Origin of the sequence: Amycolatopsis sp. lyj-109, assembly GCF_046548995.1 — a bacterium.
Taxonomy (GTDB): domain Bacteria; phylum Actinomycetota; class Actinomycetes; order Mycobacteriales; family Pseudonocardiaceae; genus Amycolatopsis.
This window is the reverse complement of record NZ_JAJPWR010000029.1, coordinates 56,296-112,886: the sequence shown is the minus strand read 5'-3', so window position 1 is coordinate 112,886 and position 56,591 is coordinate 56,296. Positions and strand designations below refer to the sequence as shown.

Annotated in this window: 51 protein-coding genes (2 of these 51 only partly in view); 36 read left to right on the top strand and 15 right to left on the bottom strand. The window is 71.1% G+C overall.

Annotated elements, in window-relative coordinates:
• The 5 genes from ACLJQF_RS41495 to ACLJQF_RS41475 form a co-directional block, all read left to right on the top strand.
• A protein-coding gene (locus tag ACLJQF_RS41495; RefSeq protein WP_410615788.1) for a bifunctional FO biosynthesis protein CofGH crosses the window boundary here: on the top strand, positions 1-2,508 show its 3' portion. The gene continues 90 nt to the left of window position 1, outside the view; 2,508 of the gene's 2,598 nt are visible here — the last part of the coding sequence; its start codon lies beyond the left edge, outside the window; it ends in the stop codon at positions 2,506-2,508.
• A 76-nt stretch (positions 2,509-2,584) separates the two neighbouring features.
• Positions 2,585-3,112 (top strand): DUF4232 domain-containing protein, encoded by a 528-nt coding sequence (locus ACLJQF_RS41490; protein ID WP_410615787.1) that lies wholly within the window; start codon positions 2,585-2,587, stop codon positions 3,110-3,112.
• 91 nt (positions 3,113-3,203) lie between these two features.
• Positions 3,204-4,058 carry an arpA protein gene (locus ACLJQF_RS41485; protein ID WP_410615786.1) on the top strand — a complete coding sequence of 285 codons (855 nt, stop codon included), beginning with the start codon at positions 3,204-3,206 and terminating at the stop codon, positions 4,056-4,058.
• A 16-nt stretch (positions 4,059-4,074) separates the two neighbouring features.
• Positions 4,075-4,884 (top strand): class I SAM-dependent methyltransferase, encoded by an 810-nt coding sequence (locus ACLJQF_RS41480; protein ID WP_410615785.1) that lies wholly within the window; start codon positions 4,075-4,077, stop codon positions 4,882-4,884.
• A complete protein-coding gene (locus ACLJQF_RS41475) occupies positions 4,881-6,644 on the top strand; it encodes a choline/carnitine O-acyltransferase (RefSeq protein WP_410615793.1) in 1,764 nt (587 codons plus the stop codon). Before ACLJQF_RS41480 ends, ACLJQF_RS41475 begins: the two co-directional genes overlap by 4 nt.
• Here the strand turns inward: ACLJQF_RS41475 and ACLJQF_RS41470 are convergent.
• The gene (locus ACLJQF_RS41470) at positions 6,633-7,556 is read right to left on the bottom strand and encodes an alpha/beta hydrolase (protein WP_410615784.1); all 924 of its coding nucleotides are present in this window, start codon (positions 7,554-7,556) and stop codon (positions 6,633-6,635) included. The genes ACLJQF_RS41475 and ACLJQF_RS41470 overlap by 12 nt on opposite strands.
• Positions 7,553-8,335, bottom strand: coding sequence for a class I SAM-dependent methyltransferase (locus ACLJQF_RS41465; RefSeq protein WP_410615783.1), 783 nt, complete (start codon positions 8,333-8,335; stop codon positions 7,553-7,555). Before ACLJQF_RS41465 ends, ACLJQF_RS41470 begins: the two co-directional genes overlap by 4 nt.
• A 198-nt stretch (positions 8,336-8,533) precedes the next feature.
• On the opposite strand from ACLJQF_RS41465, the gene ACLJQF_RS41460 reads away from it, so the two are divergent.
• The 8 genes from ACLJQF_RS41460 to ACLJQF_RS41425 all read left to right on the top strand — a co-directional run bounded on the left by ACLJQF_RS41460 (position 8,534) and on the right by ACLJQF_RS41425 (position 19,763).
• Complete coding sequence (locus tag ACLJQF_RS41460) at positions 8,534-10,768, top strand: discoidin domain-containing protein (RefSeq protein ID WP_410615782.1); 2,235 nt, start codon at positions 8,534-8,536, stop codon at positions 10,766-10,768.
• A 6-nt stretch (positions 10,769-10,774) separates the two neighbouring features.
• Positions 10,775-12,955, top strand: a complete 2,181-nt coding sequence (locus ACLJQF_RS41455; RefSeq protein WP_410615781.1) for a discoidin domain-containing protein — start codon at positions 10,775-10,777, stop codon at positions 12,953-12,955.
• 1 nt (position 12,956) lies between these two features.
• Positions 12,957-13,652 carry a winged helix-turn-helix domain-containing protein gene (locus tag ACLJQF_RS41450; protein ID WP_410615780.1) on the top strand — a complete coding sequence of 232 codons (696 nt, stop codon included), beginning with the start codon at positions 12,957-12,959 and terminating at the stop codon, positions 13,650-13,652.
• Between the two features lie 41 nt (positions 13,653-13,693).
• Positions 13,694-14,701 carry a LacI family DNA-binding transcriptional regulator gene (locus tag ACLJQF_RS41445; protein ID WP_410615779.1) on the top strand — a complete coding sequence of 336 codons (1,008 nt, stop codon included), beginning with the start codon at positions 13,694-13,696 and terminating at the stop codon, positions 14,699-14,701.
• Positions 14,702-14,973: 272 nt separating this feature from the next.
• The gene (locus ACLJQF_RS41440; protein WP_410615778.1) at positions 14,974-16,347 is read left to right on the top strand and encodes an ABC transporter substrate-binding protein; all 1,374 of its coding nucleotides are present in this window, start codon (positions 14,974-14,976) and stop codon (positions 16,345-16,347) included.
• Positions 16,325-17,293 carry a carbohydrate ABC transporter permease gene (locus tag ACLJQF_RS41435; RefSeq protein WP_410615777.1) on the top strand — a complete coding sequence of 323 codons (969 nt, stop codon included), beginning with the start codon at positions 16,325-16,327 and terminating at the stop codon, positions 17,291-17,293. Before ACLJQF_RS41440 ends, ACLJQF_RS41435 begins: the two co-directional genes overlap by 23 nt.
• Entirely contained in the window at positions 17,290-18,159 is an 870-nt protein-coding gene (locus tag ACLJQF_RS41430) for a carbohydrate ABC transporter permease (protein WP_410615776.1), read from the top strand. The genes ACLJQF_RS41435 and ACLJQF_RS41430 overlap by 4 nt, the downstream gene beginning before the upstream one ends.
• A 32-nt stretch (positions 18,160-18,191) precedes the next feature.
• Positions 18,192-19,763, top strand: a complete 1,572-nt coding sequence (locus tag ACLJQF_RS41425; protein WP_410615775.1) for a glycoside hydrolase family 13 protein — start codon at positions 18,192-18,194, stop codon at positions 19,761-19,763.
• Positions 19,764-19,809: 46 nt separating this feature from the next.
• On the opposite strand, the gene ACLJQF_RS41420 is transcribed toward ACLJQF_RS41425, so the two are convergent.
• Entirely contained in the window at positions 19,810-20,265 is a 456-nt protein-coding gene (locus ACLJQF_RS41420) for a VOC family protein (protein ID WP_410615774.1), read from the bottom strand.
• A 137-nt stretch (positions 20,266-20,402) separates the two neighbouring features.
• Between ACLJQF_RS41420 and ACLJQF_RS41415 the strand changes: the two genes are divergently transcribed.
• On the top strand, positions 20,403-21,233 hold the full coding sequence (locus ACLJQF_RS41415) for a helix-turn-helix transcriptional regulator (RefSeq protein ID WP_410615773.1): 831 nt from the start codon (positions 20,403-20,405) through the stop codon (positions 21,231-21,233).
• Between the two features lie 24 nt (positions 21,234-21,257).
• Here ACLJQF_RS41415 and ACLJQF_RS41410 read toward each other — a convergent pair whose 3' ends face one another.
• A complete protein-coding gene (locus tag ACLJQF_RS41410) occupies positions 21,258-22,106 on the bottom strand; it encodes a DUF5829 family protein (protein WP_410615772.1) in 849 nt (282 codons plus the stop codon).
• Positions 22,099-23,322, bottom strand: coding sequence for an aminopeptidase (locus ACLJQF_RS41405; protein WP_410615771.1), 1,224 nt, complete (start codon positions 23,320-23,322; stop codon positions 22,099-22,101). Before ACLJQF_RS41405 ends, ACLJQF_RS41410 begins: the two co-directional genes overlap by 8 nt.
• A gap of 737 nt (positions 23,323-24,059) precedes the next feature.
• Between ACLJQF_RS41405 and ACLJQF_RS41400 the strand changes: the two genes are divergently transcribed.
• From ACLJQF_RS41400 to ACLJQF_RS41365, 8 genes are read left to right on the top strand one after another with little or no spacing between them, the layout of a single operon-like run.
• A complete protein-coding gene (locus ACLJQF_RS41400; RefSeq protein ID WP_410615770.1) occupies positions 24,060-25,085 on the top strand; it encodes a YcaO-like family protein in 1,026 nt (341 codons plus the stop codon).
• A gap of 18 nt (positions 25,086-25,103) precedes the next feature.
• The gene (locus tag ACLJQF_RS41395) at positions 25,104-26,342 is read left to right on the top strand and encodes a hypothetical protein (RefSeq protein WP_410615769.1); all 1,239 of its coding nucleotides are present in this window, start codon (positions 25,104-25,106) and stop codon (positions 26,340-26,342) included.
• A gap of 4 nt (positions 26,343-26,346) precedes the next feature.
• Positions 26,347-28,005 carry a hypothetical protein gene (locus ACLJQF_RS41390; RefSeq protein WP_410615768.1) on the top strand — a complete coding sequence of 553 codons (1,659 nt, stop codon included), beginning with the start codon at positions 26,347-26,349 and terminating at the stop codon, positions 28,003-28,005.
• Complete coding sequence (locus ACLJQF_RS41385) at positions 28,002-28,601, top strand: O-methyltransferase (protein ID WP_410615767.1); 600 nt, start codon at positions 28,002-28,004, stop codon at positions 28,599-28,601. Before ACLJQF_RS41390 ends, ACLJQF_RS41385 begins: the two co-directional genes overlap by 4 nt.
• Positions 28,588-29,964 (top strand): FAD-binding oxidoreductase, encoded by a 1,377-nt coding sequence (locus tag ACLJQF_RS41380; protein ID WP_410615766.1) that lies wholly within the window; start codon positions 28,588-28,590, stop codon positions 29,962-29,964. Before ACLJQF_RS41385 ends, ACLJQF_RS41380 begins: the two co-directional genes overlap by 14 nt.
• Positions 29,961-30,857, top strand: a complete 897-nt coding sequence (locus ACLJQF_RS41375; protein ID WP_410615765.1) for a hypothetical protein — start codon at positions 29,961-29,963, stop codon at positions 30,855-30,857. Before ACLJQF_RS41380 ends, ACLJQF_RS41375 begins: the two co-directional genes overlap by 4 nt.
• Positions 30,858-30,907: 50 nt before the next feature.
• Positions 30,908-32,185, top strand: coding sequence for an MFS transporter (locus ACLJQF_RS41370; RefSeq protein WP_410615764.1), 1,278 nt, complete (start codon positions 30,908-30,910; stop codon positions 32,183-32,185).
• A complete protein-coding gene (locus ACLJQF_RS41365) occupies positions 32,182-32,808 on the top strand; it encodes a VOC family protein (RefSeq protein ID WP_410615763.1) in 627 nt (208 codons plus the stop codon). Before ACLJQF_RS41370 ends, ACLJQF_RS41365 begins: the two co-directional genes overlap by 4 nt.
• A 20-nt stretch (positions 32,809-32,828) precedes the next feature.
• Here the strand turns inward: ACLJQF_RS41365 and ACLJQF_RS41360 are convergent, their stop codons facing one another.
• From ACLJQF_RS41360 to ACLJQF_RS41345, 4 genes are all read right to left on the bottom strand, one after another.
• Complete coding sequence (locus tag ACLJQF_RS41360; protein ID WP_410615762.1) at positions 32,829-33,179, bottom strand: VOC family protein; 351 nt, start codon at positions 33,177-33,179, stop codon at positions 32,829-32,831.
• A 149-nt stretch (positions 33,180-33,328) separates the two neighbouring features.
• A complete protein-coding gene (locus ACLJQF_RS41355) occupies positions 33,329-34,063 on the bottom strand; it encodes an SDR family oxidoreductase (protein WP_410615761.1) in 735 nt (244 codons plus the stop codon).
• A gap of 281 nt (positions 34,064-34,344) precedes the next feature.
• Positions 34,345-36,249 (bottom strand): S8 family peptidase, encoded by a 1,905-nt coding sequence (locus tag ACLJQF_RS41350; protein ID WP_410615760.1) that lies wholly within the window; start codon positions 36,247-36,249, stop codon positions 34,345-34,347.
• A gap of 146 nt (positions 36,250-36,395) precedes the next feature.
• Positions 36,396-37,292: an NADP-dependent oxidoreductase gene (locus tag ACLJQF_RS41345; protein ID WP_410615759.1), complete on the bottom strand. Its 897-nt coding sequence runs from the start codon at positions 37,290-37,292 to the stop codon at positions 36,396-36,398.
• A gap of 84 nt (positions 37,293-37,376) precedes the next feature.
• Here ACLJQF_RS41345 and ACLJQF_RS41340 point away from each other — a divergent pair, with 84 nt between their 5' ends.
• Entirely contained in the window at positions 37,377-37,688 is a 312-nt protein-coding gene (locus ACLJQF_RS41340; protein WP_410615758.1) for a hypothetical protein, read from the top strand.
• Here ACLJQF_RS41340 and lpdA read toward each other — a convergent pair.
• The 3 genes from lpdA to ACLJQF_RS41325 all read right to left on the bottom strand — a co-directional run bounded on the left by lpdA (position 37,670) and on the right by ACLJQF_RS41325 (position 40,354).
• On the bottom strand, positions 37,670-39,061 hold the full coding sequence (gene lpdA, locus ACLJQF_RS41335) for a dihydrolipoyl dehydrogenase (RefSeq protein WP_410615757.1): 1,392 nt from the start codon (positions 39,059-39,061) through the stop codon (positions 37,670-37,672). The genes ACLJQF_RS41340 and lpdA overlap by 19 nt on opposite strands.
• A gap of 48 nt (positions 39,062-39,109) precedes the next feature.
• Positions 39,110-39,871 carry a lysophospholipid acyltransferase family protein gene (locus ACLJQF_RS41330; RefSeq protein WP_410615756.1) on the bottom strand — a complete coding sequence of 254 codons (762 nt, stop codon included), beginning with the start codon at positions 39,869-39,871 and terminating at the stop codon, positions 39,110-39,112.
• A gap of 78 nt (positions 39,872-39,949) precedes the next feature.
• Entirely contained in the window at positions 39,950-40,354 is a 405-nt protein-coding gene (locus tag ACLJQF_RS41325) for a nitroreductase family deazaflavin-dependent oxidoreductase (protein ID WP_410615755.1), read from the bottom strand.
• Between the two features lie 216 nt (positions 40,355-40,570).
• On the opposite strand from ACLJQF_RS41325, the gene ACLJQF_RS41320 reads away from it, so the two are divergent.
• From ACLJQF_RS41320 to ACLJQF_RS41295, 6 genes are all read left to right on the top strand, one after another.
• Positions 40,571-41,611, top strand: a complete 1,041-nt coding sequence (locus ACLJQF_RS41320) for a LacI family DNA-binding transcriptional regulator (RefSeq protein ID WP_410615754.1) — start codon at positions 40,571-40,573, stop codon at positions 41,609-41,611.
• 82 nt (positions 41,612-41,693) lie between these two features.
• A complete protein-coding gene (locus ACLJQF_RS41315; protein ID WP_410615753.1) occupies positions 41,694-42,848 on the top strand; it encodes a DUF993 family protein in 1,155 nt (384 codons plus the stop codon).
• Positions 42,848-43,660, top strand: a complete 813-nt coding sequence (locus ACLJQF_RS41310; RefSeq protein WP_410615752.1) for a sugar phosphate isomerase/epimerase family protein — start codon at positions 42,848-42,850, stop codon at positions 43,658-43,660. The genes ACLJQF_RS41315 and ACLJQF_RS41310 overlap by 1 nt, the downstream gene beginning before the upstream one ends.
• Positions 43,661-43,711: 51 nt before the next feature.
• Positions 43,712-44,374, top strand: coding sequence for an IclR family transcriptional regulator (locus ACLJQF_RS41305; RefSeq protein WP_410615751.1), 663 nt, complete (start codon positions 43,712-43,714; stop codon positions 44,372-44,374).
• Positions 44,375-44,420: 46 nt separating this feature from the next.
• Positions 44,421-45,134 carry a response regulator transcription factor gene (locus ACLJQF_RS41300; protein WP_410615750.1) on the top strand — a complete coding sequence of 238 codons (714 nt, stop codon included), beginning with the start codon at positions 44,421-44,423 and terminating at the stop codon, positions 45,132-45,134.
• A gap of 2 nt (positions 45,135-45,136) precedes the next feature.
• Positions 45,137-46,420, top strand: coding sequence for a sensor histidine kinase (locus tag ACLJQF_RS41295; RefSeq protein WP_410615749.1), 1,284 nt, complete (start codon positions 45,137-45,139; stop codon positions 46,418-46,420).
• Positions 46,421-46,521: 101 nt separating this feature from the next.
• Here the strand turns inward: ACLJQF_RS41295 and ACLJQF_RS41290 are convergent, their stop codons facing one another.
• Positions 46,522-47,349 (bottom strand): SCO6745 family protein, encoded by an 828-nt coding sequence (locus ACLJQF_RS41290; RefSeq protein WP_410615748.1) that lies wholly within the window; start codon positions 47,347-47,349, stop codon positions 46,522-46,524.
• 212 nt (positions 47,350-47,561) lie between these two features.
• Here ACLJQF_RS41290 and ACLJQF_RS41285 point away from each other — a divergent pair, with 212 nt between their 5' ends.
• From ACLJQF_RS41285 to ACLJQF_RS41270, 4 genes are all read left to right on the top strand, one after another.
• On the top strand, positions 47,562-48,953 hold the full coding sequence (locus tag ACLJQF_RS41285; protein ID WP_410615747.1) for an amino acid permease: 1,392 nt from the start codon (positions 47,562-47,564) through the stop codon (positions 48,951-48,953).
• The gene (locus ACLJQF_RS41280) at positions 48,950-49,693 is read left to right on the top strand and encodes a carbon-nitrogen hydrolase family protein (RefSeq protein ID WP_410615746.1); all 744 of its coding nucleotides are present in this window, start codon (positions 48,950-48,952) and stop codon (positions 49,691-49,693) included. Before ACLJQF_RS41285 ends, ACLJQF_RS41280 begins: the two co-directional genes overlap by 4 nt.
• On the top strand, positions 49,690-51,381 hold the full coding sequence (locus ACLJQF_RS41275; RefSeq protein ID WP_410615745.1) for a flavin monoamine oxidase family protein: 1,692 nt from the start codon (positions 49,690-49,692) through the stop codon (positions 51,379-51,381). Before ACLJQF_RS41280 ends, ACLJQF_RS41275 begins: the two co-directional genes overlap by 4 nt.
• An 80-nt stretch (positions 51,382-51,461) precedes the next feature.
• Positions 51,462-52,127 carry a TetR/AcrR family transcriptional regulator gene (locus ACLJQF_RS41270; protein WP_410615744.1) on the top strand — a complete coding sequence of 222 codons (666 nt, stop codon included), beginning with the start codon at positions 51,462-51,464 and terminating at the stop codon, positions 52,125-52,127.
• Positions 52,128-52,234: 107 nt separating this feature from the next.
• On the opposite strand, the gene ACLJQF_RS41265 is transcribed toward ACLJQF_RS41270, so the two are convergent.
• A complete protein-coding gene (locus tag ACLJQF_RS41265) occupies positions 52,235-52,966 on the bottom strand; it encodes a TetR/AcrR family transcriptional regulator (RefSeq protein WP_410615743.1) in 732 nt (243 codons plus the stop codon).
• Between the two features lie 67 nt (positions 52,967-53,033).
• Between ACLJQF_RS41265 and ACLJQF_RS41260 the strand changes: the two genes are divergently transcribed.
• Positions 53,034-53,906 (top strand): alpha/beta fold hydrolase, encoded by an 873-nt coding sequence (locus ACLJQF_RS41260; protein ID WP_410615742.1) that lies wholly within the window; start codon positions 53,034-53,036, stop codon positions 53,904-53,906.
• Between the two features lie 80 nt (positions 53,907-53,986).
• On the top strand, positions 53,987-54,427 hold the full coding sequence (locus tag ACLJQF_RS41255; protein WP_410615741.1) for a hypothetical protein: 441 nt from the start codon (positions 53,987-53,989) through the stop codon (positions 54,425-54,427).
• Positions 54,428-54,506: 79 nt separating this feature from the next.
• On the opposite strand, the gene ACLJQF_RS41250 is transcribed toward ACLJQF_RS41255, so the two are convergent.
• Positions 54,507-55,736, bottom strand: coding sequence for a PucR family transcriptional regulator (locus tag ACLJQF_RS41250; RefSeq protein WP_410615740.1), 1,230 nt, complete (start codon positions 55,734-55,736; stop codon positions 54,507-54,509).
• A gap of 111 nt (positions 55,737-55,847) precedes the next feature.
• On the opposite strand from ACLJQF_RS41250, the gene ACLJQF_RS41245 reads away from it, so the two are divergent.
• A protein-coding gene (locus ACLJQF_RS41245; RefSeq protein WP_410615792.1) for an SGNH/GDSL hydrolase family protein crosses the window boundary here: on the top strand, positions 55,848-56,591 show its 5' portion. It continues 102 nt past the right edge of the window; only the first 744 of its 846 coding nucleotides appear in the window; the start codon lies at positions 55,848-55,850; its stop codon lies beyond the right edge, outside the window.

Below are 56,591 nucleotides of genomic sequence, written 5' to 3'. Positions count from 1 at the left end.
GCCGAAGCGAGCGTTCTGCTGCACGCGCGCGGTGACGACCTCACCACGCTGTCCGAGTACGCCTCGCGCATCCGCGACGCGGGCCTGGCCGAGGCCGGCCGCGCCGGCGTCATCACCTACAGCCGCAAGGTGTTCATCCCGCTGACCCGCCTGTGCCGCGACCGCTGCGGCTACTGCACGTTCGTCACCGTGCCGGGCCGGCTCGAATCGCCGTTCCTGTCTCCCGACGAGGTCCTCGACATCGCGCGCAAGGGTGCCGAGATGGGCTGTAAGGAGGCCCTCTTCACGCTCGGCGACCGGCCGGAGGACCGCTGGAAGGCCGCCCGCGACTGGCTGGACGCGCACGGCTACGACGACACGCTGTCCTACGTCCGCGCGATGGCGATCCGGGTCCTCGAGGAGACCGGCCTGCTGCCGCACCTCAACCCCGGCGTGCTGACCTGGCAGGACTTCCAGCGGCTCAAGCCGGTCGCGCCGTCGATGGGCATGATGCTGGAGACGACCGCGACCCGGCTGTGGAGCGAGAAGGGCGGCCCGCACTACGGCTCGCCGGACAAGGATCCGGCCGTCCGGCTGCGAGTCCTCGAAGACGCCGGGCGCAGCAGCGTCCCGTTCACCACCGGTGTTCTCATCGGCATCGGCGAGACATTCGAGGAGCGCGCGGACGCACTGTTCGAGATCCGCAAGGTCGCCAAGACCTACGGCGGCATCCAGGAAGTCATCGTGCAGAACTTCCGGGCGAAGCCGGACACGAAGATGCGCGCGACCCCGGACGCCGACCTCGAAGAACTCGCCGCGAACATCGCCGTCGCGCGGCTGGTGCTCGGCCCGAAGATGCGCATCCAGGCGCCGCCGAACCTGATCGGCAACCAGTACGACCTGATGATCCGCGCCGGCATCGACGACTGGGGCGGCGTCTCGCCGCTGACCCCGGACCACGTCAACCCGGAACGCGCGTGGCCGCAGATCGACGAGCTCGCCCGCCGCACCGAGAAGGCCGGTTTCGACCTCAAGGAACGGCTGACCATCTACCCGGAGTACGTCAAGGCCGGCGAGCCGTGGCTGGACCCGCGGATCACGCGGCACGTCGCCGCGCTCGTCGACTACGACACGGGGATGGCGCGCGAGGGCGCGATGCCGGTCGGCATCCCGTGGCAGGAGCCGGACGGCGGCTGGCAGGAGTCCGGGCGCACCGACCTGCACACCGAGATCGACACGAGCGGCCGCACCGAGGACCGCCGCAGCGACTTCGACTCCGTCTACGGGGACTGGAAGGAGATCGGCGACCGGATCAAGACCGGGCCGCAGAAGTTCGACTCGACCGTCCTGGAAGCCTTGCGCAGCGCCGAAAAGGACCCGGCCGGGCTGTCCGACGACGCCGCGCTCGCGCTCCTGTCGGCCGAAGGCAAGGAGCTGGATGCGTTCACGAAGCTCGCCGACGACCTGCGGCGCGAGACGGTCGGCGACGACGTCACGTTCGTCGTCACGCGGAACATCAACTTCACGAACGTCTGCTACACGGGTTGCCGCTTCTGCGCCTTCGCGCAGCGTCGCACCGACGCCGACGCGTACACGCTCTCGCTGGAGCAGGTCGGCGACCGCGTCGACGAGGCGTGGGCCGCGGGCGCGACCGAGATCTGCATGCAGGGCGGCATCCACCCGGACCTGCCGGGCACCGCGTACTTCGACCTCGCGGCCGAGGTCAAGCGCCGTCAGCCGGAGATCCACCTGCACTCCTACAGCCCGATGGAGGTCGTGAACGGCGCTTCGCGGACCAACCTCTCGCTGCGGGACTGGCTGATCAAGGCGAAGGAGTCCGGCGTGGACTCGCTGCCGGGCACGGCGGCGGAGATCCTCGACGACGACGTCCGCTGGGTGCTCACCAAGGGCAAGCTGCCGACGTCGGAGTGGATCAAGGTCGTCACGACCGCGCACGAGGTCGGACTGCCGACGACGTCCACGATGATGTACGGCCACGTCGACACCCCGGCGCACTGGGTCGCGCACCTGAAGCTGCTGGCCCGCCTGCAGCGCGAAGGCCTGGAGAAGCACGGGCGACGCGGGTTCAGCGAATTCGTGCTGCTGCCGTTCATCCACCAGAGCTCGCCGATCTACCTCGCCGGCCTCGCCCGCCCGGGCGCGACCCAGAACGAGAACCGCGCGGTGCACGCGCTGTCCCGGCTGCTGCTGCACGGCATGATCGACAACATCCAGAGCTCCTGGGTCAAACTGGGCACCGAGGGCAGCCGCGCGGTGCTGCAGGGCGGCGTCAACGACATCGGCGGCACGCTGATGGAGGAGACGATCAGCCGGATGGCCGGCGCGTCGCACGGGTCGTACAAGACGATCAGCGACATGCGTGCGCTGGTCGAGCCGCTGGGCCGGCCGCTGGTCCAGCGCACGACGGGGTACGAACGGCCGTCGGCCGAGCGGCTCGCCGCCGCGGAGGCGTCGGACGGCGTCGCGACGCAGGTGCGCAAGCCGCTCCTGCCGCTGCTGACTCCGTGAAACGTCTTGAATGACTCATTCAGGACGCCTGGCGTCCTGAATGAGTCATTCAAGACCTCCGCTACCCTTCCGCGGCATGGGGGTTTCTCGCTTCGCGCCGCTGATTGTCCTTGCGCTTCTCGCGGGCTGCAGCACTCCACCGCCACCGCCGCCGGTGCCCACGCCGGCACCGAGCCCGACGTACGGACCGCCGCCGTCGAGCGGGCTGTCCCTTTCGGTCGGTCAGGTCGAAGCCGGGCTCGGACACCGCGCGAGCGTCCTGACCCTGACCAACCGGGACACCGTGCCGCACAAGGTCACCGGCTACCCGGACCTGAAGGTCCTGGCGGGCGACGGTGCGCCGCTCGACGTCCAGGTCCTGCACGAGACGTCCTACTTCGCCCCCGATCCGGGCCCGCAGGACCTCACGCTCCAGCCGGGCGAGAAGGCGCTGTCGGTGCTCGCCTGGTCGGCGACCGTCACCAGCGGCGACAAGCACACCGGCGCCGCGATCGCGGTGGTCCCGATTCCCGGGGAACCCGTGCAGAAGCAGCCGTTGGAGACTGATCTGGGCACCACCGACACCGTCAAGCTCAGCGCCTGGGCCAGCAGAATCGGCAATTGACGACCGTGTGTCACCGCTCACAAACCGACGGTTGACCAGCAGGCTTCTGTGCTACCTCTGTTCCTTCACCCCGCCGGAAGGGACCTCGACGATGAGCACCTCCGTAGCGCCACTGGAAATGGTCGGCACCGACCGCTACCCGCTCACCGAACCGGACAGTCCTGCCTGGCGGGAGGTCGTCGGCCGCACTCGCGCGGAGCTGGCCGAAGCCGGCTGCAGCGTCCTCACCGACTTCATCCGTCCCGAGCTGCGCGAGGCGCTGCGCGAAGAGTGCGCCGCGCTCGAACCGCACGCCTACACCAAGATCGAACAGGTCAACGCCTACAACACCGCGATCGACGAGCCGCTGCCCGAAGACCACCCCGGCCGGACGATCATGGAACGCGGCAACGCCTTCGTCGCGCGCGACCGCGTCCCGGCGTCGTCGATCATCAGCCGGCTCTACACGAGCCCGTTGTTCCAGCGGTTCGTCGCCGACTGCTTCGGGCTGCCGGAGCTGCACGAACTCGCGGACCCGCTGTCCGGGCTGACGCTCAACGTGATCGCGCCCGGCCGCGCGCACCCGTGGCACTTCGACACGAACACCCACACCGTCAGCATGCTGACGCAGGCCGCCGCCGACGGCGGAACCTTCGAGTACTGCCCGAACATCCGGTCCGCGGCGGACGAGAACTTCGCCGCGGTGCGCTCGGTGCTGGCCGGCGACACCCGGCCGGTCCGGCGCCTGGACCTGCGGCCCGGTGATCTCCAGCTGTTCAAAGGGCGCTTCGCCCTGCACCGGGTCAGTACGGTGGAGGGTGCGATCGCGCGGCACTCGGCGATCTTCGCCTACAGCGAGCGCCCGGGGGTCATCGGCAGCGCGGAGCGGACGCGGCAGCTGTTCGGCCGCGTCCTGCCCGCCCACCTCGCGGAGCGCACCGCCCGCGGCGACGAGCTGCTCGACTGAACCAGGAGCCTGGCCTGTGCCTTTCGACTCGACCGGCAAGATCTCGTTCGACCACATCTACACCGCGCCCGACCCGCGGCCGTTCTTCGGCACGCTGCGCCGCGTGGACTACGGCATTCCCCAGCTGGCGAAGCCGTACTTCGCGAGCCTGATCGCCGAGCACCCCGCCGAGCGCCCGACCGTGCTCGACATCGGCTGCTCCTACGGTGTCAACGCGGCCCTGCAGCGGTGCGACGCGACGATGGACGACCTCTACGCCCACTACACCGACCCGGCTGTGCGCGGACTGGACCACGCGGCGCTGGTCGAGGCCGACCGGAAGCGGACCCGCACCGGCGGCCCGCGGTACTACGGCCTGGACAGCTCGGCCCCGGCGCTCGAGTACGCGCTTTCCGCCGGTTTCCTCGACGAGGCGATCCACGCCGACCTCGAACGCGACGACCCCGACGTCGTCCAACAGAAGCTCCTGGACGACGTCGACCTCGTCGTCTCGACCGGCTGCGTCGGGTACGTCACCGAAAAGACCCTCGGCCGGGTCGCGCGCGGCGCGCGGCCGTGGATGGCGCACTTCGTGCTGCGGATGTTCTCCTACGAGCCGATCGCCGACAGCCTGGCCGAGCTGGGGTACGAAACCGTGGGCGTCAGCGGGGTCTTCCGGCAGCGGCGGTTCGCCTCCGCCGAGGAGCAGGCGCAGATCCTGGACACGCTGAGCGCCGCCGGGGTCGACCCCGGCGGGCTGGAGTCCGACGGGTGGCTCTACGCGCAGCTGTATGTTTCCCGGCCAGCAGGATTGGCCGAGCTCCACCTCCCCGACTCAGAAGGATAACCGTGAGCAGTCCGGAATGGTCCACAAGCACCTTCGGCAACGAGGACCGGCTCCCCCGGGTCCCGCTTCCCACGCTGGAGGTCAGCGGCCGCCGTTTCCTCGAGTGGTGCGCCCCTCTGCTGACGCCGGACGAGCTGGCCGAGACCGAAGCGGCGGTGGCGGAGTTCCTGGCGGGTCCAGGGCCGGAGCTGCAGGCCCGGCTCGAGGAGTACGACCGCGCGCCCGGGGTGCGCAGCTGGCTCGACACGTTCTGGCCGTACCGCTACCTCGGCCGCCGCGACCGGATCGCGCTCAACGCCAACTTCTTCTTCCTGTTCCAGGATTCGCCGCTGGGTCAGGTGGACCGCGCGGCCGAGCTGACCGCGGCCGCCGTGGACTACAAGCTGCGGCTCGACGACGAGCTCGTGCCGCCGGTGCTGCTGCGCGGCACGCCGCAGTCGATGGTGCAGCACAAGTTCCTGTTCTCGGCGACGCGGATCCCCGGTGAAGTCCTGGACAGCGCACGCACGCCGTACCGCGAAGGCTGGGAAGGCCCTTCGCGCGAACGGCACATCGTCGTGTTCCACCGCAACACGCCGTTCCGGATGGACGTCATCGCCGAGGACGGGCGCCCGTACTCGCCCGCGCAGATCGCCGAGGGCCTGCACGCGATCCTCAAGACCGGCCGCTTCACCGGCGAACCGGACACCTTCGCCGGGCACTTCACCACGAAGGCCCGCGCCGAGTGGGCGGCTTCGCGGGCCGCGCTGCTCGAAGCCGGCAACGCCGGCGCGCTCGAAACGATCGAGACCGCGTTGTTCTGCCTGTGCCTGGACGACTTCACGCCGTCGGACACTCTCGAAGCGGGTGACCGGCTGCTGTACGGCGACAACCGCTGGTACGACAAGGCCGTGTCGCTGATCGTGTTCGAGGACGGCACCGCGGGGATCAACGTCGAGCACTGCGAACTCGACGGCACCACCATCCTCGGCTTCACCGACGCCCTCCTGAGCGGCTCGCGTGAGCCGCGGGAGCCGGCCGACGGCGTGCCGGGCTTCGAGGCGGTCGAGTTCTCGCTGACCGGCGAACTCCGTGAAGACGCGCGCGCCGCCGGAGCCGCGTACCGGGCGTACGCGGAGGCCACCGCGACGCAGACGGTGTCGTTCGACGTCGGGGCGAACCGGGCGAAGGAGCTCGGGATGTCCCCGGACGCCTTCGCGCAGCTGTCCTACCAGCTGGCCCACCGCCGCGCGAAAGGCCTGACCGGCGCGACCTACGAATCGATCGCCACCCGGCAGTTCCGGAACGGCCGGACCGAGGCCATGCGGGTCGTCACCCCCGAGGTCGTGCGCTTCGCCGACGTCCTGACCGACGAGAACGCTTCCCTCGACGAGAAGCGCGAAGCGTTCCGTGCCGCGGCCGCGAAGCACGTCGCCCGCGCGAAGGAGTGCCAGGCCGGGGACGCTCCGGAACAGCACCTGTGGGAGCTGCAGTTGATCGGGAAACGCCGTGGGGACACCGAAACCCCGGCGCTCTTCAGCTCGCCGGGCTGGCTGAAGATGCGCGACGACTACCTGAGCACCAGCTCGGCGCCGTCGGTCAACATCCAGTACTTCGGCTTCGGTTCGACCAGCGCGCAGTGCATCGGCATCGCCTACGTGCTGCTGCCGGACCGCTGGAACATCTACCTGAGCACGCCGAAGCACGTCTCGGCGGAGATGTACCGCTTCGCCGACGAACTCGCGCGTGCGGTGCGCGAGCTGCAGGACCTACTGGCCTAGCAGGCGGCGCAGCCAGCTCAGCCGGGCGGCGCGGGCCGCCCGGCTGACCTTCGCCTCCGGCGCCAGCGAGTCGAAGCCGTGGAAACCGCCCGGCCACACGTGCAGCTCGGCGTCCCCGCCGGCCTGCCAGATCCGGCCCGCGTAGGCGATGACCTCGTCGCGGAACGTCTCCACCGAGCCGACGTCCAGGAACGTCGGTGGCAGTCCGGAAAGGTCTTCGGCGCGGGCCGGGGCCGCGTAGGCCGGGACGTCGCCGGTGCCCCGGCGGTCACCGAGGTACGCCGTCCAGCCGATGGTGTTCGCCGTCCGGTCCCACAGACCGCGGCCGTCGAGGTCGACGGCGGACGCCGAGTCGTTGCGGTCGTCGAGCATCGGGCACACGAGCAGCTGGCCGGCCAAGGCCGGGCCGCCGCGGTCCCGGGCCAGCAGCGTCGTCGCCGCGGCCAGCCCGCCGCCCGCGCTGACCCCGCCGAGCACCACCGGGCCGGCGCAGTTCTCGACCGTCCACAAGAGACCGGCGTGGCAGTCCTCGAGCGCCGCCGGGTACGGGTGCTCGGGCGCGAGCCGGTAGCCGGGCGAGACGACGGTCAGGTTCAGGTCCCCCGCCCAGGCCAGCACGTTCCGCGCGTCCTGGCCGAGGTGGCTGCCGGCGATCAGGCCGCCGCCGTGGACGTAGTACAGGACGCCCGCGCTCCCGGTCGGGCGCAGGACGAGCAGCGGGACCTCTCCCGCGTGCTCCTCGGAGACCTGGTGGTCCGGGTACGCGGCCGCCAGTTCTTCGACGGTCCAGTTGTCCGCGGCGTTCAGCTCCCGGCGTCCCGGGATTTCGTCCAGGCGCGACAGTGACGGGCGAAGCGCGCGCAACGCCTCGATGACCGGCGCCAGCTCGGGGTCGAACGGCGGCGGGGTCACGCCGTGGGGTCCGAAACGACGAGCACCAGCGAGCCCTCGAACGACGGCTGCTCGCGGAGCGTGCCGTAGCGGCGTTCCCACGTGCCGTCGTCGAGGTCGTGCTGCAGTTCCGCGGCGAAGCGGTGGTGCACGCGGTCGTCGACGAAGCTCCAGGCCGAGCACGACAGCCGCGCGCCCGGGTCCAGCAGTCGTTCGGGGCGGGCGTAGTAGGCCTCGTTGAAGCCGTCGGTGCAGTCGATCGGGATCGGCACGCCGACGACCGTGGTGTGCCCGCCGAGGCCGTCGGCGATGTCGTCGACCGACGGGTAGCGCCCGGCTTCGGTTTCGATCACCTCGGGCGCGTAGTCGAGCAGCCAGAAGCGGCGCAGCAGATCCGGATCGCAGGTCAGGATCGCGATCGGACCGCGCGTGACGCGGCGCATTTCCTTCAGCCCGGCCCACAGGTCGTTCCACTGGTGGACGCTGAACGTGCTCATCGCACCCTCGAACGCCCGGTCCGGGAACGGCAGCTTCTCGGCGACGGCGTCGACCGCCGGCGGCAGGCCCGCCGGGCGTTGCGCCCGCATCGACGCCGACGGCTCGACAGCGGTCACTTCGCGGTCTTCGGGTTCGTACGCCCCGGCGCCCGCACCGACGTTCAGCACGGTCCGCGCGTCCCCCAGCGCGTCGACGATGTACTGGCCGATGCGGGGATCCGGCTGGCGGTAGTCGGTGTAGACCCCGCCGATGGCGCCGTAGTCGGCGTCCCCGGCGCTCCCGTCCGCACGTCGCTGGCTCATGCCTGAAAACTATCAGCGCGGCCCACCGGCGAAGGCGTTGCTCCGCCGGGCGTAAGCGGACGTCGGACATGCGGCCCAGTCGTCACTTCCTGTCGCAAACTTGCGTAAGTTCGTTCGACTATTGCGATTTCTTGTCCCGCATTCGTATGATCCCGATCACAGAAGTCCCCACCAGCTGCGGAAAGGCCAGTGCCGCCCATGTCTCCCAGCTCTGTCTTCAGCGCGCCCAAATTCCGTCTCGGCGCTCTCGCGTTGGCCGTCACCACGGCGGTGGGCGTCACCGTCGCCGCGGTTCCGGCCGGCGCGCTCGCCGCCGGCCGCGGCGCGACCGTGCCGTTCCTGGAACAGGAAGCGGAAAACGCCGCGACGAACGGGGCGGTCATCGGCCCGGACCGCACGGCGGGCACCCTCGCCGGCGAAGCCTCCGGGCGGAAGGCGGTCACGCTCTCCGGCCAAGGCCGGTACGTCGAGTTCACCCTCACCGCACCGGCGAACTCGATCGATTTCCGCTACAGCGTCCCGGATTCCGTCAACGGCACGATCTCGCTGTACGTGGGCGGCGTCCACGATCGCGACATCGCGCTTACGTCGAAGTGGGCCTGGTACTACGGCTCATACCCGTTCACCAACAACCCGGGCGACGGGCACGCGCACCACTTCTACGACGAGACCCGCGCGCTGCTCGGCACGTCGTACCCGGCCGGCACGAAGATCAAGCTGCAGGTCGACGCAGGCGACGTCCCGGCGACGGTGGACCTGGCCGACTTCGAGCAGGTCGGCGCGGCGGCCGCGCGTCCCGCGAATTCGGTGTCCGTCACCGATTACGGCGCCACTGCGAACGACACGAGCGACGACGCGGGCGCCTTCGATTCAGCGGTGGCTGCCGCTCGCAGTCAGGGCAAGGAAGTCTGGATCCCGGCCGGCACCTTCACCCTCGGCCACCACGTCACGGTGGACCAGGTGACGATCCGCGGCGCCGGGCCCTGGTACTCGGTGCTGACCGGGCCGCGCGCCGGGATCTTCGGCAAGGGCGAGCCGGCGAGCTGCGGCACGCCGACCTACCCCGGCAACCCGGCCGTGCCCGGGACGAGCAGCGCGGTGAAGCTCTCCGACTTCGCCATCATCGGCCAGGTCGACGCCCGCGTCGACTGCGACCAGTCGAACGCCGTCGGCGGCGCGCTGGGCGGCGGCTCGGTCGTGCGGAACCTGTGGCTGCAGCACACGAAGGTCGGACTGTGGCTCGACGGGCCGTTCGACGGGCTCACCGTGTCCGGCAACCGGATCCTCGATCAGACCGCCGACGGGCTGAACCTGCACCAGGGCATCAGCAACACCCTGGTGACGAACAACTTCCTGCGCAACACCGGCGACGACGGCCTGGCGATGTGGTCCGAGCACGACGCCGACCACCACAACACGTTCTCCTTCAACACCGTGCTGCTGCCGATCCTCGCCAACACCATCGCGGTCTACGGCGGGCACGACAACACCGTCTCCGACAACGTCGTGGCCGACACCCAGGACCAGGGCGGCGGCCTGCACATCGCGAACCGGTTCAGCGCGGTGCCGCTGGCGGGCACCACGACGGTCGCGCGCAACACCGCGATCCGCACCGGCGTGCTCGACTCGAACTGGCAGTTCGGCGTCGGCGCGCTCTGGTTCGACGGCCGCGATTCGGCGATCACCGGGCGGCTCGACGTCACGGACAACGACCTGGTGGACAACAACTACGAGGCGATCCAGTTCATCGACGGCGCCACCACGGACGTGCACTTCGACGGCCTCCGGATCACCGGCGCCGGGACGTTCGCGTGGCAGCTGCAGGCGAAGCCGTCGGGGTCGGTGAAGAACGTCGTCGCGACCGGAGTCGGCCGCGCGGGAGTCTACAACTGCCTGGGCCCGGACGCGCTGAGCGGCCTGGCCGACCAGGGCGGCAACTCCGGCTGGACGACGACGTACTGCGGCTCGTGGCCGTCGCCGGTGTACGGCACGGACAACGGCGGCACGACCACCACGCCGCCGACGACCACCACGCCGACCCAGCCGGGCGGGAACCTGGCGCTGCACAAGTCCGTCAGCGCGTCCGGGTCGCAGGGCGGCTATCCGGCGGCCAACGCCGTCGACGGCAACGCGAGCTCGTACTGGGAGAGCACGAACAACGCGTTCCCGCAGTCGTTCACCGTCGACTTCGGCAGCACGGTGACCGTCTCGCGGCTGGTGCTGAAGCTGCCGCCGTCGTGGGGTGCGCGGACCCAGACGATCTCGGTCGACGGCGTCAAGGCCGCGGCGGCCTACCCGTTCGACCCGGCCTCCGGGAACGCCGCGACGGTGACCTTCCCGGCGACCTCGCAGCGCACCCTCCGGCTGACTTTCACCGGCAACACCGGCTGGCCCGCCGGGCAGCTGTCCGAACTCGAAGCCTATTCGTCCTGAGAGGTGATGACGATGTCCCGCTTTCCGGCTTTGCTCGCCGCCGCGCTCGCCGCGTCCGGCCTGACGGTGCTGGCCGGCGCCACTCCGGCCGCGGCGGCCACCTGCCCGAATACCGCGTCCGGCGGCGCGAGCGTGCCGTTCCGGACCGTCGAAGCCGAGTGCTCGGCGACCAACGGCACCGCGGTCGGCCCCGACCACACCCAGGCCAGCGTGGCTTCGGAAGCCTCCGGGCGGCAGGCGGTCCGGATCACCACCGGCCAGTACGTCGAGTTCACACTGCCAGCCGCGGCCAACTCGATCAACGTCCACTACAGCCTGCCCGACGGCTCATCCGGCCGCCTCACGGTTTCCGTCAACGGGACCAAACTGGCGCTGCCCGTCACCTCCCGCTATTCCTATGTGGACACGCCGTGGATCCCGGGCGCGAAGACGCACCACTTCTTCGACGACGCGCGGCTGCTGTTCGGGCAGAACGCCTCCGCCGGGGCCAAGGTGCGCGTGCAGGCCGACTCCGGCGACGTCGGCCAGGCGACCCTCGACCTCGCCGACTTCGAGCAGGTCGGCGGCGCGGGCACGAAACCGTCGGCCGCGCTGTCGGTGACCGACTACGGCGCCACCGCGAACGACGCCTCGGACGACTCGCAGGCGTTCCGCACCGCGCTTGCGGCGGCCCGCTCGCAGGGGCGCGAAGTCTGGGTGCCGTCCGGGCGGTTCGAGATCTCCTCGGCCCTGCAGATCGACCAGACGACCGTCCGCGGCGCGGGCCCGTGGTACACGGTGTTGCACGGCAACAACATCTTCAACAACGGCAGCGCGTCCGGGAGCATCAAGCTGTATGACTTCGCCGTCTTCGGCGACGTGACCGAACGCAACGACGGCAGCCCCGACAACGCGTTCCACGGCGTCCTCGGCACCGGCTCGGTCGTCTCCGGCCTGTGGATCCAGAACACGAAGTGCGGGCTGTGGCTGATGAACGGCGCCTCGTCGAACGTCACCATCGAGAACAACCGCATCCTCGACACCCAGGCCGACGGCGTCAACTTCGACGGCGCCGTCACGAACTCATTGCTGCGCAACAACTACCTGCGCAACAACGGCGACGACGGGCTCGCGCTGTGGTCCAACGGCCAGGCCGACTCGGGCAACACGATCGCGAACAACACCGTCGTGCAGCCGAACCTCGCGAACGGCATCGCGCTGTACGGCGGCTCGAACAACACGGTCAGCGGCAACCTCGTCCAGGACACCAACGCCCTCGGCGGCGGCTACCTGGTCGCGAACCGGTTCAACTCGGTGCCCCTGTCCGGCACGGTGACGCTGTCGAACAACACCGCGCTGCGGGCCGGGGCACTCGACCCGAACTGGCAGTTCGGAGTCGGCGCGCTCTGGTTCGACGCCCGCGACCAGGCGATCACCGGCGTGACCATCCGCGTCACCGGGTTCACCGCGATCCAGAGCCCGTACGAGGCCATCCAGTTCATCGACGGAAACGGCGCGGGCAAGCCGATCCAGGGCATCACCCTCGACGGCGTCTCCGTGCAGGGCGCCGGCACGTTCGTGGCGCAGGCCCAGACGCAGGGGTCGGTGTCGATCAGCAACCTGACCGCGTCCGGCGTCGGCGTGACCGGAACGTACAACTGCCCCTACCCGGCGTCGATCCCGCGGATGACCTTCAGCGGGTCGGGCAACAGCGGCTGGACCGGCACCTGGGGCGACTGCTCGACCTGGCCGGCGCCGAACTCGGGTCCGCCGCAGCCGCCGCTGCCCGGCACCAACCTCGCGCGCGGGAAGGCGATCGGCGCGTCGGCGTCCGTCGGTGGCTTTCCGCCGTCGAACGCGGTGGACGGCAACGCGAGCTCGTACTGGGAGAGCGCGAACAACGCGTTCCCGCAGACGCTGACGGTGGATCTGGGCACGGCGTCGTCGATCGACAAGGTGACGCTTCGCCTGCCGCCGTCGCCGGCCTGGGGTGCCCGCACCCAGACGGTGACGATCTCGGGCAGCACGGACGGCGGCACGTACACGGCGCTGGTGGGCTCGCGCGGCTACGCGTTCGACCCGGCTTCCGGCAACACGGCGTCGGTGTCCTTCGCGACGACGTCGCAGCGGTTCGTGCGGCTGACGTTCACCGGCAACACGGGCTGGCCCGCCGGTCAGGCGTCCGAGTTCGAGGTGGCGGCCGCCTGAGGTGACGAACCGGCACGGCGGCTCGACGGTTCCGCACGGAACCGCCGGGCCGCCGTGCCCTGCATCAGCACTCTCGCTGGCGTTGGGCGCGCTGGGCCACGACGTCGTCCACGCCCCCACCGGCGAGCACGCGCTGACCGCGCTCGGCGACGCCGAGTTCGTCCTCCTCGACGTCATGCTGCCCGGCATCGACGGCTTCGAGGTCTGCCGCCGCATCCGCGCGCGCAGCCGGCTGCCGATCGTGCTGCTGACCGCGCGCGGCGACCCGATCGACGTCGTCGCCGGGCTCGAGTGCGGCGCCGACGACTACGTGGTCAAGCCCGCGGAGCCGCGCGTGCTCGACGCGCGGATCAAGGCGATCGGCCGCCGCGCGCAACCGGCCGCTCCGGAAGCCGGCCTGCTGCGCGTGGGCGGGCTGGAGATCGACGCCGCCGCGATGTGCGTCACCCGCGGCGGCGAGGAACTGGCGCTGACCGCGACGGAGATCCGGCTGCTCGTCGAGTTCGCCGAGCACCCGAACCAGGTGCTGAGCCGTCAGGTGCTGCTCAAGCGGGTCTGGGACTACGGCTACGTCGGCGACTCGCGGATCGTCGACGCGGCGGTCGCCCGGCTGCGGGCGAAGGTGGAGAACGACCCGGCCAATCCGGTGCTGCTGCGCACGGTCCGCGGGCTGGGCTACCGGCTCGTGACGAAGTAGGCCGTCATGCTTTTGCGCTCAATTGCTGTAAAGTTTCAGCCATGACGCGTCGCCTTGCCGAAGTCGCCCGCCAGGTCGGGGTCAGCGAAGCCACGGTCAGCAGGGTGCTCAACGGCCGGTCCGGGGTGTCCGCCAGCACCCGGGCCGCCGTGCTCACCGCGCTGGACGTGATGGGGTACGAGCGACCCACCCAGCTGCGGGGCGAGCGCGCCCGCCTGGTCGGGCTGGTGCTGCCGGAGCTGCAGAACCCGATCTTCCCGGCGCTGGCCGAGATCATGGGCAACGCCCTCGCCCAGCAGGGGTTCACGCCGGTGCTCTGCACGCGGACGGCGGGCGGGGTGTCGGAGGCGGAGTACGTCGAGCTGCTCCTGCAGCAGCAGGTGTCGGGCGTGGTGTTCGCCGGCGGCCTCTACGCGCAGGCGGACGCGCTCCACTCGCACTACCACCACCTCGTCGAGCGCCGCCTGCCGACGGTGCTGATCAACGCGGCGGTCGACCACCTCGGCCTGCCCCAGGTCTCGTGCGACGACGCGGTGGCCGTCGAGCAGGTGGTCGGGCACCTGAGCTCGCTCGGGCACGAGAAGATCGGCCTGGTCCTGGGCCCGTCCGACCACGTGCCCTCGCGCCGCAAGCTCGAAGCGTTCCGGTCCTACGCGGCGAAGCTGGGCCTGCCGGTCTTGGACGAGCTCGTCGAGCACGGGATGTTCTCGATCGAGGGCGGCCACGCGGCGGCGGCCCGCCTGTACCCGCGCGGCGCGACGGCGGTGCTGTGCGCGAGCGACCTGCTGGCGCTCGGCGCGGTCCGCGCGGCCCGGCGGCAGGGCCTGTCGGTGCCGGAGGACATCTCGGTGGTCGGCTACGACGACTCGGCCCTGATGAACTGCACCGACCCGCCCCTGACGACCACCCGCCAGCCGATCGAGGCCATGGGCCGCGCGGTGGTGGAACTGCTGGTCAAGCGGATCAACGGCGGCGAGGTGGCCGCCGAGGAGCTACTGTTCGCGCCGGAGCTGGTGGTCCGCGGGTCCACCGCCCGCCGCATCGCCTGACCCACGACCCCAGGGCGCGACGGCTCACCAGCCGTCGCGCCCTTCCGCATGCCCACACCCAAGCGCCCCAATGTGGCCTTGGGTGCGTCTGACGCACCCAAGGCGGCCTTCGGTGCGTCTGACGCACCGAAGGCCACATTGGGGCGCTTGGCCCGGTGCGGGACTGTTCGTAAGTTGCAGATTCTCGTCGGGTTATTGCGGTGATCCGGTCTCCCACTTTAGAGTGACCGCAATCACGTGACAGCCGTCGCGACCCCGAGAAGAGGCTTGAGATGAGCAGTACCTGGTCCCGAACCGTCTCCCGCCGAACGTTGTGCCTGCTCGCCGCCGGTGGTCTCGCCCTCGGCGTCGCCGCTTGTGGGGACGGCGAAAGCACCCAGGCCGGCGGCAAGGTCAAGATCACCGTCACCGGGCAGCCACCGACCAGCCAGCCGTTCGAGCGGAGCGTGTTCGACGCCGACGTCAAGGAGTTCGAGGCTTCGCACCCGAACATCGACATCGATCCGCACGAAGGCTTCATGGACCCGAAGACGTTCTCCGCGAAGCTCGCCGGCGGGCAGCTCGAAGACGTCTACTACGTCTACTTCACCGACCCGGCGCAGATCATCGCCCGGCACCAGGCCGCCGACATCACCGAAGCCGCGAAGAGCGTCCCGCACGTCAACGACCTCAAGCCCGAGCTGCTGGACACCTTCCGCGACGCCGGCGGCAAGCTCTACGGCCTGCCGACCATGAACTACACGATGGGCCTGCTCTACAGCCGCCCGCTGTTCGTGAGGGCCGGGCTCGACCCGGACAAGCCGCCGCAGACCTGGGACGAAGTCCGCGAAGCCGCGAAGAAGATCTCCGCGCTCGGCAACGGCGTCGTCGGGTACGCCGACTACAGCAAGAACAACCAGGGCGGCTGGCACCTCACCGGCTGGCTCTACTCGATGGGCGGCGACATCGCCCGCAAGGACGGCGACAAGTGGGCCGCCGACTTCGACAACGAGAAAGGCAAGCAGGCCCTGCAATACCTGCACGACATGCGCTGGACCGACAACTCCATGGGCGCCAAGCAGCTCCTGGAAGCCCAGGACGTCCAGCGCATGATGGGCGCCGGCCAGCTCGGCATGTACATGGCCGCCCCGGATAACGTCCCGGTGCTCGTCAAGCAGTTCACCGGCAAGTACGAGGACTACGGCATCGCGGGCATGCCCGGCGGCCAGGGCACCCTGCTCGGCGGCGAGGGTTACATGATCAACCCGAAGGCCTCGCCGGAGAAGGTCAAGGCCGGCCTCGAGTGGATCCAGTGGAAGTACCTCAACCCGGACCGCTTCGAGAAGCACATCCAGCAGTACGTCGACGGCAAGCAGCCGGTCGGCCTGCCCGCCGAGCCGACCCCCGATGTCTGGACCGGCGCCGTTCGCGAGCAGCAGCTGGCACTGAAGGCCAAGTACGCCAACGTCCCCGCCGCCAACTACAAGTCCTATGTGGACACCACGAGCCGGATCAAGGGCAGCATCGAGCCGCCGAACGCCCAGCAGATCTACGCCGCGCTCGACAGCGTCATGCAGGCCGTGCTCACCGACCAGAACGCCGATATCGCGCAGCAGCTGAAGTCCGCCGCGTCGAAGGTCGACAGTGTCCTCGCCCAGGTCAAGTAGCCTGCTCGCCTGGCCCGCGGCGAAACCGTCGCGGGCCGGGCGCCTGGCCGCCACACCGGCGAACCGCACAAGACTCCGGCGCAAACTCAAGGAGAACCTCACCGCATACGGCCTGCTCTGCGCCGCACTCGTGGTGTTCGCCCTGTTCTCCTGGTACCCGATCGTCCGCGGCGTGCTGCTGAGCTTCCAGCAGGTCGACTTCGTCAACCCGCCCACCTGGGTCGGCTTCGACAACTTCACGAAGCTGTTCGAAGACCCGCTCTTCGGCGTCGCCTGGCGCAACACCCTGCTGTTCACCGGGCTCGCGCTGGTCTTCGGCTTCGCCGTCCCGTTCCTGACCGCGGTGCTGCTGAACGAGCTGCGCCACGCGAAGGCGTTCTTCCGGCTCGCCGTCTACCTGCCGGTGATGCTGCCGCCGGTCGTGACGGCGCTGATGTGGAAGTGGTTCTACGACCCCGGTCCCGGCCTGTTCAACTCCGCGCTCGGCGCGGCCGGCCTGCCCGGCGGTCAATGGCTCGATTCGTCCGGCACGGCGATGCTGTCCCTGGTCTTCGTTTCGACGTGGGCCAACATGGGGAGCACCACGCTCATCTACCTCGCCGCGCTCGGCACCATCCCCGGCGAGCTCTACGAAGCCGCGGAGCTCGACGGCGCCGGGCTGTGGAAACGCCTGCGGCACGTGACGTTCCCGCAAACGCGGTTCGTCCTGCTGGTGCTCCTGCTGCTGCAGGTCGTGGCGACCATGCAGGTGTTCACCGAGCCGTACGTGATGACCGGCGGCGGCCCGGACGACTCGACGGTGACCGTGCTTCTCCTGCTCTACCGCTACGCCTTCGTCTACAACGACTTCGGCTCGGCCAGCGCGATGAGCCTGCTGCTGTTCGTGGCGCTCGGGGTGTTCTCGGCGTGGTACGTCCGGCTGACGCGGAAGGCGGACCGGTCATGAGGACTCTCGTCTCGCCCGGTGCGCTGCGCAGCCCGCGCGGCAAGGCCGTCTATGCGGTCGTCTTCACCGGCACGCTCCTCGTCTTCGTCCTCGCTTTCCTGTTCCCCCTCTACTGGGTCGTCACCGGCGCGCTGAAGTCCCCGCAGGAACTGGCGCAGACGCCGGCGACGCTCGTCCCGCACGAGTGGCACCCGGAAACCTTCGCCGACGCCTGGGACCAGCTGAACCTCGGCAAGTACTTCCTCAACACACTGATCGTCGCCGGCGGCGCGTGGCTGGCGCAGCTGGCCATCGACGTCCCGGCCGCGTTCGCGCTGTCGAAGCTGCGGCCGAAGTTCGGCAACGTCGTGCTCGGGCTGATGCTGGCCACGCTGATGCTGCCCGCCACCGCGTTGCTCGTCCCGACGTACGTGACGGTGACGGACCTGCCGCTGCTGCACCTCAACCTGATCAACTCGCCGGCCGCGGTCTGGCTGCCCGCGGCGGCGAACGCGTTCAACATCTACCTGCTGAAACGGTTCTTCGACCAGATCCCCGACGAGCTGATCGAAGCGGCGCGCATCGACGGCGCCGGGCCGGTGCGCACGCTCTGGCGGATCATCCTGCCGATATCGCGGCCGATCCTGGCCGTGGTGTCGATCCTCGCGGTGGTCGCCGCGTGGAAGGACTTCATCTGGCCGCTGCTGGTGTTCCCGGACACCGGGAAGCAGACCCTCTCGGTGATGCTGCAGCGGGTGGCGATCGACATGCCGCTCAACGTGCTCGTCGCCGGGATGGTGCTGGCCAGCCTGCCGATGGTGGCCCTGTTCCTGGCGTTCCAGCGGCAGATCCTCGCCGGGCTGACCGCCGGCAGCATCAAGGGCTGACCTTGTCACAACGACTCAGGAGGGGCACTTTCGTGACCGACAAGACCGGCTGGTGGCGGAGCGCGGCGATCTACCAGGTGTACATCCGCAGCTTCGCGGACGGCAACGGCGACGGCGTCGGCGACCTCGCCGGCGTCCGCGCCCGGCTGGACCACCTGGCCGACCTGGGGATCGACGCGATCTGGTTCACGCCGTGGTACCCGTCGCCGATGGACGACGGCGGCTACGACGTCGCCGACTTCCGCGACATCGAGCCGCTGTTCGGCACCCTCGCCGAGGCCGAGGACCTGATCGCCGAGGCCCATGCCCGGGGCATCCGGGTGATCATCGACGTCGTCCCCAACCACTGCTCCGACGAGCACCGCTGGTTCCGGGCCGCCCTCGAAGCCGGCCCGGGTTCGCCGGAGCGGCAGCGGTTCTGGTTCCGGCCCGGCCGCGGCCCGGCCGGCAGCGAGCCGCCGAACAACTGGAAGTCGCGCTTCGGCGGGTCCGCGTGGACGCGCGTCCCGGACGGCGAGTGGTACCTGCACCTCTACAGCTCCCGCCAGCCGGACTTCAACTGGGACAACCCCGAGATCCGCACGGAGTTCGAGGACGTGCTGCGGTTCTGGTTCGACCGCGGCGTCGACGGCTTCCGCATCGACGTCGCCGACGGCCTGGTCAAGGACCCGCACCTGCCCGACGTCGACGACGGCGACGAGACGCCGTTCTCCGACCAGGAAGGGCTGCACGAGATCTACCGGTCGTGGCGCAAGATCGCCGACAGCTACGCGGGCGAGCGCGTGCTGGTCGGCGAGATGTGGCTGCCGGACATGTCGCGGGCCGCGCGGTACCTGCGCCGCGACGAGCTGCACTCGGCGTTCAACTTCGACTTTCTGGTCTGCCCGTGGGACAGCAGCCGGTTCCGCGACGTCATCGACCGGACGGTGAAGGCGCACGACGAGGTCGGCGCCCCGGCGGCGTGGGTGCTGTCGAACCACGACGTCACCCGGCACGTCACCCGCTACGGCCGGCCGGGCGACACCGGTTTCTCGTTCGCGAACCGGCTGCACGAACTGCCGGTCGACCGCGCACTCGGCACTCGGCGCGCGCGGGCGGCGGCGTTGCTGACGCTCGCCTTGCCCGGCGGGCTGTATATCTACCAGGGCGAGGAGCTGGGGTTGTGGGAGGTCCTGGACATCCCGGACGAGCTGCGCCAGGACCCCGTTTTCGCCCGCACCCACGGCACCGACCCGGGCCGGGACGGCTGCCGGGTGCCGATCCCGTGGTCCGGCACCGAGCCGCCGTTCGGATTCGGCAGCGGCGGGGCCTGGCTGCCGCAGCCTGCCGAGTGGCGCGCGTACACGGCCGAGGCGGAGGCGGCGGACCCGGCGTCGATGCTGTCGCTGTACCGCAACGGCCTGCGGCTGCGGCGGAACCTGCCGACCGGTCCGCTCGAGTGGCTCTCGCTGGGTGAGGGGGTGCTGGCGTTCCGGCGGGGGTTCACCTTCGCGCTGAACTTCTCGCCGGCGCCGGTCCCGCTGCCCGACGGCGAGATCCTGGCGGCCAGCGGCCCGGTGTCGACCGAGTTGCCGACGGACACGGCGGTCTGGCTGCGGCACTAGACCCCGGAGGCCGCCGCCGGGCGAACCCGGCGGCGGCCTCGGTGGCTCACCCGACGCGCTCGGACAGCTCGAACATGTTGCCCCACGGATCGCGGAAGAACGCGAGCCGCGCGCTGATGTCGGCGATCTCGAACGGCGGGTTGACCATTTCGACGCCGCGCTTGCGCAGCTCGGCCAGGGTCTCGTCGACGTTGTCCACCGACAGGCAGACGTGGTTGTAGCCGTTGACGGCCAGGCTCGCGTCGACGTCGCCGAACCGCGGCTGGGCGGCGGCACCGGGGCCACCGAGGATCTCCAGGTGGAAGTCGTCCTGGGTGGGCGGCAGCACGTAGGCGAGGGTCAGGTCGCCGTAGGGCCAGGTCTGCAGGACGCGCCAGCCCATCGTGTCGACCCAGAACGAGCGGGCCGCCTCGAAGTCGGGGTAGCGGATCCCGGTGTGGTGCCCGCGCATGGATGCGAACGGCGACTCGGGGTCCTGCGGCGGGGTAGCGGGCAAAGGCATGATCGGCTCCGGGAGAACGTGGTGATCGGACGCTTTCCATTACGGCCGGTCCGCGCCGCCCGGTGAAGGCCGGTGGTGGCCTTGCCAGTACCACCCGGAACTGTCCCGCAGCGGGTTCGCGGGGTGATAATCCGATCATGACGACCGGCGACGAACTGCGCGGCTTCCTCACCTCGCGGCGGGCGGCGCTCTCCCCCGAGGACGTGGGCCTGCCCGACCCGGCCACGAGCCGGCGCGTGCCGGGGCTGCGCCGCGAAGAGGTCGCCAGCCTGGCCGGGGTCAGCGTGCACTACTACGTCAAGCTGGAGCAGGGGCGCGCCGGGAACGTCTCCGGCCAGGTGCTGGCCGCGATCGCGCGGGCCCTGCGGCTCGACGACGTCGAAACCCGCTACCTCCGCTCGCTGCTGCAACCTGGCCGCCACGCCCCGCCCGCGCTGCCCCGCGCTCGGCCCGCGTTGCGGTCGATGATCGGTGCACTGGCCGTGCCGGCCGTGATCCACGGCCCGCACCTGGAGGTGCTCGCGATCAACCACGCGGGCAAGGCGCTGCTCGACGACTTCGAGGCGATGCCGCCGGCGGACCGCAACACGGCGAAGTGGATGTTCCTCAGCCCGCGGGCCCGGGTGGTGTACCGCGACTGGGCGCGGATCGCCGCGGACGTCGTCGCCGTCCTGCGGTCCGGTCCCGCCGACGACGCACTGGCCCGGCTGGCGGGCGAGCTCCGCACGCGGTCACCGGAGTTCGCGCAGCTGTGGGCCGAGCACCGGGTGGCCGAGCACCAGAACGGCGTCAAGCGCTTCTTCCACGAGGCCGTGGGCGAGCTGACGCTCAACTGGCAGACGCTGCACCTGCCGGACAGCCAGGGGCAGAGCGTCATCGTCTACAGCGCGGACACGGGGTCACCGTCCGAGGAGAAGCTGCGGCTCCTGGCCAGCTGGACGGCGACCCCGGCGCCGGTCACTCCGTGAGCTGCTGATCGCCGGGGATCCTGGTCACGCGTTGGGCGGAAAGGTCCAGACCGCGCGCGGGCCGGGGCCGACGGTGAGGGTGGAGTTGCCGATCTTTTCGCTGTGCGCCCGGGACATCGGCGCGAGCAGTGCCATGTCCACCTGACGCAGCCCGGCGGCCGCGCGCGGCACCGCGTCGAACCGCAGCACCGTACCGTCGCCCTCGGCGTCCACGCCGCCGGGTCTTTCCCGCACGGTGTACCCGCCCGCCCGCAGCAGGGGCACGCTGTCGGCGAGGTCGTTCGCGGTGACGGCGACCCTGACCGCGGTGAGGTCGCGCAGGTGCTGTGGGCGGGGGTAGCCGTCGAGGTAGCGCGCACGGCTGACATCGCCCGCGTCGGCCGCGGGCCCGCTCTTGCTGCGTGAGTCGGCGAAATACGACTGTTCGTACTCCATCCCCCAGGCCCGGAACGCGTCGTAGGTCTGGCCGGTGTACACGGCCCGGAACCAGGGAACCACCACACCGTCGCCGAAATCGCGGGGCTGCCGGTGCTCCACCGGCGTGGGCACCCCGAGCGCCGGCAGCCGGTCGACGACCGTGCGCAGCTCGCCCGCGCGCTCCACGGACAGGCCCACCCCCGCCGAACCGAGCGCGGCTTCCTGGCCGGGCACGTCGCCGACCTTGAACAGCTCCAGGTACGTCGCCCGGCCCATCAGGTACCGCCCGGTCCACGTCCGGCTGTCGTCGGTCGTGGTACGCAGGTGGCAGCCGGCGAACGTCCGCAGGTACTCGGAAGCCTCGACGGCGTCGGCGGTCACCGCGTCCAGCACGCCGTAACAGTGGTTGAGCTGCAGCAGCGGCCGGTCTTCCCCCGCGGCGCGGCTTTCAGGCATCCAGCTGCCACTCGTCGCCGTGCACCAGCGGAACCGCGGTGCCACCCGGCTCGATACCGTCCACCTCCACCTCCGGACCGCCGACCATGAAGTCCAGGTGGATGCTGGACTGGTTGATACCTATTTCCCTCAGGGCCACCGGGTCGTTCGCCGGCGCGTCCTCCACCGCGAACGGCGCGCCGTTGCCGAGGGCCAGGTGACACGTCGCGTTTTCGTCGAGGAGCGTGGTCCGGAAGAGCGTGTTCAGCCTGCCCACCCTCGAGGTCGCGTCGACCAGGGCCACCTCGCCGAACCGGGTCGCCCCTTCGTCCCTGGCCATCAGCTGGTGGATCGTCTTCTCACCGGCGGACGCGCTCGCTTCCTCCACCCGGCCGCCCGCGACGCGCAGGGCCAGGTCCCGCACCTCGACGCCGCCCGCGTAGAGGGGGCGGGTGGCGCGGACGACGCCGTCGGCGCGACGGAGGTCCGGGACCGTGCCGATCTCCTCGGTCGGGAGGTTGGGCAGGTGCTTCTGCCCCCATTCCGTTTCGAAGACCGCGGCTCCCCAGCGCGCGGCCTGCAACAGGCCGACCGTCAGGTCGGTACCGGGTCCGCGAAACCGGATGGCGTCGAAGTGCCGCTCGGTGATGGCCTTCGCACGCGCTTCCAGCCGCGCCATGTGCTCCTGCCAAGCCGCGACCGGATCCGGCTCGTCCAGCCGCACCGCTCGCTCGATCAGCCCCCACAACCGATCGACGTCGGGTTCGCCGAACAACGCTTCGGCCCACCCTTCGGTCGGGCACGCGATGATCGACCAGGCGACCGCGCGTTCGTTGATGCCGCGCAGGTGTTCCTTGCGGACGTCGATCGCGTCCGCGCGGGCGACCCGGCCGCCGTCCAAGCCCGCCATCACGTTCGGGTCCGGGTCGCCGACGATCACCATGCGGCACGCGTGCCCGCGCCGCGCGTCTTCGAGCCGCTTGACCTGCCAGGGCGCGGCCCAGCCCAGGCCCTCGTCGGCACCGAACTCCACCTGCGCGCGCAGGATCTGCTGGTCGTTGTAAAGGACATCCACGTAACGGGCGCCTGCCGCGTACGCCGCGCGTGCCACGCTGCGGGCGAGCGGTGCGTGCTCCACCGCCGCCTCGACCAAGAGGTCCTGACCTGGCCGGAGACACACGCCGACCTCGACTGCCAGCTTCGCGTAGCGGTTCAACCGCTCGACCGTGCTCACCATCGACCCGTCCCTTGTTAATTTCAGGTAAGATCTGCGAATTTGCCCGACAATACAACATAAGAGTGGTAACGCGCTTCGGCGAGAAGTTCCGGATCATCTGCACGTGCATCCCCGTCGATCATGGTGCTCACTATAGCGAGCCAACGACCGGATACCTACGTACACACAACAGGAAACCATGATCAATTGAGACGACCCGCGCCGATCAAGCGATCCAAATTAGCACCCATGAGCGGCGTGCAATTAGCCCGAATGGCACATGCAGCAACGTTACCTTGGCATTCTGAGAGAGATCCTGCTAGCATCGGGGAGCGATCACGGCTCGGTTCCGAGTCGCATGGGGACTGGGGCGGAAATCGCAAAATTTGAACCATCAATCAGAGGTAATTCACCTTTCGGAGGATTGAAATGGTCGAGTTTGAGCTGGACATCGTCGAGGACACGCAGGACTTCCCCGTTCTTCTCTGCACCTCGTACTAAGAGGAACAGCTCGCCGATGACCTGTTCGGGCTTATCTGGAGGGGCCTGTCGAGTAGCCAGCTGATCCCTGGCATGCTTTCGATACGTTCTTGCGCGTGATGACCATCGAACCTTTCGGTGTCGTGCGGCCGAAGGGTTGTTTGAGCATGGCAAAAAGCGCAATTCCGCCCGAGTGGGCGTCAACCACAGCGAACTGAACGCGGACGGACAGGTCTCGTGAAGAGACCTGTCCGTCCGTCAGAACGGAGCATCTTTCGGTGAGCGCTACGCCGATTCTCGATGATCAGCTGTACCTCGGTTTGGATCACGTGGACGCCCGGTCCGGTCGTTTCGCGGGTGGAGCCTGCGACGACGTGCCCGAACGGGCCATGGTGCGGGCCCACGGCGAGGCCACCGAGCGGGCGAGTTTGATCGAAAACGGTCCGCTCCTGGTCATCTCCCGGGATGAGGCAGTGGAGCGCGGCCTTTCCCTGTTCACCCCGCACGAAATCCTCGAAGACGCCGAGGACTGGGTCCCGGCCCGGCGCGCCACGACCGGTGAGGCGGCCGGCGTGCCGGCGGACGTCGCCCTGCTCCGCAGGGTGAGCACGAAGCTGCGCGTACTGCCGTGGCGGCAGAGTTCGGTCGGCACGGCCGCACACCCGGACCGCGACGTCGCCGGCGTCAGCGGGATCCTGGAATGCCTGGAACGCCTGGCGATCAGGCGAGTGTGGGCGGGAACGGTCACGCTGGAGCCCGCCACCGAGCGGCTCGGCGAACTGATACCGCCCGGGCTGGCGAAAGCGCTCGCGGACCGTCAGCTCGTCGTCCACGCCTGGGGCGTGCGTGAAATGGCGCCGATCCACGTCACGCTGGTCCTGGTCGGCCGGCACGACCGGGCGCAAGCGACCTTCGGCGCCGGCGCGGGATTCACGCAGGGGCCCGCGCTGCTGCACGCGTTGCACGAGGCCGTGATGGTACGGGCCTCGCTGGGGAATCCGGTCAACCGGAGCGAACCCGAATTCCTCCGCGGTGCCCGTTCGGCCGGGCACCAGGAGGCGTTCCTGTCCTTTCTCCGCCACCTCGAAAAGCCCGTCGACGAGGGCGAGGCGGGTGACCCGGCCGCGATCACGCCCACTGAACTGCCGGCATTCGTCGAAGAACGCTTCGGTGTCGCACCGCTGCTCATCGACGTGCCGTCGGTGAACTCCACCGCCGTCGTCAAGGCGGTCATCCCGTCGGCGGAGTTCCTGACGCCGCGGTCGGGTGGCGACTACATCGTCGCTCCGGGCTACCTGGAATAGCAGAAGGGATCTCCAACGATGACTTCGACCGCCGAGAGGCGCCCGGCGCTGGCCGATTATCCTCGATCAGACGACGCCGCATTGGCCACGCTGGAACTCTCCGACCACAACCGGACGATGGTGCTGCGGCGGCGAGAGCTGTGGTCGCCCTACCTGCGCGGTCACGGCAACCCGGACGCGGCGGTGGCCACGCGGTTCATCCCGCTGCTGCTCGAGCTGATCCGCACCCGTTCCGGCGAGGGGCTCCCGTTCGTGCCCGGCTCGTACTACCCACCCGGTTTCCGTCAGCACGTCCTCGGTCACACCGCATTCCCGGACGACGCCATCGATCACCGGTTGAGCGCGGTGGACGAGAGCGGGCTGCCATTCCTGGCCGAGCTGCGCGCCATGCTCGAGCCCGGCTCCGACGTTTCCGTCTCGACCCTCACGTCCCTGGCACAGGTCCTCAACGTGCTGGGGTTGTTCAGCGTCTCCGCCAAAGCGCTCGGCAAACGAGCCGTCGAAAGCGGCGACCCCGTCCTGACCTATGAAGTGGCCCGCTCGTACTACGGGCTCGTCATCGATCCGGACAAGGCGGCACAACCGTTCCACAGCCTGGTCGCGGACACCGGAAATCCGCCGGGCACCCGGCTGAGCGCCTACGGCCGGCTGATCGCGCACTACTGCCGGCGGCAACGCGACCTCGACGAGTGCGCCGAGGTGGCCGCGGACGCGCAAGCGCTGATCGACGGCGTCACGGCGGACACCTTCGACCTCCGCCTGTACATCAGCCGGACCTACCGGGCACTCGCCTTGTACGCGGTGCGCCGGCGCGATATGGCGGACATCGCCGAGAAGATGCAGCTCGCCATCGACCTCGCCAGAGGGCTGAGCGCCGCGGCGAGCACCCCGGCGGAGAAAGTGGCAGCCGCCCAGAACGAAAGGCTGAGCCTGGAGGCGAGTCTCAAGGCGTTCATCAGCTCCAAGGGCCGCGCGATGGTCGTCGACATGGAACCGGAGGCGGCAGCCGGCCGGCTGCTCGAACTCGACCCGGGTGACCCCTACACGCAGCTCTACGCGGGCGACACGCTGTGGATGACCGGCCACGACGAACGCGCTCTCGAATGCTTCACGACGGGGGGCATGCTCGGCACCTTCCCCGGTGCACTGGCCGCCGCCCGCGCCGGCGCCGCTTTCGACCTGCTGGGGCGCAAGGAAGAGTCGGAAGACTGGTTCGCGGTGGCCGCGGAGCTGGACCCCGCCGCCGCGGTGGCCTGACGCCATGACGGAAGCGACCCGGCTGGTGGCCGATCTGCCCGACCGCTCGGACGCCGTCATCAGCGGGCTGTCGGACGCGTTCCGGCGGTCCCAAGTGGACTATCTGCCGGACTCGGTGTGCTGGTACCGGGACCGCTGGCTGGTCTCCACCGACGCGTGGGGGGACCGCCGGGTCGCACAGTTCGATCCGGACGCCCGGCGCTGGACCGAGTTCCCGGCGCCGGCCGGCTGGATCCGGCGGCCGATGTCGGCGGGCGGCGGCCGGCTGAGCGTGCTGTGGCACGAGCACCACGCCGACGACGGCCGGCAGCTCGCCCTGCGCGACGGTCGCTGGGACGCGCTCGAGGAGAACGTCGAGGAATCCGGGATCACCGACTGGGACGGCAGGCTCCTGGCGCACCGCAGCCCGGCGGGCAACGCGGCCGTCCTGACCGCCGGCGGTGAACTCGTCCAGGTGACGACGAAGCCGGACGGGACGTCGGCGTTGACCGGTCCCGGGTGGCAGATCGGCGTTCCGCGCGGGGCCACGGTCTCGCACCTTTCGCCGTCACCGGACCGCGAGAACGTGCTGGCGGTGATCCGCGGCGGCGCCAGCTACCAGCTCGTCGTCCTCTCGTCCGGGACCGGCCGGGTGCTCAGCCCGCAGTCGCTGCGGAAGGTCGTGCTGCCGTCCTCGGCCTGGCTGGACGACACCCGGGTCGTGCTCTGCGCGGAGGAGTGGCCGAACATCGTTCCGTACGTCTGGGACTGGGCGAGCGGGCGCGTCGATCCGGTGTGGGCACCCGGGACGGCCGGATCCGTCCGGTCCGTGGCCACCGCGCCGGACGGCACGTGCGTCGCCGCGGTCGGCACCCCCACCCTGCCGCGCACGCTGCGGTCCCTCGACGACACGTCGTTGCTGGCGCCGGCGTCGAGTGGAGAGGTCCGCGCGGTGGTCGTGCGGCGGGGAGACCAGCTGCTGCCGTGCCTGGTCCACGAGCCGCCGGCCACCTGCCGCGGAACCGCGTTCTTCGTCCCCGGTGGCCCGCACGTCCCGATGTGGGGCGAGTTCACCTCGCTCACGGGGGCGATGAACGAAGAGGGCTGGCGGGTCGTGCGGGTCAACCTGAGCTCCAGCGGGCTGCGCCAGCCCGAGTACCGGCCGAAGGGACCGGTCCGGTTCGGCGTGGACGACGTGGCGGACCTGTGCGCGGCGATCGAAGAGCTCGCCGACGGCCCGGTGGTCACCATGGGGATGAGCTACGGCGGTTACGTGGCGGCGCTCGCGGGCGAACTGTCGGACCGGTGCGTCGGGGTGGCTCTGCTCGGCGGCTTCCTGCACCACGACGACCTCGCCGGGACGGCACACCCCGGCGTGCGCCAGTTCGCCGAATTCGCTTTCAAGGACCGCGAACCGCTCGGAGCCGACCGGCTGCGCAAGCGCTATTTCATCGCGCACGGTGAGCTGGACGAGCGGATTCCGATGCCGGCCGTGCGGCGGCACCTCGACCGGATGGACCAGCAGGCCACCTTCGTGGAGCTCGACGGCGAGGGGCACGCCATCCGCACCGACCGCGGTGCTCGCCTGGCTTATCCGCCACTACTGGAGTGGATGAACGATGTACGCGGCGGCCGGGCACTGGCCGCGGGCCGCCGCGTCGGAAACGGCGTGGAGGAATCGTGAGTGAACTGGTGAAGGTCCCGAAGCTCGTCGAGGTCGCCGAGAAGCGGGCCATGGAAGAGGACTTCCACATGTCCAGCGCCCGCGACACGGGTCAGCTGCTGCGCGCGCTCGCCGCGAGCAAGCCGGGCGGGCGGCTGCTGGAGATCGGCACGGGCGTCGGCGTCGGTGCGGGCTGGCTGCTCGACGGCATGGACCCCACAGCGCGGCTGATCACCCTGGAGGTGCATCCCGAAGCGGCGGAGATCAGCACGGAGATGCTGGCCGGCGACTCCCGCGTCGAGGTGGTGCACGCCGACGCGATCGAGTGGCTGCGGGCGTACGACGGCCCGCTCTTCGACCTGATCTTCGTCGACGCCAGCGTGCCGAAGTACGAGGAGCGGGCGCTGACCCTGTCCCGGATCGCCCCGGGTGGCCTGTTCGTCTGCGACGACGTCATCTGGTCGGCGAGCTGGGATCCGGCCGTCCGGCCGAGCAAGGACCGGGTCGACAAGTTCCGGCTGGAGATCTTCGCCGAGCCGGACTTCCACGTGCTGCTGATGGACTGGGGGCCCGGCGTCTGCGTCGCGACCCGGATCGCGGCCGATGTCGACAGCTGAGGACGGCCGCGCCCTCCGCCGGGCGTTCGAGGCCGGGTTCGGCGGGCTGGTCGTCGACCGGTGGCATCCCGGGTACGACGAGGCGCGCGGCGTGTGGAACGGGCTGGTGGATCGCCGGCCGGCCCTGATCGCCCGGTGCGCCGACGTGGCGGACGTGGTCGAGGCGGTGTGCGTGGCTGCCGATCACCGGCCGCCGGTGAGCGTCCGGGGCGGTGGCCACCAGGTCGCCGGCAGCGCGGTGTGCGACGACGGGCTCGTGATCGACCTGTCGGCGATGACCGCGGTGCACGTCGACCCGGCGCGCCGGGTCGCCCGGGTGCAGGGCGGGGTGACCGTCGGCAAGCTCGACGCCGAGACCCAGGTCTTCGGGCTGGCGGTGCCGGGCGGGGACGTGATGGGCACCGGCGTCGCGGGCCTCGCCCTGGGCGGCGGGATCGGCATGCTGACCCGGGCGCACGGCCTGACCTGCGACCACCTGCGGTCGATGGAGATCGTGACGGCGGACGGCCGGGTCCGGACGGCGGGTCCGGACGAATATCCGGACCTGCTCTGGGCGGCGCGCGGCTGCGGCCGCGGTCTCGGCGTCGTCACCAGCATGGAGTTCGACCTCGTCGAACTCGGGCCGACAGTCTCCTACGCCGAGGTGTACTACTCCTCCGAGCAAGGGGAATCGGTGCTGCGGGCCTGGCGCGAGGCGGTCGCGGCCTTGCCGGACACGGTCTCGCCGATGGCGATCCTGCGCGGGATGCCGCCGTATCCCCAGGTGCCCGAGGAGTTGCGAGACACCCCCATCGTCGGCGTCGGCGCGGTTTACGCCGGCCCGCCGGAGGAGGCGCAGGCGGCGCTCGCACCGTTGCGTCAGCTCGCCACCCCGCTGCTCGACGTGAGCGGGACCGTCGCCTACGAGCAGTCGCCCAGCCCACCCGCGGGGATCCGGGCTTACATGAAGTCCCATTTCCTGGACGGACTCACCGACGACGCGATCCGGACCCTGCTCGACCGGCAGGCGCGCTGCCCCAGCCCCGGCGCCGAACTGGTGATCCGCACGATGGGCGGCGCCGTCCGGGGCATCCCCGCGGACCGGAGCGCGTTTCCGCACCGCGCGGCGCAATTCAACGTCAACGTCAACGCGATGTGGCGCGACACCGGACTCGACGACACGATCCTCGGCTGGTGCCGGACGAGCTGGACGGCACTGGCGCCGCACGCCAACGGCGGTGTCTACCTCAATTTCTCGGGCCTCGCCGACGAAGCCGACTCCGTGCGCGAGGCCGTCTACGGTCCGAGTGCGGCCCGACTGGAGGCGATCCGCACCGAATTCGACCCGGAGGGACTTTTCGCGTGGGCAGCCCGTCAGCCGTGACCTCCCGTGCCGACCGGATCCTCGCCCGGCTGATGGAGGCGTACGAGCAGGGAGCGCTGCCCGAGGTCGACGCGGCGGCCTCGCAACTGGGGACCGCGCACCCCGAACTGCGAGCGTGGTCGACGTACATCCGCGCCGGCGTCATGGCGTTGCGCGGTGCACCGGACGCCGGCCTGCGCCTGCTCGCCGACGCCGCCGAGCACGGTGGCTGGTGGAGCCCGCAGCTGCTGGCCGATCCCGCGCTGGAGACCATCTGGCCGCTCGACGGTCAGGACGTCCGGGCCAGGTCGGAGCAGCGCTGGCGGGCGGCGCAGGAACGTGCCGAGCTGAGCTGGGAGATCGTCCGGCCGGCCACGCCGCCGTCCGCGATCGTCATTTCCTTGCACGGCAACGGTCCGGCGCCCGCGGATCTCTTCGCCTCGCTGTGGGCCGAACTCGGCTCGTGCGCGGCCTTCCTGGTGCGCTCACCGCAGCTGGCCGCCAGCGGCGTCCACGAGTGGCGCGACCCCGACCTTGCCGTCGCCGACGTCCGGACCGTCGCGCGGGCCGCCCGGGCCGAATTCGGCCCGGAGGTGCCGCTGGTCCTCGCCGGACTCGGCGCCGGCGGCCGGATCGCGATCGAAGCGACCCTCACCGGCGCCGTGGCGGCGGCCGGCGCGGTGGCGTTCGCACCGAACCTGCGGCCGCTCGGCCCGGTGGGCACAATCGCGCCCCGAATCTGCATTTTCCCTGGTGGGACCCCGGCATCGGTGGCATCGTGCGAAAGCTTCGCAGGATGGGCGCGCACTCGGGGGATCGACTGTTTCCTCCGTTATGAGGACGGGATGGGCCACGCGTTTCCGGCGCGTTTCGGTGCGGCGATGGAGGGGGTCCTCACCTCCGTTCTTCGGTAGTATCCGCTAGGCGCGGGTGAAATTCGCTCGCCGGTTCGCAAGGGGGTTGTATGACGGCGGCTGCCGATCCGCAGAAACCAGGCGTCTGGGCGACATTCCGCGACGCTCCCGCGGCGGCGAAGACGATCATGTTCGGCGTCATCGTGAATCGTCTCAGCGGCTTCCTCGTGATCTTCCTGGTCCTCTACGTGTCCGCGCTCGGCTATTCGACCGCCCAGGCCGTGTTCGCCCTCGGCGCGTACGGAGCCGGCGGGGTCGTGGGCACGCTCGTCGGCGGGGTGCTCTCCGACCGGTTCGGGCCGCGGCTCACGATCGCGGCGAGCATGGGCGTCAGTGGCCTGCTGATCGCGTTCATGCTGGTACCGAACCAGTATCCGCTGCTGTTGCTGGCCAGTGTGCTGGTCGGCGTCACCTCGCAGGTTTTCCGGCCTGCCTCCTCCACCCTGCTGTCGGACCTCACCCCCGCCGACAACCAGGTGATGATCTTCGCGATCTGGCGGTTCGGCCTCAACGTCGGCTCGGCCGTGGCCCCGATGCTCGGGTTCGCCCTCTACTACCTGGACGGCAAGCAGTACACGCTGGTCTTCCTCACCGAGGCGATCGTCGCCGTCGCGTACGCGGTGCTGGCCTGGGTGATGTTGCCACCCCGGGACGTGGTGCGGACGATATCCGCGCCCGTGGAGTCCGACCCCGCCGCCGGTTCCGGCCGCGGCGGTTACCTCGCGGTGCTCCGAAACCGCCGCTACGTCGTCTTTCTGCTGGTGGCTGCCGTACACACCATCGTTTACCAGCAATACCTTTCGACGCTGCCCCTCACCGTGAACGAGGTCAAGCTGGACGTCTTCTGGTACACGCTCGCCGTTTCGCTGAACGGTTTGGTGGTGATCGCCCTCGAACTGCCGGCGACGAAGGTGGTGCAGCGGATGCCGATGCGGCTGTCGATCGCGATCGGTCTTGCCCTCATCGGAATCGGGGTCGGCGTGTACGGGCTGCCGATGGTGCCGGCGGTGATCATCGGCGGGACACTGCTGTGGACGATCGGCGAGATCATCAGTGGCCCGTCGCTGTTCGCGTACCCCGCGGTCGTCGGTGCCGGCCCGCTGAAGAGCCGTTACATCGGCAGTTTCCAGTTCGCTTTCGGCCTCGGCAACACGGTCGCCCCATTGGTCGGCGGCTGGTTGTTCCTCTCACTGGGAACCGCGCTGCTGTGGCCGCTCCTCGGCGCGGTCGAGGTGCTGGTCGCGGTGGCGATCCTCGGCCTGGTCCGGGTGCCGAAGAAGGCGCCGCCGGCCACCGAACTGAACGAAGTGGCGGCTGAGACGCCATGATCGACCACATTCTGTACGCCACGCCGGATCTCGAATCCGCTGTCGACGACCTCGACCGGCGGTTCGGGGTCCGGCTTTCCCCCGGCGGCCGGCACCTCGGGCTCGGTACCCGGAACTACCTCGCCGATCTCGGCGGGCGGACGTACTTCGAGGTGCTGGGCCCCGACCCGGACCAGCCGGATCCGGCGCACGGACGCCCGCTCGGGATCGACGACCTGACCCGGCCGCGGTTGTCCACCTGGGCGGCCCGGGTGGACGATCTGGACGAGGCCGTGCGAACCGCCACCGCGAACGGGTGCCGGTTCGACCCGGCCGTGGCCATGTCCCGGGACCGGGGCGACGGTGTCCACCTCGCCTGGCGGGCGGCCGTCCCGTCGGAGGGGCAGGGGTTCGGCCGGGTCATTCCGTTCCTCGTCCAATGGGAGACCGAGGCGTACGCCGCCGAACTGTCCCCCAAGGGCATCCACCTGGTGTCCTTGATCGTGTCGCACCCCGAGGCCGCGATGGTGCGGGGGCACCTGGCCGCGCTCGGCCTGACGGACTGCGTCACCGTGCGGCAGGCGGCGGAACCTTCCTTGCAGGCAACGCTGAGGACCCCGGCCGGAGAAGTCACCGTGCGGTGATCCCGGCCGGGATCACCGCATCAGCGCGGGCCGTACACGATGACCGCGTTGCCCCAGGCGTCCTGGACCACCGCCCGGGTTTCGTGGGGTCCCTGCTCCGGCGCCCGCACGACGGAGCCACCGGCGCGCACCACGGCGTCGAGCGTCGCGGCCACATCGGACACCTTGATCGAGGCCGCGGGCACACCGCCGGTGACATCCTCGGCCGCGCCCACCAGCGCGAGGGTCAGGCCACCGGCGTCCAGCGCGGCGTACCGGTCGCCGTCGGTGAACTTCTCGGCGAAACCGAAGGCGGCCGCGTAGAACGCCACGGCCGCGCCGACGTCGGACACCGGGTGCTGCACCTGCCGCAACTGCGGGCCGTCGCTCATCGGCGGACCCTCCCGCCATCGACGAACGGCATGACGAATCCTGCGATGTCTCCCATGGGACTCCCCTCCGGTGCACGCCAAACTACCGCCGCCGAGTCACGCCGGACCACCGGCCGTACGGGTGTTTCCCGCCCTGGTCGGCGAATCCCCTAGCCGCGGCCGATGAACGGCATGGTCGTCGCGGTGAGGGTGAGGAACTGGACGTTGGCATCGAGCGGCAGGCCGGCCAGGTACCGCACCGCGTCGGCCACGTGCCGGACGTCGAACGTCGGCTCGGCGAGCACCCGGCCGTCGGCCTGCGGGATGCCGGCGGCCATCCGCTCGGTCATCTCGGTGGCGGCGTTGCCGATGTCGATCTGCCCGCAGGCGACGTCCCAGGCCCGGCCGTCCAGCGAGATCGACCGGGTCAGCCCGGTGACGGCGTGCTTGGTCGCGGTGTAGGCGACGCTGGCGGGCCGCGGCACGTGGGCGGAGATCGAACCGTTGTTGACGATCCGGCCGCCGCGGGGATCCTGGTCCTTCATCAGCCGCACGGCTTGCCGCGCGCAGAGGAACATCCCGGTGAGGTTGACGTCGACGGTCCGCTTCCAGTCCTCGACGGACAGCTCGGCGACGGTACCGCCCGCGGCGATCCCGGCGTTGTTGAAAAGGAGGTCGAGGCGCCCCCACCGGTCACGCACGGCCGCGAAGAGCGCCTCGACGGCGTGCTCGTCCGAAACGTCGGTGGGCACGGCGAGAGCGTTCTCGAAGCCTTCGGCGGTTTCGGCGAGAGCATCGGCGCGGCGCCCGGCCAGCGCGACTTGGTAGCCGTCCTCGAGGAGCGCCCGCGCCACGGCCCGCCCGATACCCGACCCCGCGCCGGTGACCACGGCCGTTTTCGCCATCCCGCCTCCTAAGACCGCGCCCATGAGACTGTGCTCATAAGACTGTGCCCATGAGACTGTGCCCATGAGACTGTGCCCATGGGACTGCGCGAGAGTTCCCGAGCCGGGCTCGCCCGCCAACTCGGCCACCCTAGCGGCCTGCGGGACCCCGGCAGGTGTCTTGAATGACTCATTCCTGGCGTCGGAGGTCTTGAATGAGTCATTCAAGACGCTGCGGCACGGCACGGCACGGCACAGAGCGGGGCCCGGCTCGCGCCGGACCCCGCTCGGAAAGAACCGCCTTACTTCGCCGCCACGCCCAGCGCGGCGAGCGCCGGGCCGGCCATGATCACGCCGCTGCCCGTCACCGTGTCGAAGCCGGCGGGGCCCAGGTCGATCGACGAGGACACCAGGGCCGCCCGGATCTGGGCCGGGGTGGCCGTCGACTTGCCCGAGAGGAGCAGGGCCGCGATGGCCGCCGCGTGCGGGGCCGCCGCCGACGTCCCGAAGAACGGCTGGAAGCCCGTCACCGAGGTGGCGACCCCGTCGGCCGCGGTGATGTCCGGCTTGGTGCGGACCGTGCCACCGGTCGAGGACACGTTGCCCGGGGTGATCGCCGTGCCGTCGGCGTTGTAGAACACGCGGCGCTTGCCGTCGGAGGAGAAGCGCTCCCACTTGCTCGACGCCGTGTACAGGCCGGGGTACGGGCCGGCCGGGTTGGCCGGGTCACCGGTCTCCAGGGGACGGGTGAACGCGCCCGCCGCCGGCGCCGCCGCCACGCTGAACGCGTTGACCGCGGCCGAGTGGCCGTTCGTGACGCCGTTGGTGCTGAAGGCCTTGAGCGAGCCCGAAGCCACGAACCGGCCGCGGATGACGTTCAGCGCGATGAAGCGGTCGGCGCCGCTGTACTTGACGACCGCCACCTTGAAGCCGGAGCCGGTGGTGGGCACGGACGCGATCTCGTACGGGTTCTGCGTACCGGACTGCGCGTTCTCGCTGGAGGCCACGACGCTGCCCGCGGAGTTCAGGATGAACAGGTCGTAGTCGTTGGCGGACTTGCCCCACGGGTCGGACCAGAACAGCGTCACCGGCTTGCCGAGCGAGCCGGCCGAAAGCGCGTCGAAGTTCTGCGTGGTGCTGCTCGGGTCGAAGTCGTGCGGGGTGCCGGTGACGCCGCTGATCTTCGACGACGAGGCGCGGAAGTCGCCCTCGTAGTAGCCGCTGGTGCCGTCGGTCGCGTTGCCCGAGTTGCCGGCCGAGGAGAAGTAGAGGACCCCCGCGGCGGTCACGTCGTTGACCGCCTGCGCGACCTGCGTGTCCTGGAACGGCGATTCGTCGAAGTAGGAGACGTCGTCGACGATGATCTGGCAGCCGCCGGTGGTGCGCAGCGCGCGGATGTTCGCGGCGAAGCTGGCTTCGCTGGTGAACGCGGTCGCGAAGCCGAGGGTCGCGTTCGGCGCGAGGTCGTGGATGATCTCGAGCATCGCGGTGCCCTCGTCGCCGCTGCCCTTCTGGCCGGACAGGACGTCGACCGCGGGCAGTTCGCCGGCGCTCTGCGACTTCGCCAGGGAGTCGACGCCGTCGGAGAGCACGCAGACCTTCACGCCGGAGCCGCTGACACCGTAGGTGGTGCGGGCGGTATCGGCGCCGTGCGCCTTGTCGCCTTCGGACACCTGCGTCGCGGCGGCGGCCTGCGCGGCCACCGCCTGGCGGAGGTCGCGGTTGCCCGGCTCGCTCCAGGTGGTGGCCCGCGCGGCGGGCTTCACCTCGGCGACGTCGGCCCGGCCGGCGATCGCGTCCAGCGCGGACAGCGGCAGGTCGGCGCGGACCGCGCCGTCGGGTGAGACATACCGGACCGCGCCGCCCGCCGCCTTGACGGCGTTCGCGACGGCCTTGCTCTGGGCGGCGATGTCGACCGCGACGGTGCCGGCGGTGCTGACACCGACGCCGGAGCGGTATTCGGGCAGCTTCGCGGCCAGCGACCGGTCGGCCCGCAACCGCTTCTCGACGACCAGCTGGCTCGATTGCTTGCGCTCCGCAGGGCTCAGGCTCTTCTTGATGCTCTGCAGCGCGTTGATGCCCGCTTCGGTGCGCGCGGCCGCCGCGTCCACGGTGGACGGCTGCGCCGCCGAGACCCCCGTGGTCAGCAGCAGCGCACCGACCGTCAGCGGAACCGCGTGCGCGGCGACCCGGCTGAATCTCACCATCGATGTCTCCCTGTGGTACTCGGCCACTCGACCGAATGACACCCGACTGGGTGTAATGGGGAGAATCTAAGGAGCGACCGGCCCGGATTCCAGCGACCAAAGTCGGGAAGGCGCCTCGGTCCACATACTGGAACGTCGATGGGTGCTCAAAAGAACGTGAGAACTATTTTTCCGCGGCCGTGTCCGGTTTCGATTTCCCGATGCGCGGCCACCGCCTCGGTGTACGGGTAGGCCCGGCGCACGAGGAAGCGCAAGTCACCCTTGGCGTAGAGCGCGGCCAGTTCGGCGAGCCGCGCGGCGGAGCGCCCGGACTTCAAGACGAGCACGCCGAGTTCCGCGGCCCGGTGGTGGTCGACGAGGGTGAGGATCCGGTCCCGCTCCTTCACCAGGTCGAGTGAGACGTCGAGCGCTTCTCCACCGGCCCCGTCGAGCACGACGTCGATACCTTGCGGCGCGGCGGCCAGGACGCGGTTTTTCAGTCCTTCGCCGTAGACGACGGGTGTCGCGCCCAGGCCCCGCAGGTAGTCCTGGTTGGCCTCGCTCGCGGTGCCGACCACGTGGGCGCCCCGCAGCCGCGCGAGCTGCACGGCGGCGGTGCCGACCGACCCCGCGGCGCCGTGGACGAGCAGCGTCTCCCCCGCACGCAGGTCGAGGGTTTCCAGCGCGATGGACGCGGTCTGCGTCCCGGCGGTGAACCCGCCGGCCACCTCCCACGGCATTTCCGGCGGCTTCGGCGTGACGTCGGAGGCCGGGACGACGATGTACTCGGCGGCGGCCCGCACGGCGGTGAAGCCGAGAACTTCGGTACCGGCCTCGAGTTCGCCTTCGTCGACGACGCCGGCGAACTCGTTCCCGGGCACCCGCGGCCAGGACAGCGCCAGACCGGGCGGTTCCCACCCGGCCCGCACGGCGGCGTCGTACGGCTGCACCCCGGCGGCCTTGACCCGCACCCGGACCTCCCCCGGCCCGGCGTGCGGCTCCGGCAGGTCGAGGACGCGGAGCACTTCGGGCCCGCCGGATTCGGTGAACGCTACGGCTTTCATGGCGCCAGTCTGATACTTCGAGTTACCTGGAGGTCAACCACGCAGCGACGAAAATCGTCGGCGCCCTGCCGTACGGTCGGCAGCATGACCGAACTCGAGATCCGCCGCGCCACCCCCACGGAGGCCGGGACCCTGACCGCCCTGATGCACGCTTCCTCGGCCCACCAAGGCGACTACGCGTCCATCTTGGACGGTTACGCGATCGCCCCCGGGTACGTCGAGGCCAACCCGACCTTCGTCGCCACCGGGGACGGCGGGATCCTCGGCTTCTACGCACCCGCCCGCGTTGGCGTTCTACGTCCGGATGGGCGCGCGGCGCACCGGCACGATCCCGGCGAAGATTCGCTGGGACCGGCCGGAGCTCCGCTTCGACGTCCCTACAGGTTGATCATGTGACCCGCGAGGCCGTGGATCGCTTCCTTCACCGCTTCGCCCAGCGTCGGGTGGGCGTGCACGTTGCGCGCCACCTCGTGCACGGTCAGGTCCCACTGCTGGGCCAGCGTCAGCTCCGGCAGCAGTTCCGTCACGTCCGGGCCGATCAGGTGCCCGCCGATCAGCTCGCCGTGGCGGGCGTCGCTGATCAGCTTCACGAACCCGGCCGCGTCGCCCAGGCCGTGGGCCTTGCCGTTGGCCGTGAACGGGAACTTCGCCACCTGGACGTCGAAGCCCTTCTCGCGGGCCTGCTCCTCCGTCCAGCCGAAGCTGGCGATCTGCGGCTGGCAGTAGGTCGCGCGCGGGATCATCGGGAAGTCGAGTTCCATCGTCTCGGCGCCCGCGATCGTCTCCGCCGCCACCACGCCCATCGACTCCGACGCGTGCGCCAGCATCAGCTTCGCCGTCACGTCGCCGATCGCGAAGATGTGCTCGACGTTCGTGCGGCCGCGGCCGTCCACGGCGATCGCGCCGCGGTCGGTCAGGGCCACGCCGGTCTTGTCCAGGCCGTAACCCTCGACGCGCGGCTGGAAGCCGATCGCCTGCATGACCTTGTCGGCCTCGAGGACCTGCTCGCCGTTCTTCTCCGAGGACACCGTCACCCGCACGGACGAACCCGAGTCGTCGATCGACTCGACGCGGGTCGACGTCAGCACCTTGATGCCGAGCTTCCGGTACCGGCGCGCCAGCTCCGCCGACACCTCGGCGTCCTCCAGGGGCACCATCCGGTCGAGGAACTCGACGATCGTGACGTCGACGCCGTAGTTGTGCAGCACGTAGGCGAACTCGACGCCGATCGCGCCCGCGCCGGCGATCACGATGCTCGACGGCAGCTCGCTCGAGAGGATCTGCTCTTCGTACGTGACGACGCGCTCGCTGCGCGCGGTCCCGGGCAGCAGCCGCGTGGTCGCGCCGGTCGCGATGACGCAGTGGCCGAACGTGATCCGCTCGCCGTTGACCTCGAGGGTGTGGTCGTCGACGAACGTGCCGTGCCCGTCGAACTCGGTGATCTTGTTCTTCTTCATCAGGAAGTGCACGCCCTTGACGCGCCCGTCGGCGACCTTCCGGCTCCGCTCGTACGCGGCCGTGTAGTCGAAGCGGATCGGGCTGTCGGAGGAGATCCCGAACGTCTTCGCCTCCTGCGTCACCACGTGCGCCAGCTCGGCGTTGCGCAGCAGCGCCTTCGACGGGATGCACCCGACGTTCAGGCAGACGCCACCCCAGTACTTCTCCTCGACCACCGCGGCGCTCAGCCCCAGCTGGGACGCGCGGATCGCCGCGACGTAGCCGCCCACCCCGGCCCCCAGCACGACGACATCAAAGTGTTGTGCACTCATGCTTCGAAGCTACCCTTCGCGGCACTGTTCAGCGGAGTGACGGGGACCTCAGGCGGCGACCGGCGGCCGCTCCCCGCGCAGTGAGCCCAGCAGGTCGGTGATCGCGGCCATGATCCGGGCCGTGGCCTCCTCCAGCACCTCGCGGGTCAGCTCGCGGCCGACGAGGTCGGACAGGTCGACCGGCGGTCCGGCGATCAGCTCGACGGTCTTGCGCGGCAGCGGCCGCGGCAGCTTCGCCGTCGAGGGCAGCAGGTGGTGGGTCCCCCAGTTGGCCACCGGGATCACCGGGGCCCCGGTCTCCAGCGCCGCCCGCACCACGCCGGTCTTGCCGCGCATCGGCCAGCCGTCCGGGTCGTCCGAGAAGGTGCCCTCCGGGAAGATCGCGACGCATTCGCCCCCGCGCACGGACGCCACCAGGTCGCGGTAGGCCTCCGCGGCCGTCGCCGCGCCGCGGTAGACCGGGATGTGCCGCCCGGAGCGCATCACCGCGCCCAGCACCGGCAGCTTCCAGAGCGAGGCCTTCGCCAGGTAGCGCGGCACGCGGCCGGCGGCGAGGCAGAACGCCGTGAGCGTCGCCGGGTCGGCGAACGACAGGTGGTTCGACGCCACCAGCACCCCGCCGGTCTTCGGGATGTGCCGCGAGCCCCGCACGCGGAACCGGGTGGTCTGGACGAGGAACTGCCAGACCACCTCGATCGCGAAGCTGTACCAGGCGCCGCGGCCGGCGCGGGCGAAGCGCCGGCCGTAGGCGATCATCTGGCGCCGGGTGAGCAACTCACCTTCGGTGTCCAGGGCGGTCCAGCGGTCCATGACTGTCATTCGTAGCCCACGACCGGCCGGATCGGCCCGCGCCCGCGCCGAACGCGGCGCAGATCACAGTGAAAAACTTCAGAGCCGCTCGAGCACCACGACCGGGATCTCACGGTCGGTCTTCTTCGCGTACTCGTTGTAGTCCGGCCAGACGGCGGCGAGCTTCTCCCACAGCTTCGCGCGCTCCTCGCCGGAGCTGATGCGGGCGCGAGCCGTGAACTTGTCGGCCTTGACCTGCACGCCGACCTCGGGGGTTTCGACGAGGTTGAAGTACCAGCCGGGGTGGTTCGGCGCGCCGCCCTTGGAGGCCACGATCACCGGATTGCCGTCGACCTCCTGGTAGATCAGGGCGAACTTGCGCTCCTGGCCGGTCTTGCGGCCCTTGGTGGTCAAGACCAGCGTCGGGACGCCTTCCTGCCAGTCGTGGCCGACCTCGCCGTCGGTTTCCTCGTAGCGGCGGACGTGCTCGTCACCGAACAGCATGGGTGGTTCCTTTCGCGTCGATCAGCAGTGGCGGGCTCACCACTTGAAGGTTCTCCTTGTTTGCAACACACGCGATGCGCGCGATCTTCCCGCCGGTTTCACTCGTTCGGGGGAGGTCCCCCAAGCAGCGGCTTCTCGCGGCACACCCTCCTCCCAGTAGATTGCACCGACCGAGCACGCCGAGACACTCGAGACCGACTCTTGGAGGAGCCAGCCATGAAGGCCCGGCCGCACGTGACACTCGAAGACGTGGCACGCAGCGCGAACGTCTCGCTCGCGACGGCGTCGCGGGTGCTCAACGGCACCGCGTCCGTCCGCGCCGACCTGCGGGAGCGGGTGTCCGCCGCCGCGGCCGAACTGGCCTACGCCCCCAACGCGCACGCACAGGCCCTCGCCGGCGGCACCCACCGCACGGTCGGCGTGATCTGCCACGACGTCAGCGATCCGTACTTCGCGGCCATCGCGGGCGGGGTGATGCGGGTGGCCACCGACAACGGGCTGCTCGTCATGCTCGCCGGCACGTTCCGCGACCCGGACCGCGAGGTCGCCTACGTCTCGACGCTGCGGGCGCAGCGGGCCGCGGCCATCCTGCTCATCGGCTCGGCGTTCGAGGACCGGGCGTGGGAACGCGCGATGGCCGCCGAACTGGAGCCCTACCGGCGCGGCGGCGGCCAGGTCGCGGCGGTCAGCAGGCACCGCGGGCTCAAGATCGACACCGTGCAGCCGGACAACAAGGGCGGCGCCGCGGCGCTGGCGAAGGAACTCGTCGGCCTCGGCCACAAGCGGTTCGCCGTGCTGGCCGGGCCGCGGCGGCTGAGCACCGTGATCGACCGGCTGGCCGGGTTCTCCGACGAGCTCGCCGCGCACGGCATCGAACTACGCGAAGACGACGTCGTCGAGGCCGCGTTCAGCCGCGACGGCGGGTACGAGGCGACGAAACGGCTGATCGCCGGTCGCAGGCGCAAGCTGCCGACCTGCCTGTTCGCCGTCACCGACGTGATGGCGATCGGCGCGCTGACGGCGTTGCGCGAGGAAGGCCTGTCCGTGCCCGGCGACCTCTCGGTGGCCGGGTTCGACGACATCCCGGTGGTCCGCGACCTGGCCCCGGCGCTGACCACGGTGCGGCTGCCGCTGGAGGAACTCGGCGAACGCGCCATGGACCTGGCGATCAAGGGCTCCGCGGGCACCCGGCCGCGGACGGTCCGGCTGGCCGGCGAAGTCGTCCTGCGCGAAAGCACCGGACGCCCCAAACGCTGAGGCCCACCGGGCCTTGTCGCGGCGCGGCACAGGCCCTACCGTGGGTTGAGAAAGCGCTTTCTGATCCTTCCGGAGGTCCCCGATGCTCGTGCTCCCGGCCCCCGGCGGCGAGCTGCTGAACTGGTCGCCGTCCGGGCCACGGCCCCCCGCGCCCCCGCCGACGTCACCGCCGACGCCACTGTCGCCGCCGACCTCGCGCATCGCCTACGCCGCCGCGCACGTCGTCGCGGACGCGCTGGCCGACGAGCCCTACGCCGTGGACTGGGACACGACGCTGGCCTTCCGCGAGCACCTCTGGTCGTCCGGGCTCGGCGTCGCGGAAGCGATGGACACCGCGCAGCGCGGCATGGGCCTCGACTGGACGACGACGCAGGACCTGGTAACCCGCACCGGCGCGGTCGCGGCCGGGCGGCCCTGGTGCGCCGGCGTCGGCACCGACCAGCTGCCGCCGGGACCGGCCACCGTGGCGTCCATTGTGGACGCCTGGCGCGAGCAGCTCGACCTGGTCGCCGGCGCGGGCGCGGTCCCGGTCGTCATGGCCAGCCGCGCGCTGGCCGCCGCTGCCAAGAGCCCGGACGACTACCACGCGGCGTACGGAAAGCTGCTGTCCGAGGCGGGCGGCCCGGTCCTGCTGCACTGGCTGGGCGAGCAGTTCGACCCGGCGCTGGCCGGCTACTGGGGCCACGACGACGTCCGCGCCGCCGCCCGCGAACTGGCGGCGCTGTGCCGCGAGCACGCCGGCGCGATCGCCGGGGTGAAGGTGTCGGTGCTCGATGCCAAGGTCGAGATCGAGTTCCGCCGGGCCCTCCCGGACGGCGTCGCCTGCTACACCGGCGACGACTTCAACTACCCCGAGCTGATCGCCGGGGACGCCGAAGGCCACAGCGAAGCCCTGCTCGGCATCTTCGACCCGATCGCGCCGGTCGCCGCGGCGGGGCTGCGCCGGCTGGACGAGGGCGACCGGGCCGGGTTCCACGCCCTGCTCGACCCGACCGTGGCGCTGTCCCGCGAGATCTTCCGCGCGCCGACCCGGCACTACAAGACCGGCGTCGTGTTCCTGGCCCACCTCAACGGCCACCAGAACCACTTCCGGATGATCGCCGGCCAGGAATCCGCGCGCACGATCACCCACCTGGCGACGCTGCTGCGCCTGGCCGACGAGGCCGGCGTGCTGGCCGACCCCGACCTGGCCGAGGCCCGGATGCGGCCGCTGCTGCAGGTCGCGGGGGTCGGGTGATGGACCCGCGGCTGAGCCTCAACCAGATCACCACGAAGTCCTGGTCACTGCCCGAGGCGGTGGCCGGCTGCGCCGAGGCGGGCGTCGGCTGGATCGGGCTGTGGCGCGACAAGGTCGCCGAGACCGGCGTCGACGAGGCCGCGCGGCTGCTCAAGGAGCACGGGGTGCGGGTTTCGTCGTTGTGCCGCGGTGGGTTCTTCACCGGCGTGACGCCGGAAGGGTCCCCTGTGGACGGTGTGGCGCAGACCCTCGAGGCGATCGACGAGGCCGCCGCGCTCGGCGCCGACGTGCTCGTGCTGGTGGTGGGCGGGATCGCGGGCAACGACCTGGCCGCGTCCCGGCAGCGCGTCGCCGATGCGGTGGGCTCGCTGGCGCCGTACGCGGGGGAACGTGGGGTCCGGCTCGGCCTGGAGCCACTGCACCCGATGCAGTGCGCGGAGCGGTCGGTGCTGTCCACAGTGGAGCAGGCGCTGGCGATCGCGCTGGAGCACCCCGCCGACCAGGTCGGCGTGATCGTGGACGAGTTCCACGTCTGGTGGGACCCGCGGATCGAGGAGTCGATCGCCGCGGCCGCCGGCCGGATCGCCGGGTTCCACGTCTGCGACGTCCTCGTGCCGCTGCCGGACCCGCTGCTCGGCCGCGCCCTGCCCGGCGACGGCCCGATCGACCACCGCCACCTGCGCGCGGCCGTCGAGGCCGCGGGCTACACCGGGCCGATCGAGGTCGAGGTGTTCAACGCGGACCTGTGGGCCCGGCCCGGCGGGGACGTGCTCGCGGAGACCGTTACGGCGTTCGAGCGATACGTGGCCTGAAACGGTCCGCCTGGCGGTACGCTGAGTCCACCAGGCGGATGGGGGTCACGCATGAAGGCGGATGAAGACGGATCGGTCCGGAGCGTGCTCCGCGCGTTCGACCTGCTCGCTCTCTTCACGGAACAGCGCCGGACCTGGGCCGTCAAGGACCTCACCGCGGCGAGCGGCCTCGCGAAGACGACCGTGCTGCGGCTGGTCGCCACCTGTGAGCAGCGCGGCCTGCTGTGGACGCGGCCCGACGGGCGGATCACCGTCGGGCCCGGGATGCTGCGCTGGGCGCAGCTGGCGAACACGGCGTGGCAGCTGCCCGAGCCGGTCCGCCAGGTGCTGCGCGAGCTGGCCGGTGAGTGCCGGGAGACCGTCAACCTCTACGTGCGCAGTACGTCCGTACTGGTCTGCGTCGCCCAGCAGGAGGGACCACTGGCCATCCGGCACGTCGGGCGCGTCGGCGACGAGTTGCCGCTCGGCTTCGGGGCCGCCGGGCGGGTCCTCGACGGCACCGAGGGGGCAGCGGTCAGCCACGGCGAGCCGGAGCCCGGCGCGTCCAGCGTCGCCGCGCCCGTGCACGACGGCGACGGGCGGGTGCTGGCGGCGCTGGCGATCACGGGGCCCAGCAGCCGGTTCGAGCCCGGCGACGTCGCCGCGTTCACCGAAGCCGTCGCCGCCGCGTCGGTGCGGATATCGCAGATCGGCCTCGGGACACGGGCGGAATAGGCCACAGCCGTCCGGAATCCGGCGCCGCGTTGGTTAGGCTTCCGGCATGCCGAACCTGCTGGTGGTGGAAGACGACGCCGCGATCGGCAGCGTGCTCGAATCGACCCTGCGACTGCACGGTCACCAGGTGTGCTGGCGGCGCGACGGGCGGACCGCCCTGCAGGCCGCCGAATCCGGCGATTTCGACCTCGTGCTGCTCGATCTCGGCCTGCCCGACCTCGACGGTGTCGAGGTCTGCCGCCGGTTGCGCGCCGCGCTGCCCGCCGCCGTCCTCGTCATCCTCACCGCGCGGCAGGAGGAGATGGACGTCGTCGTCGGCCTCGACGCCGGCGCCGACGACTACCTCACCAAGCCGATCCGGCTGGGCGAGCTGCTGGCCAGGGTGCGGGCGCACCTACGGCGCGGCGCGCCGGCCGGGGCCCGGCCCCCGGTGACCATCGGCGGGCTGACCGTCGACATCGCCGGCCGTCGCGCCACCCTGTGCGGGCGCGAGGTGGTGCTGCGCGCCAAGGAGTTCGACCTGCTGGCCCGGCTCGCCGAGCAGCCCGGCGTCGCGGTCAGCCGCGAGACGCTGATGTCCGAGGTCTGGGACGCGCACTGGTACGGCTCCACGAAGACGCTGGACGTGCACATCGCGGCGGTGCGCCGCAAGCTGTCCGCTTGCGCGTCCCAGCCCGGCGACGAGGTGCCGCGGATCGTCACCCTGCGCGGGCACGGCTACCGGCTGGAAGACCCGGCCCGGTCCGCGGCCGAAGGGTAGCCGTGCGCCGCCGGATCACCTCGCTGACGGTGCTGGCCGCCCTGGTCGCGACCATGCTGTTCGCGCTCCCCCTGGGCTTCGCGGTGTGGCAGTACTACCACGACAACACCAAGTCCGAACTGGAGCGCGCTGCCGATTCCGTCGCGCTCGCCGTGTCGCACGAGCTGAACGCCGGCCTGACACCCGACATGCCGCCGTCCGGCGAAGACGAGGACGAAGACGCCGACGTCGGGATCTACAGCCCGGACGGACGGCTGCTCGCCGGGCGCGGGCCCGCCGTCGCCGGCCCGGTCGAGCGACAGGCGGCAAAGGCCACGGTGGACGTCGTCATCGGCCTCGAAGGCGAGGAAATGGCGCTGGCGGTGCCGGTGGTCAGCGGGCCCCGGGTGACCGGTGTGGTCCGCGCCGCGGTGCCGGAGTCCCAGCTACGGCTGCGGATCATCCTGACCTGGCTCGGCATGGCCGGGCTCGCGGTCGCGACGACCGGAGTGAGCTGGCTGCTGGCCCGGCGGTTCACGAAGCGGCTCGTTCAGCCCCTGGAGGAGCTGGCCGCGGCGGCCGAGCGGCTCGGCGACGGTGACTTCACGGCCCGGTCGCCGCGCGCGGGCATCCCCGAGATCGACCAGGTCGGCGAGACGCTGGACGCCACCGCGGCCCGGATCGGTTCGACGCTGGAGCGCGAGCGGGCGTTCTCGGCGGAGGCGTCCCACCAGCTGCGCACGCCGCTGACCGGGCTGCGGCTGCAGCTCGAAGCCGCACTGGAAACCCCGGCAGCGGACCCGTACGCGGCGATCCGCGCCGGCATCGCGTCCACCGACCGGCTGGAACGCACCATCGAGGACCTCCTGGCGCTGGGCCGGGAACGCCGGGCACCCCGGGCCGAGCTGGACCTCGGCGCGATCCTCGAGGAGGTCCGGCAGGCGGGCGAAGCCCTGCTCGGCCCCCAGCGGCGAACGTTGCGCATTCTCCGGGAGGACCCGCCCCCGGCCCGCGTGGCGGCCGCGGCGGTCCGCCAGGTCGTGGGCGTCCTGCTGGACAACGCGGCGACGCACGGCCGCGGCACGGTCACCGTCCTGGCCCGCGACGCCGGTGACGCGCTCGCCATCGACGTCGCCGACGAAGGCCCGGACCTCGGCGAGACGGACCCGTTCGCGACCACCCCCACCGGCCACGGCATCGGCCTCCGGCTGGCTCGTGGCCTCGCCGAGGCCGAAGGCGGCCGCCTCCGGCTCAGCCGCCCCGCCCCGCCCACGTTCACCCTCCTCCTCCCCGCCGCCCCGCCGTGACCCCCCAAGCGAGGTCACTTTCACGTGAAAGTGACCCGGAGAGACCCCCTCCACGTCACTTTCACGTGAAAGTGCCGCCTCGGGAAGTGCGGGAGGCTCGGCTACATCGGGAAGGTCGACCGGAAGGCGGCCGAGATCGGCTCGAGGTCGGCGATGAGGCGGTCGAGCTCGGCGGGGGTCAAGGCGTCGTACGGGGGCTCCGCGAGCCGGTCGGTCAGGGCCTCGACGCGGTCCTTCGCGGCCTTGCCGGCTTCGGTGAGCCCGCCGTCGGGGCCGATGAGGCCGCGGGCGCGCATGCCGTCGATGACCGCGTCCAGCTGGACGGCCGGGAGGTGCCAGACCCGGCCGAAGTCCTTCGCCGGCATGCCGACGGACAGGGCGTGGAGCACGTGGGCCTCCGTCCCGCCGACGCCCTCGGCCAGCAACGCGACGGTGTGGCCGTCGCCGCGGTGCTCGCGCAGCAGGGTGGCCGCGTGCCACAGCCGGGCCACCGGCTCCTGCGGAACCGGGAGCGCGCGCAGGGCGGCGTAGAGCGGGCGGCCCCCGACCGGGGCGCTGGTCGCGGCCGTCAGCAGGAGGTCGGCGGCGCGGGCGACCCGCGGGTCGTCGGCGAGTTCACCGAGGATCCGCCGCATCCCCGCGACGCAGCCGCGCTCGCGGGCCGCCAGCGCCGCCTCGGGCGTGGCCAGCTCCCACACCTTCGGGAGGTGCCGGGCCACCTCGCCGGGGGCGAAGTTGTAGAAGACCGCGTGGACCACCTCGGCCGGGACCGACCGGCCGAAGGGCGCGGCCCGGCCGGCGAAGTAGGCGTCCCACACGTTACGCAGGCCGAGCGCCAGCAGGGCCTCGTCCGACTCGTCGGCGAAGTAGGGCACCAGGCCGATCGGCTCGACCAGGTCGTACATGCGGCGGGCGTCGGTCATCTTCATCCCCTGTGGGTCCCGGCGGCGCCCCTCGTGGCGGCCGCTCACCCCCTCCACGAACGGCTTCCCCGGGATCCGACAACCCGGATCGGAAAAATTCTGCTCCGGAACGAATCGCCACGATCCGACGCCGCTGTGCAATGAATCACCTGTGATTCAGCTGTACGTGCAATGTTCTCCTGTTTTGCGCTCCGGAAACGACCGTTACCGTCGTCGGCATGACTTTGCGAGCCGCGACGGTGCGGCGGAAACCGGTCGCCGACCTGGTCGCCGAAGGTGATCATGGCACGTTGAAGCGGTCGCTCGGCCTCGGGCAGCTCACCATGCTCAGCATCGGGGCGACGCTCGGCAGCGGCATCTTCGTCGTGCTCGGCGAAGCCGTCCCGGTGGCCGGCCCGGCCGTGGTGCTCTCGTTCGTGCTCGCCGGCGTCACGGCGTTGTTCTCGGCCCTGTCCTACGCCGAGCTCGCCGGGATGATCCCGCTGTCCGGCTCGTCGTACTCCTACACCTACGCCACGCTCGGCGAACTGGTCGCCTGGGTCTGCGGGTGGTGCCTGGTGCTCGAATACGGCGTCTCGGTCGCCTCCGTCGCGGTCGGCTGGGGCCAGTACCTCAACGAACTGCTGCGGCTGGCCTTCGGCTTCGCCATCCCGGACGCGCTGAGCGGGCCGCCCGGCTCGGGCGGGGTCGTCAACGTGCCCGCCATCCTGGTCGTCGTCCTCGCGATGCTCCTGCTGCTGTCCGGCGCGAAGGAGAGCGCGCGGGCCAACGCCGTCATGGTCGTGGTCAAGATCGGCACGCTGGTGCTGTTCTGCGCGATCGCCTTCAGCGCGGTGCAGGCGAAGAACTTCACGCCGTTCCTGCCGCTCGGGCTGGCCGGGCTCAGCGCCGGCGGCGCCAAGCTGTTCTTCTCCTACATCGGCTTCGACGCGGCCTCGACCGCCGGCGAGGAAGCGAAGAACCCGCAACGCGACCTGCCGCGGGCGATCCTGCTCTCCCTCGGCATCGTCACCGTGCTGTACTGCCTGGTCGCGGTGGCCGCCGTCGGCGCCCTGCCGTGGCAGCAGTTCGACGGCCAGGAAGCCGCGCTCTCGCACGTGCTCGACGTCGTCTCGGACAACCCGTTCTGGGCCGGGCTGCTGGCCGTCGGCGCGATCGTGGCGATCTCCAGCGTCGTGCTGACCGTCCTCTACGGACAGACGCGCATCCTGTTCGCGATGTCCCGCGACGGCCTGGTCCCGGCCGCGCTGTCCGAAGTGGACGCGAAGACCGGCTCCCCGCGGATCAACACCCTCGTGGTCTCGGCCTTCGTCGCCGCCCTGGCCGCCTTCATCCCGCTCGGGAAGCTCGCCGACGCCACCAGCATCGGGACGCTGTTCGCGTTCGGCCTGGTCAACATCGCGGTCCTGCTGCTCCGCAAGCGCCAGCCCGACCGCCCGCGCACGTTCCGCGTCCCGTTCTCGCCGGTCACGCCGATCCTGGGCGTGCTCTGCTGCGGGTACATGATGCTCAGCCTCGACGGCGCCACCTGGCTGGTCTTCGGCGCCTGGATGGTGCTCGGCCTGCTGATCTACTTCGGCTACGGGATCCGGAAGTCGAGGCTGGCATGAAGGTCGCCATCCACCAGGGCCCGCTCGGCGACCTGCCCCGGATCGACGCCGACCTCGTCGTCACCGCGGAGATGATCACCACCGGCTACCACATCGGCGCGCGCACGCACGAGCTCGCCGAACCCGCCGACGGGCCCACCGCGGCCCGGATGACCGCACTGGCGCGGCAACGCGGCACCGCACTGGCGTACGGCTATCCCGAAACCGACGGCGAGCACGTCTACAACAGCGTCCAGCTCGTCGACGCCACCGGCCGCCGGCTCGCGAACTACCGCAAGACGCACCTCTTCGGCGACCTCGACAAGGCGTGGTTCACCCCCGGCGACGAGCCCGTGGTCCAGGCCGACCTCGGTGGCGTCCGGATCGGGCTGCTCATCTGCTACGACGTCGAGTTCCCGGAGCTGGTCCGGGCGCACGCGCTCGCCGGCACCGAACTGCTGGTCGTGCCGACCGCACTGATGAGCCCGTACGAAATCGTTGCCGACACGCTCGTGCCCGCACGGGCCTACGAAAGCCAGCTGTTCGTCGCCTACGCGAACCGCTGCGACACCGAGCGGGAGCTGACCTACTGCGGCCGGTCCTGCGTCGTGGCGCCGACCGGCGAGGTGCTGGCCCGCGCCGGCTCCGGGCCCGGCGTGATCGCCGCCGACGTCACCCGGGACGCACTGGCCGCGTCCCGCCTGGAAAACACCCACCTGGCCGACCGACGGCCCGACCTGTACCGGGGAACCACCGCATGACCTCCGCCGTCCCGACCGCGATCCACCACGACGAACCGGCGGGCCGCCCGATCACGATGTTCGGCCCGGACTTCCCGTTCGCCTACGACGACTACCTCGCCCACTCCGCCGGCCTGGGCACGCTGCCCGCCGGACGGCACGGCACCGAGGTCGCCGTGATCGGCGGCGGCCTCTCCGGCATCGTCACCGCGTACGAGCTGATGAAGCTGGGCCTGCGGCCGGTGGTCTACGAGATCGCCGAGCTCGGCGGCCGGCTGCGCACCGTGCGGTTCCCCGGCTGCCCGGACGACGTCGTCGCCGAAATGGGCGCGATGCGTTTCCCGCCCGCGTCGACCGCGCTGTTCCACTACATCGACAAGGTCGGGCTCGAAACCACGCCGTTCCCGAACCCACTGGCGCCGGGGACGCCGAGCACCGTCGTGGACCTGAAGGGGCAGAGCCACTACGCACGCACGCCCGCGGACCTGCCCGCCGTCTTCCACGACGTCGCCGCGGCCTGGGACCGGACCCTGGCCGAGCACGCTTCCTTCGCCGAGATGCAGACGGCGATCCGCGACCGCGACGCGAAGACGATCAAGCGGCTGTGGAACGAGCTGATCCCGCGGCTGGACAACCAGACGTTCTACGGCTTCCTCTGCGACTCCCCCGCGTTCGCCTCCTTCCGCCACCGCGAGATCTTCGGCCAGGTCGGCTTCGGCACCGGCGGCTGGGACACCGATTTCCCGAACTCCATCCTGGAGATCCTGCGGGTGGTCTACACCGGCGCCGACGACGAGCACCGCAGCATCGCCGGCGGCAGCAGGCAGCTCCCGCTGCGGTTGTGGGAGCACGCCCCGCAAGACTCCGCTTTCTGGCCGGCGGGCACGAGCCTGAGCACGCTGCACGGCGAACGGCCGCGGCCCGGCGTCGCGCGGCTGCACCGCACGGCCCCCGGCAACATCACCGTGACGGACACCGAAGGGCACATCAGGACGTTCCCGGCCGCGGTGTTCACCGCGCAGAGCTGGATGCTGCTGTCCAACATCGAGTGCGACGAAGCGCTGTTCCCGATCGACCACTGGACGGCGATCGAGCGCACGCACTACATGGCGTCGTCGAAGGTGTTCGTGCCGGTCGACCGGCCGTTCTGGCTGGACCGCGATCCGGCGACCGGCCGTGACGCGATGAGCATGACGCTCACCGACCGGATGCCCCGCGGCACGTACCTGCTCGGCGACGACCCGGGGAAGCCCGCGGTGATCTGCCTGTCCTACACGTGGGCCGACGACTCGCTGAAGTGGCTGCCGCTCCCGGTGAGCGAGCGCGTCGAGGTGATGCTCCAGTCCCTGCGCGAGATCTACCCCGGCGTCGACGTCCGGCGGCACATCATCGGCGACCCGGTGACCGTGTCCTGGGAGGCGGAACCGCACTTCATGGGCGCGTTCAAGGCCAACCTGCCCGGGCACTACCGCTACCAGCAGCGGCTGTTCACGCACTTCGTGCAGGACGAGTTGCCGGCGCGGTACCGGGGCCTGTTCCTGGCGGGCGACGACATCTCGTGGACGGCGGGCTGGGCCGAGGGCGCGGTGCAGACGGCGCTCAACGCCGTGTGGGGCGTGCTGCACCACTTCGGCGGGACGACCGATCCGGCGAACCCGGGCCCGGGTGACGGCTTCGCGGACATCGCGCCGATCACTCTCCCGGACTGACCGTGCCCCGATCGTGGGAGCCCGTCCGACATCGTGCGGACTACCCTGCCCGGCGCAACGCCCCGTGCGACGATGGGCGGATGAACACCGAGCCGGCGCCGAGATGGCGAAGACTGGAACCGGACGAACGGAAGGAACAGATCTACGCTTGTGCGGCGCGGCTGTTCGGTGAACGTCCCTACTCCGCAGTGTCCACTTCGGACATAGCCGCGGCGGCGGGGGTGGCGCGGGGGCTGATCAACCACTACTTCGGCACGAAACGCGAGCTGTACCTGGAAATCATCCGCCGGGCGCTGACCGTGCCGCGGCTGGCCGTCGAGATCCTCCCCGACGGGCCCCTGGAGCTGCGCGCCGACGTCGCCATCGAGTGGTTCCTCGACATGGTCACCAGCCAGGAGCGGATGTGGCTGGCCGCGATCGCACCCGAGGGCATCGGCCGCGACCTCGAGGTGGAGCGCATCCTCGAAGAAGCCGACCGCGAATCCGCCGACCGCGTGCTGGAAGCCGTCGGGCTGTCGCGGGAGAGCGAGCACGGGGCCGAGCTCAACGCGCTGGTGCGTGCGTTCGGCGGGATGGTGAAGTCGGCGGGGCGGGAATGGCTCGTGCGCGGGTCACTGACGCGCGACCAGGTGCACCTGCTGCTGTCGAAGTCGCTGGTGACGCTGGTCGGCGAGATCTTCCCGGCCATCCGGGCGGCGCCGCCGCGCACCGGCCCGCCGGCGCCGCGGCAGGGCGATTCCGGGTAGACCGAAGCCCCCGACGCCACGAGGGGGAGGAGGGCGCCAGGGGCTCCGGGTCAGTGGCGAACCACCGACGCACGTCCACGGTACGCCGGGGCACTGTCAAGTCGCTGTCAACCTTCGCTGTCCGATTCGTGCAGTTCGACCAGCCGGTGGGCGAGGCCGTCGAGACACCGCCGGACGGCATAGTCGTAGAGCTGGGCGTAATAGCCCGAGGCGAGGTCCGGGTCACCCATCAGGTCGTGCATCGCCGCGCCCAGTTCGGCCATCCCGGGCAGGTCGGCCCGTTCGCGGTAGGTGGCGTACTCCTCGGTGTTGTCGATCCGGAGCGCGAGCGCGCCGTCGCGGTCGTCCTCCATCGCGACGAACTGGCACGCGGTCATCAGCAGCAGGTTGTAGGCCAGCACGCTCTCGCGGCCGAACCCGGCGGTCAGCAACACGCCGACGCCCGCGTCGATGGTGCGCGTGGCCGCCTTGACGGACGGGCCGAACAGCGCCAGCCGCCGCGCGCAGCCCGGGTAGGTCCGCAGCACCGCACGCAGGCCGGCCAGCAGCTCGGTGAACCACTCCTGCCACGGCAGCTGCTCGGCCGGCAGCTCCAGCAGCCCGACGACCCGGTCGACGACGGCGTTCACCACCGCGTCCCGGTCGCCGACGTGGTGGTAGATCACCGCCGGGTAGGCCTCGACCGAGCGGGCGAGCTCCCGCAGCGTCCAGTTGTCCAGGCCGCGCTGGGCGGTGAGGGTGGTGGCCGCGCTGACGATGCAGTCGGCTGTCAGCGCCGGCAGTCCCGCCGCGGCCCGTGACCGTGGACGCTGTCCCGTGCCCGAGGATGAGGTCGGCATGGGGCGTAACGGTATCCGCACCGCCCGGCCCGGTGCCAGCTCCGCACGGGTACGGCAGGATCGGGGTATGGCACGCGCACAGGCCAACGGTCTCGAGCTCGAGTACGACACCTTCGGCGATCCGGCAGCACCGCCGCTGGTCCTCGTGATGGGCCTCGGCGCCCAGATGATCACCTGGGAGGACGGTTTCTGCGAACTGCTCGCCGGCCGCGGGTTCTTCGTGGTGCGTTACGACAACCGGGACGTCGGGCTCTCCACCTGGCTCGACCACCTGCCCCCGCCGGACCTGGCCGCATTGGCCGCCGGTGATCTGTCGAGTGCGCCGTACACGCTGTCGGACATGGCCGACGACGCCGTCGGGCTGTTCGACGCGCTCGGCATCGACCGCGCGCACGTCGTGGGAGCGTCGATGGGCGGGATGATCGTGCAGCAGCTGGCCATCGACCACCCGGACCGGCTGCGGTCGGTCACGTCGATCATGTCGACCACCGGCGACCGGGGAGTCGGGCAGGCCGAGCCGTGGGCGCTGGCGCTGCTGACCCGGCCGCCGGCCACGACCCGCGAACAGGCGCTCGCCGACAGCGTCGAGGGCTACCGGCGGCTCGGCTCCCCCGGCTACCCGGACGACGAGGCGTTCCTGCTGGCCAAGGCGGCCCTGCACTACGACCGCGCGCGGCACCCGGTGGGCACGCTCCGCCACGCGGCGGCGGTGGTGGCGTCCGGCGACCGCACCGCACGTCTCCGGGACGTCCGGCTGCCGGCCCTGGTCGTCCACGGCGACGCCGACCCCCTGATCAACGTCAGCGGCGGCAAGGCGACGGCCGAGGCGATCCCCGGTGCGGAGCTGGTCGTGCTCCCGGGGATGGGGCACAACCTGCCGCGCGCGGTCTGGCCGGAGCTCGCCGACGCGATCAAGGACGTCGCCGGCCGGGGTGAATAAAGCGTAAAGATCCCGGCGCCGGATGTAGGGAATATGTCCTGGGCCACGCTGGTCGTCGTCCTCGGGACTGGACTGGGTGCATGACAGAAGGCTTCGGATTTCCGTTCGGCTGCGTGGTCGCCGTCGCCGCGGTGATCGTGGCGGACCTGGCCGGGGCGACGGGTCATCCCTGGTACGCGCTGGTCACCCTGGGCACGGTCGTCCTGGCTTTTGCCCACCGAAGTTCCCCGTTGGCGGCGACGGGGGTGGCGGTGGTCGCCTGGGCCCTGCACACGGGCTTCGTCCTCGGCCGCTTCGGCGAGCTCACCTTCGACGCGCCGGCCGGCTTCGCCGCGCTCGTCTTCGCCTCCGCCCTGGTCACCGGGGCTCTCGCCCGCGCCGCCGTGTCGACCTCCGAATCACGCGTGTCGACTCCCCAATCACGCGTGTCGACCCTCCGATCACGGGTGTCGTCCATCCCGGTGCACGAGTCGTCCGGCCGGGTACGCGAGTTCGCCGGCCGGGTCCTTCGGGTGCCGTGAGCAGAGGGTCGACACGCGTGATTGGAAGGTCGACTCGCGTGTTTGAAGGGTCGACACGCGTACCTGGATGGACGACACGTCAGCGGTGGGCGAGGGCCGCGCGGCGGGCCGCGGATGCCGCGATGATGCGGGGCAGGCCTGCCGGGTGGAGGGGGTCGATGCCGGTGAGGTCGCGGATGCGGCGGAGGCGGTAGTCGACCGTGTTGGGGTGGACGTGGAGCTGGGCCGCCGTGCGGCGGCGGTTCGTGTCCAGCTCCAGGTAGGCGTCCAGCGTCTCGACCAGCTCCGGGTGCGCTTCGAGGGGGTCGAGCGCCGCCGCGAGGCGGTCGCGGGCCGCTCCGGGGCGGGTCAGCTGGTACTCCACCAGGACGTCGTCGAGGCGGTACAGCCCCGGCGGCCGGCCGAACCACCGGAGCACGTCCAGCACCTCGCCGGTCTGCGCCGCCACCGCCCGGACCTCCGAGGGCGCCGCCGGTTCCGCCGCCGCCAGCACCGCCACGCCGGCCGCGCGCGCGGCCGCGTCGAGCACCGCGTGCCAATCCGGGAGCCGGCCCGCCACCGGGAGCAGGACGAGCCCGCCGGGGCCGTCCAGGGACGCGAGCACGCCGTCGCCGCAAGCGTGCTCGAACGCCGCCAGGAACCGGCGGAGCTTGCGGCGGACGGCGATCTCGGCGTCCACCCCCGGCGACTCCTCGTCCGCGTGCGGCCCGAGTTCGACGCTCAGCACGACGTACCGCGCCGGCAGCGTGATCCCGGCGGTGCGGGCGACGACGTCGACCGGGCCACCGTCGACGAGCACCGACAGCAGCGTCCGGCGCGCGGTGTGCTCCTGCCCGACCTTCGTCCGCAGCTCCTCCAGGTAGCCGCGGGTGACCGCGGCGGTCACCGTGCCGACGAAGGCCAGCACCCGGTCGGCGACGTCGAGGAGATCGGCGACGTCCGCGCTGCCCGAAGAGGCGGAGCCGACGGCGAAGATCTCCCGCGCCCCGACGTGGTACGCGGTCAGCACGGCCTCCAGCGGGAAGCCCTCTTCCGCCCGGCGGACCGCGGACGCGCCGACCTGCCGCAGCTCGGCCGCGTTGAGCTCGCGGTCCTCGCGCAGGCTGCGCGCGAACGCCCGCACCGCCTGCCGGGTGATGCCCGCGATGTCGCCGGCCAGTTCCTCCACCGGTAGCCGCCGGTAGTCGGCGACCTCGGCCTGGATGCGCGCGAGCACCCGCGCGATCAGCTCGGGCTCCTCCCGGGTGAGCCGCTCGTGCACGCGCTGCCCGCCGAGGGTGAGGTCCCCGCCGCACTTGTGCTCGGTCACAACCGATCCCCTCGTTCTCTGCCCGGATTCCCAGTCAATCCTGTGACGCGCAGTGCCGATGGTGTCACGGAGACCAATAATCGGCACGGCTTCAAGGAGGACGGCGTGCGAGTGAGAACGACGGCGTTCATCGCGATCATGGTCACCGCGCTGGCGAGCGCGACGGCGGGCACGGCGGAGGCGGCCACCGCCGGCGAATACGTGGCACTGGGGGATTCGGCGGCGGCCGGGCCGCTGATCCTGCCCCCCGACCTCTCTTCCCCCGGCTGCCTCCGGTCGCTGATCGACTACCCGCACGTCGCCGCGCAGGAGCTCGGCGTGCCGCTGAAGGACGTCACGTGCTCCGGCGCGACGACCGCGGACATGACCGCCCCGCAGCAGACGTCGTCCGGCGCGGTACCGCCGCAGCTGGACGCGCTGAGCGAGCAGACCCGCACGGTGACCGTGACGATCGGCGGCAACGACGTCGGCCTGGTCGGGGCCGCGACGAGCTGCATCACCCTGCTGCCCGGCATCACCCCCGACTGCGTCGACCGGTACACCGCGGGCGGCCACGACCAGCTGGCCGAGAAGATCGCCGCGTTCGAGCCGGTGTGGGGCGCGCTGCTGGACGCGATCCACGCGAAGGCGCCGAACGCCGACGTCTTCGTGGCCGGGTACGGCACCTACCTGCCGCGCAACGGCTGCTGGCCGGTCGCGCCGCTGACCCGGCGCGACGCGAACTACCTCCAGGGCAGCATCGACAAGACCAACGCCGCCCTCGCCCGGCAAGCCGCCGCGCACGACGCGCGCTACGTCGACGTCCGGACGGCCTCGATCGGGCACGACGTCTGCAAGCTGCCCGGCGTGAAGTGG

Coding starts and splice junctions, on each gene's coding strand:
- ACLJQF_RS41440 (WP_410615778.1), top strand. CDS start 14,974: ATGAGCAGTACCTGGTCCCGAACCGTCTCCCGCCGAACGTTGTGCCTG.
- ACLJQF_RS41460 (WP_410615782.1), top strand. CDS start 8,534: ATGTCTCCCAGCTCTGTCTTCAGCGCGCCCAAATTCCGTCTCGGCGCT.
- ACLJQF_RS41490 (WP_410615787.1), top strand. CDS start 2,585: ATGGGGGTTTCTCGCTTCGCGCCGCTGATTGTCCTTGCGCTTCTCGCG.
- ACLJQF_RS41255 (WP_410615741.1), top strand. CDS start 53,987: ATGACAGAAGGCTTCGGATTTCCGTTCGGCTGCGTGGTCGCCGTCGCC.
- ACLJQF_RS41275 (WP_410615745.1), top strand. CDS start 49,690: ATGACCTCCGCCGTCCCGACCGCGATCCACCACGACGAACCGGCGGGC.
- ACLJQF_RS41280 (WP_410615746.1), top strand. CDS start 48,950: ATGAAGGTCGCCATCCACCAGGGCCCGCTCGGCGACCTGCCCCGGATC.
- ACLJQF_RS41410 (WP_410615772.1), bottom strand. CDS start 22,106: ATGCCTGAAAGCCGCGCCGCGGGGGAAGACCGGCCGCTGCTGCAGCTC.
- ACLJQF_RS41260 (WP_410615742.1), top strand. CDS start 53,034: ATGGCACGCGCACAGGCCAACGGTCTCGAGCTCGAGTACGACACCTTC.
- ACLJQF_RS41290 (WP_410615748.1), bottom strand. CDS start 47,349: ATGAAGATGACCGACGCCCGCCGCATGTACGACCTGGTCGAGCCGATC.
- ACLJQF_RS41360 (WP_410615762.1), bottom strand. CDS start 33,179: ATGAGCGACGGCCCGCAGTTGCGGCAGGTGCAGCACCCGGTGTCCGAC.
- ACLJQF_RS41350 (WP_410615760.1), bottom strand. CDS start 36,249: ATGGTGAGATTCAGCCGGGTCGCCGCGCACGCGGTTCCGCTGACGGTC.
- ACLJQF_RS41420 (WP_410615774.1), bottom strand. CDS start 20,265: ATGCCTTTGCCCGCTACCCCGCCGCAGGACCCCGAGTCGCCGTTCGCA.
- ACLJQF_RS41430 (WP_410615776.1), top strand. CDS start 17,290: ATGAGGACTCTCGTCTCGCCCGGTGCGCTGCGCAGCCCGCGCGGCAAG.
- ACLJQF_RS41485 (WP_410615786.1), top strand. CDS start 3,204: ATGAGCACCTCCGTAGCGCCACTGGAAATGGTCGGCACCGACCGCTAC.
- ACLJQF_RS41345 (WP_410615759.1), bottom strand. CDS start 37,292: ATGAAAGCCGTAGCGTTCACCGAATCCGGCGGGCCCGAAGTGCTCCGC.
- ACLJQF_RS41340 (WP_410615758.1), top strand. CDS start 37,377: ATGACCGAACTCGAGATCCGCCGCGCCACCCCCACGGAGGCCGGGACC.
- ACLJQF_RS41305 (WP_410615751.1), top strand. CDS start 43,712: ATGAAGGCGGATGAAGACGGATCGGTCCGGAGCGTGCTCCGCGCGTTC.
- ACLJQF_RS41405 (WP_410615771.1), bottom strand. CDS start 23,322: ATGGTGAGCACGGTCGAGCGGTTGAACCGCTACGCGAAGCTGGCAGTC.
- ACLJQF_RS41370 (WP_410615764.1), top strand. CDS start 30,908: ATGACGGCGGCTGCCGATCCGCAGAAACCAGGCGTCTGGGCGACATTC.
- ACLJQF_RS41265 (WP_410615743.1), bottom strand. CDS start 52,966: ATGCCGACCTCATCCTCGGGCACGGGACAGCGTCCACGGTCACGGGCC.
- ACLJQF_RS41285 (WP_410615747.1), top strand. CDS start 47,562: ATGACTTTGCGAGCCGCGACGGTGCGGCGGAAACCGGTCGCCGACCTG.
- ACLJQF_RS41465 (WP_410615783.1), bottom strand. CDS start 8,335: ATGAGCCAGCGACGTGCGGACGGGAGCGCCGGGGACGCCGACTACGGC.
- ACLJQF_RS41355 (WP_410615761.1), bottom strand. CDS start 34,063: ATGGCGAAAACGGCCGTGGTCACCGGCGCGGGGTCGGGTATCGGGCGG.
- ACLJQF_RS41455 (WP_410615781.1), top strand. CDS start 10,775: ATGACGATGTCCCGCTTTCCGGCTTTGCTCGCCGCCGCGCTCGCCGCG.
- ACLJQF_RS41365 (WP_410615763.1), top strand. CDS start 32,182: ATGATCGACCACATTCTGTACGCCACGCCGGATCTCGAATCCGCTGTC.
- ACLJQF_RS41390 (WP_410615768.1), top strand. CDS start 26,347: ATGACGGAAGCGACCCGGCTGGTGGCCGATCTGCCCGACCGCTCGGAC.
- ACLJQF_RS41270 (WP_410615744.1), top strand. CDS start 51,462: ATGAACACCGAGCCGGCGCCGAGATGGCGAAGACTGGAACCGGACGAA.
- ACLJQF_RS41330 (WP_410615756.1), bottom strand. CDS start 39,871: ATGGACCGCTGGACCGCCCTGGACACCGAAGGTGAGTTGCTCACCCGG.
- ACLJQF_RS41395 (WP_410615769.1), top strand. CDS start 25,104: ATGACTTCGACCGCCGAGAGGCGCCCGGCGCTGGCCGATTATCCTCGA.
- ACLJQF_RS41380 (WP_410615766.1), top strand. CDS start 28,588: ATGTCGACAGCTGAGGACGGCCGCGCCCTCCGCCGGGCGTTCGAGGCC.
- ACLJQF_RS41320 (WP_410615754.1), top strand. CDS start 40,571: ATGAAGGCCCGGCCGCACGTGACACTCGAAGACGTGGCACGCAGCGCG.
- ACLJQF_RS41300 (WP_410615750.1), top strand. CDS start 44,421: ATGCCGAACCTGCTGGTGGTGGAAGACGACGCCGCGATCGGCAGCGTG.
- ACLJQF_RS41415 (WP_410615773.1), top strand. CDS start 20,403: ATGACGACCGGCGACGAACTGCGCGGCTTCCTCACCTCGCGGCGGGCG.
- ACLJQF_RS41445 (WP_410615779.1), top strand. CDS start 13,694: ATGACGCGTCGCCTTGCCGAAGTCGCCCGCCAGGTCGGGGTCAGCGAA.
- ACLJQF_RS41325 (WP_410615755.1), bottom strand. CDS start 40,354: ATGCTGTTCGGTGACGAGCACGTCCGCCGCTACGAGGAAACCGACGGC.
- ACLJQF_RS41310 (WP_410615752.1), top strand. CDS start 42,848: ATGGACCCGCGGCTGAGCCTCAACCAGATCACCACGAAGTCCTGGTCA.
- lpdA (WP_410615757.1), bottom strand. CDS start 39,061: ATGAGTGCACAACACTTTGATGTCGTCGTGCTGGGGGCCGGGGTGGGC.
- ACLJQF_RS41315 (WP_410615753.1), top strand. CDS start 41,694: ATGCTCGTGCTCCCGGCCCCCGGCGGCGAGCTGCTGAACTGGTCGCCG.